We start from the raw sequence: 56272 nt of genomic DNA on the forward strand, positions 1-56272 counted from the left end.
CTAGGGCGCGTCTCCGAAGTCATGCGAGCCAGAGCATGATCGCGGCGAGGACGACCCCGCCTCGATAGATCACTGCGTGCTTGTCGTAGCGCGTCGCGAGGCCGCGCCAGTTCTTCATGTGGTTGAACGCGCGCTCTACGACATTGCGTTGCTTGTAGTCCGAGGCGTTGAAAGCGACAGGTCGCCCGCCGCGCGAGCCCTTGTTCTTACGGTGCCTGATCTGGTCAGAAGGTTCAGGGATCACCGCGACGATTCCCCGCGAGCGCAGGTAGGCCCGGTGGCCTCGTGCGGAGTAGGCCTTGTCGGCGCGGAGCGCCGCAGGTGTAGTCCGTGGCCGGCCTGGTCCGACTCGGGGAACGCGGAGTTCAGCGAGGAGCTTCGGCAAGGCCGGGGAGTCGTTGGCCTGTCCCGGAGTGAGGGCGATAACCAGCGGCAATCCGTTGCCGTCAACCAGGGCGTGGGTCTTGGTCGTCAACCCGCCCCGCGATCGTCCGATCGCGTGATCCTCAGGCTCGACTGCGCGAGGTGCCCGATCCTTGTGATTCGACCCTGCCCCCTGTGTGGGAACTGGGCCCGCCCTGGGACCTCGCAGCGGTCGCGCCGTGCTGATGAACCCGCGCCGAGGTCGAGTCGACAGAGAGTCGCCAGTCGATCTCCCCACGCGCATCAGCCTGAATCTGCAACGCAGTCAGAACCTTGTCCCACGTGCCGTCCGTCGAGAACCGATGGTGACGCTTCCAGACGGTCTGCCACGGGCCGAAGTCCGAAGGAAGATCGCGCCAGGCAACACCGGTCCGGTATCGGTAGATCGCGCCTTCGACGAGCAGGCGATGATCGCGCATCGGCCTGCCCATCGCGCCCTTCACCGGCGGCAGAACTGCCTCGATCTGGTCCCACATCGCATCGCTGAGCACCGCCATCCGCGTCATGCGCTCAGCATCAAGCCCGAAGCCCGCTCAACATTGGAGACACGCCCTAGTCGCGCTGGTCCTCTCGACCCCGGCGCGGGAGCCGTGTCCACGCGTACCCCGCCAGCCCGAGCAGGACGGGCCACAGGGCCAGGCGTTCGAGCGCGCCTGATGCTGGGCCGTCGCCCGTGAGCACGAAGCCGACGGCCGCTGCGCCGGTGACTGCTCCGGTGGTCAGGAGGGCCCGGGCCAGCCGCGGCTGGTCGTCGCGCAGCCGTGCCCCGAGGACGATCAGCGCGATGGGTTGCGCGACGAACAGGGGCGTCGCGGCGAGGGCGTGCAGGGTGACGTCCTGGTCGAGCGGAGCGAGGCCCGTGGCGACCGAGCTCAGCCCGGAGACCACCAGCAGCCCGGTGACCCACGGACCCAGGGGTCGCGAGAGCAGCGCGGCGCCACCGGCCAGCAGCATGCCGAAGCCCACGAACGACCCGTTCATGAGCTCGTGGCGAGGGGAGCAGTACGCCTCCGAGCAACCGACCTCACCGAGTCGGCTGACCGAGTCGGCGAGAAAGCTGTAGCCCCCAGTGGTGGCCGCCGCGACGACGACCTCGGTCGCGATGTACGCGGGCCGGACGAGGAGCGCCACCGCTCCCCAGCGCGCTGCCCTGCCCCGGGTGACCCGGTCGAGTCGTCGTGGTGAGGTGGCTGGCATCAGCTCACCGTAGCCGCGCGTCTCAACGACCGACCGAGGGGACGACTGGTGCGTGCCCCCGGTAAGGTGCGGCCCGGACACTTCATCACGTCCGTAGCAGGGAAAGCCGGTCCGAAGCCGGCGCTGACCCGCAACCGTAGGCCGACCGCTCGGGGTCGGTGAGCCGGAACACCTGCTGCGTGGCGTCCTGATCACTCGCTGTCGAGGACAAGCAGCGGTGGCGCCCCCCAGGCAACAGGTCTGGACGCCTCCGCTGTGTGCAGCGGAGAGGAACTCATGACCCGCCCCCAGAACCACACCGTCATCCGCCGTGCGGTCGGCCTGCTGGCCGTGCCCGCACTGGCACTCGGAACCGTCGTGGCCCTGCCCACGACTCCGGCGTACGCCGCCACCGACCCGGCCCCCGGCGCGGCCGGCGCTGCTTGGCTCGCCGGGCAGTTCACCGACGGCCTGCTGCCGAGCCCGTTCGGCGGCAACGACTACGGGCTGACCATCGACGCCGCGACCTCCCTGGTGCGGGTCGGCCAGCAGCCCGCCACCGTGGCCGCGGCCCGCGACGCCATCGCCAGCAACCTCGAGGCCTACGCCGGCGACTACACCTACACCAGCCCTGACCCGTTCCCCAGCGGCCCGGACGCGACCTTCGCCGGTCACTCGTCCAACGGCGCCGCCAAGGCCGCCGTGTTCGCCACCACCGTGGGCGCCGACCCGACCAGCTTCGGCGGGGTCGACCTGGTCGCCCGTATCGAGTCGTTCGTCGCGGACAGCGGTCCCTACCTCGGCCGACTGTCTGACGAGCCGACCAAGAACGGCGCCCCCGACCCGGCCAACGACTACGCCAACGTGCTGGGCCAGTCCTTCGCCGTGAACGCGCTGGACGTCGCCGGCAGCACCGAGACCGAGGAGGCCACCAACGTCCTGCTCGCCCAGCAGTGTGCCGCGGGCTACTTCACGCTCTACTTCGCACCCCTCGGCCAGGGTTGTGACGACGGCGTCGCCTCGCCGAGCGTCGACGCCACGGCGATCGCACTCACCGCGCTGGCCGGCCAGGCCGACGACACCGACATCCAGGGCGCGATCGCCAACGCCGTCGAGTGGCTGAAGAACCACCAGGCCGCCAACGGCTCGTTCACCGACGGCACCGCCGGCGGCACCGCCAACGCCAACAGCACCGGTCTCGCGGGCTACGCGCTCGGCATCTCCAGCGCTCCCAACGCCGCGGCCGACGCCGCCGCGTGGGTGCGTGCGCACCAGCTGGCCAACGTCGCCAACTGCGTCTACTACTCCGCCGTCGACACGGGTGCGATCGCGTTCGACGACGCGGCTCGCGCCGGTGCCCGGACCGGCCCCGTCTCCGACAGTCTCGACCAGTTCCGTCGTGCCACCGCCCAGGCGCTGCCTGCCCTGTCGTTCACGACGGCGGCCGCGAACCCGCAGCCCGTCTTCACCGCCGAGTACGTCAAGGCCGGAGGCAAGAAGCCGGTCGGTGTGGTGCAGGCCGCTCCGGGTGAGGCGCTGTGCGCCATGCTCGGGGAGCAGTCGGTGCTCGGCTACGCCGACGTGGACGGCGAGGCCAGGCTGCCGGTCCTGATCCCGACCAAGACGGCGACCAGCAAGGTCCGCGTGGCCAACGCCGGCGGCGTGATCGGCACCGTGTCGATCCGCGCGCTCGGCGCCAAGAAGCTGCCGTTCACGCTCAAGGCACCGGTTCCGGCCGGCGCCAGGCAGGTCGTCAGGATCACCGGCCTGGCTCCCGCCGAGAACGTCACCGTCACCTACAAGGGCGAGCGCGTCGCCGCCCGCCAGGCCGGCGCCAACGGCGTGGTGACCGTGCGGTTCCCGGTGGGCAACAAGGTCGGCAAGGCGACGGTCAAGGTCGTGGGCCAGTTCGCCACCCGCACCAACAGCAAGACCTTCACGGTCACCCGCTGATCGTGCGACAGCAACGCACTCTCGGGCGGTTCCTGTCCGCCGCCGCCCTCGTGGCGGCGGCGGCCGGGGCCGGCGTGCCCGCTCCAGCCGCCGCCGCCGGCTGCTCGTCGGCTGAGGGAGTCACCGTCGTCGTCGACTTCAACGAGCTCGGCGGCGGCGTGCCCTCGGTGTGCGACGCCGACGGTGGCGGCAAGAAGGCGTCGACCCTCTTCGAGGACTCCGGCTTCGACCTGTCCTACGCGTCGCGGCAGCCCGGGTTCGTCTGCCGGGTCTCGGGCGTCCCCACCAGCGACCCGTGCGTCAACACCGCCCCCGCCAACGCCTACTGGGGTCTGTGGTGGTCCGACGGCAAGACCGGCAGCTGGTCCTACTCCAGCCTCGGCGCCCAGTCGCTGACCATCCCCGCGGGCGGGTACGTCGCGTTCTCGTGGGACCAGAGCGAGTCGTCGGCCGCTCCGAGCTTCACGCCGGCGGCACACCAGAGCGAGCCGACACCCAGCCAGACGCCGACGCGGACGCCCAACCCGACGACCGGCCCGACGACCGGCCCGACGACCAGCCCGACAGCCAAGCCCACGCCGACGCCGACGCACAGCACGTCCACCCCGGCGCCGCCAAGCGGGTCGTCCTCGGCGAGCCTGCCGGTCGACCCGACCACCGCCGCGACGTCGCCGAGCCCGAGTGACTCCTCCGCGAGCCCGTCGGCCTCCGCGTCGGAGGGCTCCCCGACACCGGGCGCCGCGCCGACCGACGTACCGACGGACCCGGCGGCGGAGGAACAGTACGTCCGGCCCGACGCGGCGGAGCCGGAGAGCGACGGTCTGCCGTCGTTCGTCGCGCCGGCGCTGATCGGCACCGTCTTCGGGGTGGCCGGCATCGTCTTCCTGGTACGCCGGAGGTCTGGCTCGACGTGAGCGCCCGGCTCCCGCGTGACGTGCATCCCGTGGCCTGGTGGCTGTGGGCGATCGGCCTTGCCACGGCGGCCTCGCTCACGACCAACCCCCTGGTCCTGATGCTGCTCATCGGGGTCGCCACGGTGGTGGTCATGGCGCGTCGCTCGGACCAGCCGTGGGCGCGCTCGTTCCGGCTGTACGTCTGGCTAGGGGTCGCGATCGTGGTGCTCCGGGTGGTATTCCGGCTCGTGTTCGGCGGGAGCTACCCCGGCACGGTTCTCTTCGATCTGCCGCGGATCCCCTTGCCCGACTGGGTTCTGGGCGTCTCCCTGCTCGGGCCGGTCACGCTCGAGGCGCTGCTCGCGGGTCTGTACGACGGGCTGCGGCTGGCCACGATCGTGATTTGCATCGGCGCCGCCAACGCGCTCGCCAACCCCAAGCGGCTGCTCCGCTCGGTGCCGCCGGCGCTCTACGAGATCGGCACCGCGCTGGTGGTGGCCGTGACCGTGCTGCCGCAGTTCGCCGACAGCGTGCGCCGGGTGCGCGCGGCACAGTCGCTGCGGGCGGGGGAGACCGGCCGGGTGCGGCGGCTGCGCCGGTTCGTCGTACCCGTCATGGAGGACGCCCTCGAGCGCTCCCTCGCCCTGGCCGCCGGGATGGACGCCCGCGGCTACGGCCGCGCCGCCGGGCTCACCGCCGCCCAGCGCCGGACGACGGGCGCGCTGATGCTGGCCGGCCTGTGCGGGGTCTGTGTCGGCGTCTACGCGCTGCTCGACCTCACTGCCCCGCGCTTCCTGGCGCTGCCGATGCTCGGGCTCGGGGTGGTGGTGGCGGTCGCCGGCCTGGTGAGCGCCGGACGACGGGTCGAGCGCACGCGCTACCGGCCCGACCGCTGGCGCTGGCCCGAGCTCGCCGTGGTCGCCTCGGGCGTCGCGGTCGGCGTCGTCGGCTGGTGGGTCAACGGCCACCAGCTGCTCATCGCCTACCCCGACCTCTCGACGGCGCCGGAGATCAGCATGGTCGCGCTGGTCGGCGGCCTACTCGGCGCGGCCGCCGCGGCCGCCGCACCGCCTCCCCGGGAGGTGGCGGCGTGATCGAGCTGCGCGACATCACGTTCGGCTACGACGAGCGCCCGGTGCTCGCCGGCGTCGACCTGACGATCGACGACGGCGAGCTGGTGCTCGTCTCCGGCCCCACCGGTGTCGGCAAGTCCACCTTGCTGGGCGTCGTGACCGGCCTGGTGCCGCGCTTCAGCGGCGGCACCCTCAGCGGCGACCTGCTGCTCGACGGCGTCTCGATCCTGCGTACGGCGCCGCGTGACCGCGCCCACGTCGTCGGGTACGTCGGTCAGGACCCCGCCGCGGGGTTCGTCACCGACACCGTCGAGGAGGAGCTCGCCTACGGCATGGAGCAGCTCGGGCTGGCGCCCGAGAGCATGCGCCGCCGGGTCGAGGAGACCCTCGACCTGCTCGGCATCGCCGAGCTGCGCCACCGCGACCTGCGTACCCTCTCGGGCGGCCAGCAGCAGCGGGTCGCGATCGGCTCGGTGCTCACCACGCACCCCCGTCTGCTCGTGCTCGACGAGCCGACCTCCGCCCTCGACCCGACCGCCGCCGAGGACGTCCTGGCCACCCTCACCCGGCTGGTGCACGACCTCGGCGTCTCCGTGCTGGTCGCCGAGCACCGACTCGAGCGGGTGGTCCCGTTCGCCGACCGGATGTGCCTGCTCACCGGCGACGGCCGGGTCCAGGTCGGCACCCCGGCCGAGCTGCTCGCGCACTCGCCCGTGGTGCCCCCGATCGTCGACCTCGGCCGCGCCGCCGGCTGGGACCCGCTGCCGCTCACCGTGCGCGAGGCGCGCCGCGAGGCGCGCGCGCTCGACCTCACCCCGCCGCCGCAGCCCACGCTGGTCGCGGCGCCGGCCGCCCTGACCGCTCGGAGGGTCACCGTCAGCCACGGCCACACGGTCGCCGTCCGCGAGCTCGACCTCACCCTGGGCGCCGGCCTCGTCACCGCGCTGATGGGCCGCAACGGCTCGGGGAAGTCGTCGCTGCTGTGGGCGCTCCAGGGCACCGGCCGGCGCCAGCACGGCTCGATCACCACGAGTGACGCCGACCCGGCGCGGCTCGAGGCGGCGCAGCGTCGCAACGTGGTCGGGCTGCTCCCGCAGAACGCCTCTGACCTGCTCTACCTCGAGACCGTCGACGAGGAGTGCGCGGCCGGTGGAGCGGGCACCCGCGCGATCCTCGACCGGCTGGTGCCGGGCATCCCCGGCGACAGCCACCCCCGCGACCTCTCCGAGGGACAGCGGCTGGCGCTCGCCCTCGCGCTGGTGCTGGTCGCGCGCCCGCACGTCGTACTCCTCGACGAGCCCACCCGCGGTCTCGACTACGCCGCCAAGCGCTCGCTGTCCGGCATCCTGCGCGCGCTCGCCGACGACGGCCACGCGGTGCTGGTGGCCACCCACGACGTGGAGTTCACGGCCCTGGCCGCCGACGAGGTCGTGGTCATGGCCGAGGGCGAGGTGGTCTCCTCGGGTCCGGTACGACGGGTGGTCGCCGAGTCGCCCGCCTTCGCGCCGCAGGTGACCAAGGTGCTCGGCGCCCCCTGGCTGCTGGTCGACGAGGTCGTCGCCGCCCTGGAGACCGCATGACCAGGGCCGCCGTACCGCTGTCCCCGCGCTCCGCGGCCGTACTGGGCGTGGCCTCGCTCGGTGGCCTGATGATGCTGTGCTGGCCATTGCTCCTCAAGGTCCCCGAGGACACCCGGGTCGACCCGCCGTTCCTGTTCCTCGCCCTGCTCCCGATCGTGATCGCCGTGGTGCTCGCCGAGCTCAGCGAGGGCGGCATGGACGCGCGGGTGCTGGCCATCCTCGGCGTGCTCAGCGCCCTCAACGCGATCCTCCGCACGGTCTCCGCCGGCACCGCGGGCGTGGAGTTCGTGTTCTTCCTGCTGATCCTCGGCGGCCGGGTGTTCGGCGCCGGGTTCGGGTTCGTGCTGGGCTGCACGTCGCTGTTCGCCTCGGCCCTGATGACCGCCGGCGTCGGCCCCTGGCTGCCGTTCCAGATGCTCGTGTCGGCCTGGATCGGGATGGGCGCCGGGCTGCTGCCGAAACGGTTCACGGGCCGCGCCGAGATCGCCCTGCTGGTGGTCTACGGCGTATTCGCCGCCTACGCGTTCGGGCTGCTCATGAACCTGTCGGGCTGGCCGTTCCTGCTCGGCGTCCAGGTGCCCGGTCACGAGGGCGCGCTGTCCTACGTCGCGGGCGCGCCGCTGCTCGACAACCTGCGGACGTTCGCGACGTACACGCTGATCACCTCCACCGGCAGCTTCGACACCGGCCGCGCGATCACCAACACCGTCGCGCTCGTCGTGCTCGGCCCCGCGATCCTGACCACGCTGCGCCGGGCCGCCAAGCGGGCGACGGTGACGGCCGTGGCCGGCACGCCAGCGGCCTAGGGCTGCACCAGCAGGATCTTGTCGTCACCGGGGCCGGGGTCGCCACGGGTGTCGCGGTTGCTGGTCATCACCCAGAGCTCACCGTCGGGCGTGACGGCGACGGTGCGCATCCGGCCGTAGTCGCCGATGAAGAAGCCCTGCGGGTCGACCGCGCGGTTGCCGTCGACCTCGACCCGCCAGAGCCGCTCGCCCTTGAGCGCGGCCATCCAGAGGTAGCCGTCGAGGAAGGCGAGGCCGGAGGGGGAGGAGTCGTCGGGGTGCCACACCTGCTGGGGGTCGACGAAGCCCTGGCGCTCGCCGCCGGTGCCCTCGACCGCGGGCCAGCCGTAGTTCTCGCCCTTGGTGATCCGGTTGAGCTCGTCGAACTCGTCCTGCCCGAACTCCGAGGCCCACAGCACGCCGGCGTCGTCGAAGGCCAGGCCCTGCACGTTGCGGTGGCCCCACGACCAGACGGGCGTGCCGAAGGGGTTGCCCTTGGCCGGCTTGCCCTCGGTCGTGATCCGCAGGATCTTGCCGGCCAGGCCACCACGCTCCTGGGCGAGCAAGCCGGTGCCGGTCTCGCCGGTGGAGACGTAGAGGAAGCCGTCGGGGCCGAACTCCAGGCGTCCGCCGTCGTGGATGTAGCCGTTGGGGATGCCGGTCAGGACCGGCCGCACCTTGCCGAGCCGGTTGCCCTCGAGCCGCGCCCGCACGACCCGGTTGTCGTCGGCGGTGCTGACGTAGAAGTAGAGGAGGCGGTCGGTGTCGAACTTCGGCGAGACGGCGACGCCGAGCAGGCCGGCCTCGCCCTCCGGAGCCGCGATGTCGATCGTGCCGACCTCGACGACCTCGTGGTCGGGTCCCTTGACCAGCAGCACCCGGCGGGTGTCGCGCTCGGTGACCACGGCGTCACCGTCGGGCAGGAAGTCCAGGCCCCACGGGGCAGCCAGGCCGATCGCGATTTCCTCGAGCACCTGCGGCTCGCCGGTGCCCGGGTCGTCGGTCGGCGAGGTGGACGGGGCCCCGGACGGCGAACCCGACGACGACGGAGCCACGGGTACGCCGGAGCCCTGCGGCTCGGCGGGCGGGGTGCCGGTGATCGTCACCTCGCTCTCGTTGCCGCCCTGGGAGCACGCGCCCAGGAGGAGCAGCGGCACGACTGCGGCGATGGCGAGCCGGCGCACGTCAGCCCACCCGCGCCAGGAACTCCACCAGCAGCTGGTGCACGACGGCCGGCTGCTCCATCTGGATGAAGTGGGTGCCCCGCAGCTCGGAGTAGGAGGCGTCGCGCACCCGGTGGGCCGCGGTGGCCATGTCGCGGGCGCCGGCGAGGATGTCGTAGGTGCCGGCGACGAACGCGCACGGCACGGTGACCCGGCTCAGCGGGACCCGAGCGTGGCGCGACGTGCTGAGCGCGAGCTGCATGTACCAGCCGATCGGGGTCGTGAGGAACTCGCTGACCGCGAGCGCCGCGAGGTCGGGGTCGGGCACGCGGAACATGAACCCGGTGCGGCTCAGCAGGTCGATCGCGCGCGGCCCGATCGGCAGCCGTGACGCGATCGGGGTCAGTGCCCACCCGCCGTACCTGAGCCCGCGGGTGATGTTGACCGCGATCGCCCGGGCGACCGGGTGGGGCAGCCGCAGCGGCCCGAGCATGGTGGCGAAGGTGTCTCCCGGGACGCCGGCCACGGCGAAGAGCCCGCGCACCCGCTCGGGGTTGCGCACCGCCATCTCGAACATCGTGTTGACGCCCATCGACCAGCCCATCAGCACCGCGTTGTCGATGCCGAAGTGGTCCATCACCGAGAGGCCGTCCTCGACGAAGTGCTCGATCTCGATGTGGCTGGGGTCGGCCGGCCGGTCGGAGCCGCCGGTGCCCCGGTGGTTCCACGAGACGACCCGTACGCCGCAGTCGGGCCGGAGCAGTGCCGGCCACGCGAAGGGGCCGGTGCCGAGCCCGTTGCAGAGCACGACGGTGGGGCCGTCGATGAGCCCGTCGGGGTCGTTGGTCCAGGCGCGCAGCACGGTTCCGTCGTCGGACAGGACGTCGTGGTAGACGAGCGAGGCGGCGGTGGCGGCCCGCGCGGGGGAGGTCGGCATGGACAGATTGTGCCCCAGACCTCCGCAGAGACAGAGGACCGTCGCCCGCTCAGCCGTGCGCGGCCCTCGCGTCGGCCCTCGTGTCGGTGGCCGCGGCCGAGGCGGCGTACAGGGCGGTGAAGAACTCGTCGACGTCCTCACGCTCGGCCCGGCGCTGGGCGCACTCGGTGGCGGCGAGCATCGCGTTGTGGCGGGCCCGCTGCTGCGAGTCCACGGCCCAGCGGTGCACGGCGTCGGCGAGGACGGGCGGGGCGAACGAGGCGATCATGGCGACTCCCGAGGGTGGCTGCGTCTGCCTGACGCTAGCCAGCCGGCGAGACGGGGGCGTCTCCGTCGCGTGACATCTGGGTGAACTAGTCCGGGACCGGCTCCGCGATCGTGCTGCCAGAGCGGGTGGCCCCGATGCTGGCGACGACCACGCAGGCCATCGCGACCAGCTGGAGCGGGGTGAGCAGCTCGTGCAGGACCAGCAGGCCGGCGAGGGCGGCCGCGGCCGGCTCCAGGCTCATCAGGACCCCGAACACGGCGGGCCGCAGCGACCGCAGCGCGACCAGCTCGCAGGTGTAGGGGATCACCGAGCTGAGCAGCCCCACGGCCGCGCCGAGGAGCAGGATGCGGGGGTCGCCCAGCGCCGAGCTGCCGGCGTGGAGCGCGAACGGCGTCAGCATCAACGTGGCCACGATGCTGGCCAGCGTCAGCCCGTCGAAGCCTGGCCACCGGCGCCCGGTCTGCGCACTCAGCAGGATGTACGACGCCCACGCGGCGCCGGCGACCACGGCGAAGGCCACGCCGGCCACCGACAGGTCGGTGCGCTCGAAGCCGAGCAGCAGCACCCCGGCGGCGGCCAGCCCGACCCACACCAGGTCCCGGGCGCGCCGCGAGCCCAGCACCGCGAGGGTCAGCGGGCCCACGAACTCGATGGTGACGGCAATGCCGAGGGGGATCCGGGCGAAGGCCTGGTAGATCGCCCAGTTCATGACCCCGAGGCTCAGCCCGAAGCCGAGCACCACGAGCCAGTCGTCGCGGCTGCGGCCGCGCAGCGCCGGGCGGGCCAGCAGCGACAGGATGACCGCGCTGGTCACGAGCCTCAGCCACACGATCATGGTGGGTGAGATCTCGTCGAAGAGGCTCTTGGCGACCCCGGCCCCGAACTGCACGGACAGGATGCCGACCAGCACCAGCCAGATCGGTGAGACGACCAGCCGCGGCCGCACCGATGAGTTGGGACTGGTCACCGGGTCAATGTAGGAGAACAGTTGGCTCGAACCAGACACGGGCATGGACAAGGGAGTCACGCATGGGCACGGTGCTATTGGTCGGGACCCGCAAGGGTCTGTGGGTCGGCAGGTCGGACGACGAGCGTGTGGACTGGGACTTCACCGGTCCTCACCACGACATGGAGGAGGTCTACTCCTGCATGGTCGACGGCCGCGGTGAGTCGCCACGGCTCTACGCGGGCTCCTCGTCGATGTGGCTCGGACCGCAGGTGCGCTGGTCCGACGACCTCGGCGGGACCTGGCAGGAGGGCACCGGTGTGCGGTTCCCGGAGCAGTACGACGCCTCCGTCGAGCGGGTCTGGCAGCTCGCCCCGGGCACCGAGCCCGGCGTGGTCTGGGCCGGCACCGAGCCCGGAGCCGTGTGGCGCTCGACCGACAGCGGCCAGAGCTTCGCGCTGGAGGAGGCACTCTGGAACCACCCGCAGCGCCCCGAGTGGGGCGCCGGCTTCGGCGGCCAGGCCTTCCACACGATCCTCCCGCACCCGACCGACCCCGAGTCGGTGACGGTCGCGATCTCCACGGGCGGCGTCTACCAGACCACCGACGGCGGTGGCTCCTGGACGGCGCGCAACCAGGGCATCCGCGCGGAGTTCCTGCCCGAGGGCCAGCAGTACCCCAAGTTCGGGCAGTGCGTCCACAAGGTGACCCGGCACCCGTCGCGGCCCGAGCGGCTCTACCTCCAGAACCACGGCGGGGTCTACCGCTCCGACGACGAGGGCGGCTCCTGGACCTACATCGGCGACGGTCTGTCCTCCGACTTCGGCTTCCCGGTCGTCGTGCACCCGCACGAGCCGGACACGATCTTCGTGTTCCCGATCGGCGCCGGCGACGGCCGCTACCCGCCAGGCGCCAAGGCGCGGGTCTACCGCTCCCGCGACGCCGGCGACAGCTGGGAGGAGCTGGGCAGCGGGCTGCCCGACGACTTCTACGTCGGCGTCATGCGTGACGCGATGACCGCCGACGGCCACGACTCGGCCGGTCTGTACGTCGGGGCGCGCAACGGCGCCGTCTGGGGCTCGGCCGACGCCGGCGACAGCTGGCGCCAGCTGGTCTGCAACCTGCCCGACGTGCTGGTGGTGCGCGCCGCGAAGATCTGAGATCAGTTCTGGAGGACGTGCGTCCCCATCGGCGGCGGGTCGGGGGGCAGCATCTCCTCGTCGGCGTCCTCGTCGAACACGATCGGCTCCGGGACGCCGGCGGTGATCTGGGTGCCGTCGGCGCGGTGGCCCCCGACCAGCGGCCGGTAGCCGAGGTCGCCGTCGATCCGGGCGCCGTGGCCGTCCAGCTCGAGCTCGAGCGGATGCCCCGGCCGGACGACGTACTGCTTGCCGTGCACGCGGAGCGCCACGCGGTCCGACTGCGCGACCGCGAGGCCGTCGGGCTCCGCGGTCACCTCCTCGCCGGGCTCGTGGTTGAGGCCGTCGACCGTGACCCGAAGCCGGTGGGGGCTGACCTCGACGTGCATCCGGCAGCCGCGCCAGGTCAGCGGGAACCGGATCGCACTCCAGCCGTCCGGCAGCCGGGGGTCGAAGGTGAGCTCCGCGCCGTAGGCACGCATGCCGGCGAAGCCGAACACGAGCGCGCTCCAGACGCCGCCCGCCGACGCGACGTGCAGCCCGTCGACGGTGTTGCCGTGGAGGTTGGCGAGGTCGACGTAGAGCGCCGCCCGGAAGTAGTCGAGCGCCTCGTCGTGGTAGCCGACCTCGGCCGCCATGATCGCCTGCGCGACGGCCGACAGTGTCGAGTCACCGGTGGTGATCGGGTCGTAGTACTCGAAGTCGGCCCGCTTCTCCTCCTGGGTGAAGCGGTCGCCGTGCAGGACCAGGGCCATCACCACGTCGGCCTGCTTCAGCACCTGGAAGCGGTAGATCACCAGCGGGTGGTAGTGCAGCATTAGCGGCCGGTTCTCCTCGGGGGTGCGGGAGAGGTCCCACACCTCGCGGTCGAGGAAGAAGTCGTCCTGCGGGTGGATGCCGAGGCCCTCGTCGAAGGGGATGTGCATGCCGACGGCGCAGGCCCGCCACTCCTCGATCTCCTCCGGGCCGACGCCGAGGCGGTGCACGAGCTGGGAGTACTCGACGGGGTGGTGGTCGCGGATCAGCTCGACCGTGGCGACGGCCTGCTCGAGGTTGAAGCGCGCCATCACGTTGGTGAACAGGTTGTTGTTGACGACGGTCGTGTACTCGTCGGGTCCGGTGACGCCGTGGATGTGGAATGACCGCTCGCCGTTGCTGCGCCAGAAGCCGAGGTCGGCCCACATCCGCGCGGTCTCGACGAGGACGTCGACCCCGTCACGCAGGAGGAAACCCAGGTCGCCGGAGCCGGCGACGTACTGCATCAGGGCGTAGACGATGTCGGCGTCGATGTGCACCTGGGCGCTGCCGGCGGCGTAGTAGGCCGAGGCCTCCTCGCCGTTGATGGTGCGCCAGGGGTAGAGCGCGCCGCTCTGGGCCATCTCGCGGGCGCGGGTGCGCGCGGCCGGGAGCATCCGGGTGCGGAAGTGCAGCAGGTTGCGGGCCAGGTGGGGTTGTGTGTACGTCAGGAACGGCGCGACGTAGATCTCGGAGTCCCAGAAGTAGTGGCCCTCGTAGCCGGAGCCGGAGACGCCCTTCGCGGGCACCCCCTGCTGGTCGGCGCGCGCGGTCGACTGCGCGAGCGTGAACAGGTTGAAGCGGATCGCCTGCTGCTGGGCGTCGTCGCCCGGCACGTCGACGCCGGCGTGGCGCCAGAACCGCTCGTACCACTCGCGCTGCTCTTCGAGGTAGTGGTCGACGCCGCGCCTTCCGGCGCGGTCGAGCGTGCGGTCGCAGCGGTCGGACAGCTCGCGCACGGGGACGCCGCGTGAGGAGTGGTAGGCGACGAGCTTCTCGAGGCGGACCGTCCCGCCCTCGGTCGCCTCGACCCGGACGACGAGCTTGGTGAGGTCCTCGTGCTGGCGGACGACCATCTCGTGCTCGTCGTCGGTCGTGAGGTGGTGGTCGGCCGCGACCGCGATCGTCATCTGGGAGTTGGCGCAGCGGTAGCCGAGCATCATCCGGTCCTCGCGGGCGTAGTGCGTCTCGGGCACCAGCACCCGCCCCTCGAACGCCGCCGCCTTGCGGGGGTCGCCGGCCTCGCCCATGGCGGCCTCGGGGACGTGGTACTCGTCCTCGCCGTCCTGCCGGTTGAGCACCTGCGAGGAGATGACCAGGGGAGCGTCGCCCTCGAGCATGGTCACCTCGAGGGTCATCACCGCGAGGTGGCGCTGGGTCATGGACACCATGCGCGTCGAGTCGATCCGCACCCGTTTGCCCGACGGCGTCCGCCAGATCAGGTTGCGCCGCAGCACCCCGTCACGGAAATCGAGGGTGCGCTCGTAGTGCTCGAGGTCGGCGGTGCCGAGGATGAGCGGCTCGTCGTCGACGTACAGCTTGAGCAGCTTGGCGTCGGGTGCGTTGACGATCGTCTGGCCGGTGCGGGCGAAGCCGTACGCCGTCTCGGCGTGCCGGATGGGCCAGGTCTCGTGGAAGCCGTTGACGAAGGTGCCGTGCGCGAAGGCGTCGCGGCCCTCCTCGGGGTTGCCGCGCATGCCGAGGTAGCCGTTGGCCACCGTGAACAGGGTCTCGGTGACACCGAGGTCCTCGGCCCGGTGGGCGCACTCGACGAGCCGCCACGGGTCGACCGGGAACCGGCCGCGGTCCATCGGGTCCGCGTCGACCGGCCTGCGCTTCATGGGAGGGTCTCCGCGAGGTCGGAGACCACCAGGTCGGCACCCGCCTCGGTCAGGACCTCGTGCCCCGCGCCGCGGTCGACGCCGATGACCAGGCCGAAGCTGCCCGCCCGGCCGGCGCGTACGCCGGACACGGCGTCCTCGAGCACCACCGACGTGGCGGCCGTGGCGCCCAGGACCTCCGCAGCGTGCAGGAACGTGTCGGGTGCCGGCTTGCCGGGCAGGCCGAGCTCCTTGGCCACCTTGCCGTCGACCACGGTCTTGAACCGGTCGGCCAGTCCGGCGGCCGCGAGGACCGAGGGTGCGTTGGCCGAGGACGAGACCACCGCGAGGGGCAGGCCCAGCTGGTGCAGGTGGTCGAGGAGGGCGACGGAGCCGGGGTAGGCCACGACGCCGTCGCGCGCGAGGACCTCGTTGAACGCGTCGTTCTTGCGGTTGCCCAGGCCCTTGACGCTCTGCTCGGTGCCGGGGTCGGTGTCGGCGCCCTCGGGGAGCTCGATCCCGCGAGAGGTCAGGAAGTCGCGGACGCCGTCGTAGCGCGGCTTGCCGTCGACGTGCGCGAAGTAGTCCGCGTCGGTGTACGGGCTGGTGTCGCCGCTGCCGTCGTAGGAGCCGAGGAAGCCGTTGAACATCTCGGCCCACGCCCGCATGTGCACCTCGGCGGTCGGGGTCACGACCCCGTCGAGATCGAAGAGGATCGCGTCGTAGTCGGTCCAGGGGACGACGTGCGATGCGCTCATGGGTTCAGGCTAGGGGGAGGCGGTCTGAGATGCCGAGTTACCGGCTCCCCGGGCACCACTAGGCTCGCCCCATGAGCGAGTCCGACAAGCCCGATCTGAAGCCCCGTTCGCGCGACGTCACCGACGGTCTCGAGAAGGCCGCCTCGCGAGGCATGCTGCGGGCCGTCGGCATGGGCGACGACGACTGGGAGAAGCCCCAGATCGGCGTCGCCTCGAGCTGGAACGAGATCACCCCCTGCAACCTCTCGCTGGACCGGCTGGCCAAGGCGGTCAAGAACGGCGTGCACGCGGCCGGCGGCTACCCGCTGGAGTTCGGCACCATCTCGGTCTCCGACGGCATCTCCATGGGCCACGAGGGCATGCACTTCTCGCTGGTGTCGCGCGAGGTCATCGCCGACTCGGTCGAGACCGTGATGATGGCCGAGCGGCTCGACGGCTCGGTGCTGCTCGCCGGCTGTGACAAGTCGCTGCCCGGCATGCTGATGGCCGCGGCCCGGCTCGACCTGGCCAGTGTCTTCCTCTACGCCGGCTCGATCATGCCCGGCCAGGTCGACGGCCAGGACGTGACGATCATCGACGCCTTCGAGGCGATCGGGGCCTGCCTGGCGGGCAAGATGTCGCGCGAGCAGGTCGACAAGATCGAGCGCGCGATCTGTCCCGGTGAGGGCGCCTGCGGCGGCATGTACACCGCCAACACGATGGCCGCCGTCGGCGAGGCACTCGGCATGTCGCTGCCCGGCTCCGCCGCCCCGCCGGCCGTCGACCGCCGCCGCGACGGGTTCGCTCACCGCTCCGGCGAGGCCGTGGTCGGGATGCTCCGCAAGGGGATCACCGCTCGCCAGATCATGACCCTCGAGGCGTTCGAGAACGCGATCACCGTCGTGATGGCCCTCGGCGGCTCCACCAACGCCGTGCTGCACCTGCTCGCGATCGCCCGCGAGGCCGAGGTCGACCTGACCCTCGACGACTTCAACCGGATCGGCGACAAGGTCCCGCACCTCGGCGACCTCAAGCCCTTCGGCAAGTACGTCATGAACGACGTCGACAAGGTCGGCGGCATCCCGATGGTGATGAAGGCGCTGCTCGACGCCGGGCTCATGCACGGCGACTGCCTCACCGTGACCGGCAAGACGATGGCCGAGAACCTCGCCGAGATCGCCCCGCCCGCCGTCGACGACGACGTGATCCGCGACCTCGGCCGCCCCATCCACAAGACCGGCGGCATCACCATCCTCAAGGGCTCGCTGGCCCCCGAGGGTGCGGTTGTCAAGAGCGCCGGCTTCGACGACTCCGTCTTCACCGGCACCGCGCGCGTCTTCGACGGCGAACGCGCCGCGATGGACGCGCTCGCGGCCGGCCAGATCCAGCACCAGGACGTCGTCGTCATCCGCTACGAGGGCCCCAAGGGCGGTCCCGGCATGCGCGAGATGCTCGCGATCACCGGCGCGATCAAGGGCGCCGGTCTCGGCAAGGACGTGCTGCTGCTCACCGACGGCCGTTTCTCCGGTGGTACGACGGGCCTGTGCGTCGGCCACGTCGCCCCCGAGGCCGTCGACGGTGGCCCGATCGCGTTCGTGCGCGACGGCGACCAGATCACCCTCGACGTGCTCAACCGCACATTGGACGTGATGCCGGGCTCTGCCGAGGACTGGGAGGAGCGCAAGGTGGGCTGGGAGCCGCGCGCCCCCAAGTACACCAAGGGTGTGCTCGGCAAGTACGCCAAGATGGTGCAGTCCGCCGCCCACGGCGCCGTCACCGGCTGATGGGCTCCTGACGTGGGCAAGGTCCACGACGGGATCACGGGGCGCGTCCGGGCGTTCGTCGAGGCGCAGCCGGTGTTCTTCGTCGCCACCGCGCCCTCGGGCGACGGCGGGCACGTCAACGTCTCGCCGAAGGGGCTCGCCGACACGTTCGTGGTCGTCGACGAGCACACGGTCGCCTACCTCGACCTGACGGCCAGCGGGGCGGAGACGATCGCGCACCTGCGCCAGAACGGCCGGGTCACCGTGATGTTCTGCTCCTTCGAGGCCAAGCCCAACGTCGTGCGGCTCTACGGGCGCGGCCGGGTGGTGGGGCTCTACGACGAGGACTTCGCGGACTGGGCGGCGCGGTTCCCCGCGAACCCGGCGGCGCGCGCCGTGATCGTGGTCGACGTCGAGCGGGTCAGCGACTCCTGCGGCTACGCGCTGCCGCTCATGACGCTGGACGAGGAGCGCGACCTGCTCACGCCCAACATGGAGCGCCGCGGTGCCGAGGGCGTCGTCGAGTACCGACGGCTCAAGAACCGCACCAGCATCGACGGGATCCCCGCCTTCGACGACGACCCCGGCCCGGTGTCCGGCGCGTGAGCGCGCCACAGCCCGATCGCAGCGGCCCGGCCGTCTTCCTGGTGCTGCTGGTGATGGCGGCGCTGATCGTCGTGGCCTGGGGGGCCAGGAACCCGGCCCACACCCCGACCGCCCAGCCCGCCGACGAGCCCGTCGACGAGCCGTCGGCCACCGTGGCCCCGCCGTCGAGCCCCACGCCCAACCCGACGCCGACCCCGACACCGACCCCCACGCCGACCGACGTACCCCCGCTGCCGGAGACCCAGGACGCCACGCTGCCCGGCGGGCGCTACCGCGTCTTCGCGGGCAACCACTTCCTGGTCGCCTACTACGGCACCGCCGGCACCGGCGCCCTCGGCGTGCTCGGCGAGACCTCACCGAACCAGATGACGCGCCGGCTCGCCCGCGCCGCCGAGCCGTTCGCGCGGCCGGGGCAGCCGGTGCAGCCCGTCTACGAGCTGATCGTCACGGTCGCCGACCGGGCTCCGGGACCCGACGGTGACTACAGCCACGACATCGACCACGACGCCGTACGCCGCTACGTCGCGGCCGCCCACCGGCACGGCGCCCTGCTCCTGCTGGACATCCAGCCCGGCCGGTCGGACTTCCTCGACGTGGCGAAGCGCTGGGAGTGGGCGCTGCGCCACCCCAACGTCGGTCTCGCACTCGACCCCGAGTGGCGGGTCGGCCGACGCCAGGTGCCCGCCGGGGTCATCGGCTCGGTGGGCGCGGCCGAGGTCAACAGCGTGTCCTCCTGGCTCTCGGACCTGACGGTCGCCCACGACCTCCCCGAGAAGCTGTTCGTGCTCCACCAGTTCCGCACCGCAATGATCGACAACGTCGACCGGATCCGGCAGCGACCGCGGCTCGCCCTGGTCCAGCACGTCGACGGGTTCGGCACCCGCGCGCAGAAGCTCGCGACGTACGGCGTGGTCGCCCGCCCCCACCAGTTCACGATGGGCTTCAAGCTGTTCTACGACGAGGACGTCAACCGGATGGGCCCGCCCGAGGTGCACCGGATCCGTCCTCCGGTGAGGTTCGTCAGCTTCCAGTGATCCGGAAGCTCCCGCGGTGGGTGTCGCCGGGCTCGAGCACGACCAGGTCGGTGCCGGAGCCGAAGGCGTCGGGCGGGCAGGTCATCGGCTCGACCGCGAGCGACTCGCGCGCCCGCGCGCCGTGGTCGTCGGCGGTGAAGGCGTGGAGCCAGGGGAACGTCGCGGGGTCGGACACCAGCCGGACCTCACGCCCCGACGCGGGGTCGCGCAGCACGACCGTCACCTCGTCGTCGGTCGGGTCGAGCGCGGTGAACGGGTGGTCGATCTGGGTGGCGCCGATCGCGCGTGGGCTGCGGAAGTCGAGCTCGGTGCCGGCGACCGGCTCCGCCGCGCCCGGGTGGCCGCGCTCGTCCATGGGGGCGTAGGACGACGCGGGCAGCGTGAGCTCGCACTCGTCGAGCCGGCGCCCGACGGTGAGGTAGGGGTGGTGTCCGGTGCCGTACGGCGCCCGTGCGGCGCCGACGTTGGTCGCCTCGACCGTGACCCGCAGGCCGCCGTCGCCGAGGTCGTAGGTGACCGTCAGGTCGAGGCTGGTGGGGTAGCCCGGCCGGGCCGGCAGGGTGCACGTCAGCACGGCCCGGCTGTCGCTGTGCGCCGTGACGGCCCAGACCACCCAGCCGGCCAGTCCGTGCAGGGCGTTGCCCCGGGCGACCTCGTCGATCGGCAGCTGGTGCTCGACCCCGTCGAACGCGTAGCGGCCGTCGGCGACGCGGTTGGGCCAGGGCGCGAGAACCCAGCCCCGGTAGGCGGGACAGGCCTCACCGGCCGGCCAGCCGGCCACCAGGTCGACCCCGTCACGGGTGAGCGTGCGAAGCGCGGCGCCGACGGTCACGACCTCGGCCCGGAACGGAGGGTGGTGGAGTGCCAGAACCTGGCCGGCCGGGTCGCGCATGACCTCACTCTGGCACAGCGGGGTCGGGCGGATACGGTCACGACATCACCTCCCGACAGGAGCCCCGTGTCCCCCTCTGACGACCCCGACGCCCGCGACCCGCTGGCGCCCTTCCGCGACCTCTTCGTGGGCTCCGAGCAGCCCCTCGTCTACTTCGACGGCAACTCCCTGGGCCGTCCGTTGCGGGCGACCGGCCCCCGGCTCGCGGAGTTCGTCGAGGGCGAGTGGGGCGGCCGGCTGATCCGCGGCTGGGACGAGCGCTGGTTCGACCTCCCCGAGGTGATCGGCGACGACCTGGGCCGGGTCGTGCTCGGGGCGGGGCCCGGCCAGACCGTGGTCGGCGACTCCACCACCGTGCTGCTCTACAAGGCGATGCGGGGCGCGGTCGCGGCCCGCCCCGGGCGGACCGAGATCGTGCTCGACCGTGACAACTTCCCGACCGACCGCTACGTCGCCGACGGTGTCGCGCGCGAGTGCGGGCTGACGCTGCGCTGGATCGAGGTCGACACCGCCGGCGGCGTCGAGGCCGACCTGCTGGCCGAGGCGGTCGGGCCGCAGACGGCGCTGGTGCTGCTCAGCCACGTCGCCTACCGGTCGGCTCACCTGGCCGACGCCCGGGAGCTGACCCGGATCGCCCACGACGCGGGCGCGCTGGTCCTGTGGGACCTCAGCCACTCCGTGGGCTCGGTCCCGGTCGAGCTCGACGCCTGGGACGTCGACCTCGCCGTCGGCTGCACCTACAAGTACCTCAACGGCGGCCCCGGGGCGCCGGCGTTCGTCTACGTCGCCGAGCGGCTCCTCGACGAGGTGACCCAGCCGGTCCAGGGCTGGATGGGCGCCACCGACCCCTTCCTCATGGGCCCGGACTACCGGCCCGCTGCCGGCGTACGGCGGATGCTCAGCGGCACCCCGCCGGTGATCGGGATGCTGGCGATGCAGGACATGCTCTGCCTGCTCGAGAAGGCCGGCATGGACGCCGTACGCGCCAAGTCGGTCGCGCTCACCGAGCACGCCATCGCGTTGGCCGACTCGCGGCTGCCCGGCGTCTCCGTGGCCTCGCCGCGCGAGCCGTCGCGCCGGGGCGGCCACGTCACGCTCAACCACCCCGCGATGCGCGAGGTGACCGCTGCGCTGTGGGCGCAGGACGTCATCCCCGACTACCGCGACCCGCACGGCCTGCGGCTGGGGCTCTCGCCACTCTCCACCTCGTTCGCCGAGGTGGAGTCCGGGCTGGAGAGCGTCCGGGTCACGCTGGAGCGTCTGACCGCCTAGTGCACGTGGTCCTGCCAGTCGGCCGGGACGCGCCCCTCGGGACCGGGGACGGGCTGGTCGTCGGGGTGGGACTGCGGCGGGGCGAGCGGCTGGCCGGCCACCCCGGTCTCGCGGGTGTAGTCCCAGAACCAGTCCTCGCCGGGCTCGAAGCTGGTGATCACCGGGTGGCCGCTCTCGCGGAAGTGGGCGGTGGCGTGCTGGGCGGGAGAGCTGTCACAGCAGCCGATGTGGCCGCACTGCGCACAGCGCCGCAGGTGAACCCACCAGCCGCCGCCGGGGTCGCACTCGACGCAACCGGTGCCGCTGGGAGGGACGGTGGGGTCGATGCCGGCGGTCATGTGACGACGCTAGTCGTCGGGTGGAGACACGGGCGAGCGTCGGTCCACCCACCACTGGACGGCGAGCACGACGACGAACAGCGCGGTGATCCCCACGGCCGCCAGCGCGACGCTGTCGGCGCCCTTCTCGGCCGGGTCCAGGAACGGGTAGGGATACCAGCCGCTGGCCGCCCCGACGGTCAGCGTCAGCGCCAGCCACGCGAGTGGCCAGCCCAGGGTCGCCACCACGACCCCGCCGGTCATCCGCGGGCGTGGGCCGAACATCAGCCAGCCAGCCGGCCACGGCCAGGGCCGGCACGACCAGGTGGAGCATCTTGTCCGCGACGTTGCTCCAGCCGTCCAGGTCGAGCAACGGCCGCAGCAGCACGAAGTGCACCAGCCCGGTCACCGTGATCCCCGCGACCGAGGCCGCCCGCACGACCCGCCACGTCTCGCCGTCGCGGTCGGGACGACGCGTCAGCTGCACGGTCGTCACGAGGACCAACAGGTTGCTCTGGACGGTGAAGTAGGCGACGAAGCGCGCCAGCCGGATGCCGAGCGTCGGCGAGTCGGTCTCCGCCAGCACCGAGGCGCCGTCGACGACGAGGACCAGCTGGAGCAGGAGCGCCAGGAACGCGATGGCCGCGGTGACGGCATGCCAGCCGCGAGCCGTCTTCATCCGCGCACCCTAGAACGCCTACGGTCGGTACGTGCCCGATCTCACCGCGTTCGACCAACCCGTCGGCGACCTGGTGCCCGGCTGGGGTCCGCGGCAGCCGACCGACCCGCCGGCCGACGTCGCGGCCATGGAGGCGATGGTCGAGGCGACGCTCTCCGCCCCCGGCATGGAGACGATGGTGCTGCGTCCTCTGGGCGGGACGGCCGCTGGGCTGGCGTCGTTCATGCGGATCGACCCGGGCTTCGGCCAGGTCGAGGTCGCCGGCGTGCTTTACGCGCGGTCGCTACAGCGCACCCGGGCCGCCACCGAGGCCATCCACCTGCTGGCGCGGCACGTCTTCGAGACGCTGGGCTACCGCCGCTTCGAGTGGAAGTGCGACAGCCTCAACGAGGCCTCACGGCGCGCGGCCCGGCGGCTCGGCTTCACCTACGAGGGCCGCTTCCGGCAGCACATGGTCATCAAGGGCCGCAACCGCGACACCGACTGGTTCTCGATCACCGACGGCGAGTGGCCCGCCGTACGCGCTGCCCACGAGCAGTGGCTCGACCCCGCCAACTTCGACGAGGACGGGCGGCAGCGATCATCCCTGAGTGAGGCTGTCGGTGGGCTGTGACAGGGTCGCCGGCATGGACCAGCGGATCAGCTTCGTGACCCTCGCGGTCGCCGACCTCGACGCCTCGCGGACGTTCTACCTCGACGGGCTCGGGTGGACGGCCGCCCTGGACGTGCCGGGGGAGGTGCTGATGATCCAGGCCGGCGAGCACCTCGTGCTGTCGCTGTGGGACGTCACCGAGTTCGAGGCCGAGGTCGGCACCATCGTCCGCGGCACCGGCGTCGCGCCGTTCGCGCTGGCCCACAACGTGCCCACCAGGGCCGACGTCGACGCGGTCCTCGCGACCGCCCGCGCCGCCGGTGCCGACCCAGTCAACGACGCCTTCGAGCGGGAGTGGGGCGGCTACAGCGGTTACTTCGGCGACCCCGACGGGTATCGGTGGGAGATCGCCTTCAACCCCGGACCGATAGGACAGGTGGTGCTCCCATGAGCGATGACCAGAGCGATGACCAGAGCGACGACCCGAAGCGGACGCTGAGCGGGCACGACCTGGAGGCGCTGCTGCTGGCCGACTGGCGGATCCTCTTCTCCTCCCTGCACGCGCGCTTCGAGACCGGCGACTTCGCGACCGGGCTCCGGCTGGTCGACGGGATCGGCGCTGCCGCCGACGAGCTCGACCACCACCCCGACATCGACCTGACCTACCCGAGCGTGACGGTGCGGCTCACCAGCCACGACGTGGGCGGCGTGACCAGCCGCGACGTCGAGCTCGCCCGCCGGATCAGCGACCTGGCCGGCAGTCTCGGCGCCAAGGCCGACCCGGGCTCGGTCTCCGTGGTCGAGCTGGGGCTCGACACCTGGGGCCACGAGGAGATCAAGCCTTTCTGGGCGGCGCTGCTGGGCTACGAGCCCTCCGACACCTACGAGCAGGAGCTCAACGACGCGTCGGGCACCCGCCCGACGATCTGGTTCCAGGAGACCGACCGCCACGAGACGCCGCGCCAGCGCTGGCACCTCGACATCCGGGTCCCGCCCGAGGTCGCCGAGCAGCGGGTCCGCGACGCGATCGGGGCCGGCGGCACGCTGGTCAGCGACGAGCGGGCGCCGACGTTCTGGGTGCTGGCCGACCCGCAGGGCAACCAGGCCTGCGTCACCACCTGGCTGGGCCGGAGCCACACCGCCTGACTCGCTGCGCTCGTAGTCCCGGCCGCATGGTGGGACCGCCGTCCCGCATCCTGGGACGCCTGTCACACTTGCATGACGGCACGAGACCCGCGGCGCTACGGTTGGCCCATGCTTCACGACCTTCTTGTACGCACTGGACGCGCCAGCTGATCTCCGACCAGCCAGCGCGTCCACCCCTCGTTGCCCAGGCAACCGAGGGGTTTTTTGTTGGGCCACTCCCGGTAGCTAGTGCCGGACCAGACGAAGGATGACCACCAGATGAGCGAGCAGCTCACAGGCGCACAGAGCCTGATCAAGTCACTGGAAGCAGCGGGCGCCGAGAACATCTTCGGCATCCCGGGCGGCGCGATCCTCCCCGCCTACGACCCGCTCATGGACTCCTCGATCCGGCACATCCTCGTACGCCACGAGCAGGGCGCGGGTCACGCGGCCCAGGGGTACGCCGCGGCCACCGGCAAGGTGGGCGTCTGCATGGCGACCTCCGGCCCGGGTGCGACCAACCTGGTGACGCCGATCGCCGACGCCCACATGGACTCCGTGCCGATGGTGGCCGTCACCGGGCAGGTCGGCGCCGCCTCGATCGGCACCGACGCCTTCCAGGAGGCCGACATCCGCGGCATCACGATGCCGATCACCAAGCACAACTTCCTGGTCACCGACCCCGCCGACATCCCGCGCACGGTCGCCGAGGCGTTCTACATCGCCTCCACCGGCCGACCGGGTCCGGTGCTGGTCGACGTCGCCAAGTCGGCGCTCCAGGCGATGACGACGTACGAGTGGCCCTCCGAGCTGCACCTGCCCGGCTACCGCCCCGTCACCCGTCCGCACGCCAAGCAGATCCGCGAGGCCGCCCGGCTGATCCTCGAGTCGCGCCGTCCGGTGCTCTACGTCGGCGGCGGCACCATCCGCTCCGGCGCACACCGCGAGCTCAAGGTCCTGGCCGAGCTGACCGGCATGCCGGTCGTCACCACACTGATGGCTCGCGGTGCGTTCCCCGACAGCCACCCGCAGCACCTCGGCATGCCCGGCATGCACGGCACCGTCGCCGCGGTCGCCGGCCTCCAGCGCAGCGACCTGATCATCAGCCTCGGCGCCCGCTTCGACGACCGCGTCACCGGCAACCTCGACTCGTTCGCGCCGGGCGCCAAGGTCATCCACGCCGACATCGACCCGGCCGAGATCGGCAAGAACCGGCACGCCGACGTCCCGATCGTGGGCGACGTGCGCGAGGTGCTCGGCGACCTGATCGTCGCGCTGCAGACCGAGGCCGACGCCGGCCACTCCGGCGACTACGAGGCCTGGGTGGAGTTCCTGGCCGGGGTCAAGACCAAGTACGCCCTCGGCTACGACACCCCGGCCACCGGGCTGGCGCCGCAGTACGTCATCGAGCGGCTCGGCGCCATCTCCGGCGAGGACACGATCTACACCGCGGGCGTCGGCCAGCACCAGATGTGGGCGGCCCAGTTCGTGAAGTACGAGAAGCCCATGACCTGGATCAACTCCGGCGGCCTCGGGACCATGGGCTTCGCCGTGCCCGCCGCGATGGGCGCCAAGGTCGGCTGCCCCGACCAGACGGTCTGGGCGATCGACGGCGACGGCTGCTTCCAGATGACCAACCAGGAGCTCGCCACCTGCGCGATCAACGACATCCCGATCAAGGTCGCGATCATCAACAACGAGTCGCTCGGCATGGTCCGCCAGTGGCAGACGCTCTTCTACAACGAGCGCTACTCCAACACCGACCTGCACTCGAAGCGGATCCCCGACTTCGTCAAGCTCGCCGAGGCCTACGGCTGCGTCGGGCTCGCCTGCGAGGACCCTGCCGACGTCGACGCCACCATCCGCAAGGCGATGGAGATCAACGACGTGCCCGTGGTCGTGGACTTCCGCGTCCACCGCGACGCGATGGTGTGGCCGATGGTCGCCGCCGGCACCAGCAACGACGACATCAAGTACGCCCGTGACCTGGCGCCCGACTTCGAGGAGGACGACCTCTGATGACCTCTCATACCCTGAGCGTGCTGGTCGAGAACAAGCCCGGCGTCCTCGCCCGCATCGCCGGCCTCTTCAGCCGACGCGGCTACAACATCGACTCGCTCGCGGTCGGTCCGACCGAGCACCCCGAGGTCTCGCGGATGACGATCGTGGTCAACGTCGACGAGTCCCCGCTGGAGCAGGTCACCAAGCAGCTCAACAAGCTGGTCGAGGTGATCAAGATCGTCGAGCTCGACCCGCAGGCCTCGGTCAACCGTGAGCTGGTCCTGGTCAAGGTCGCGGCCACCGCCGAGACCCGCGGCCAGGTGCTCGACACCGTCCAGCTGTTCCGCGCCAAGGTGATTGACGTCGCCAGCGACGCGGTCACCATCCAGCTGGTCGGCAACTCCGCCAAGATCGGCGACTTCCTGCGCGTGCTCGAGCCCTTCGGGGTGCGCGAGCTCGTGCAGTCCGGCCAGGTCGCCATCGGCCGCGGCTCCCGGTCCATCTCCGAGCGCAGCCTGCGCCCGGTCGTCGTGCCGGCCCCGCCCGCCGTGGGCTGACCGACGTACCTCTTGTACTTACCCTTTAGTTGAACCCACCAGAAGGAGAAGCCCGACGTGGCTGAGATGTTCTACGACGATGACGCCGACCTGTCCCTGATCCAGGGCAAGAACGTGGCGGTGATCGGCTACGGCAGCCAGGGCCACGCCCACGCGCTCTCGCTGCGCGACTCGGGCGTCGACGTCCGCGTCGGCCTCCAGCCGGGCTCGAAGAGCCGGGCCAAGGCCGAGGCCGAGGGCCTGCGCGTCGTGACCCCCGCCGAGGCGGCGGAGGAGTCCGACGTCATCGTGATCCTCGCGCCCGACCAGCACCAGCGGAAGCTCTACGCCGAGGAGATCGCACCCCACCTCGCCGAGGGCGACACCCTGGTCTTCGGTCACGGCTTCAACATCCGCTTCGGCTACATCACCCCGCCCGAGGGCGTCGACGTCTTCATGGTCGCGCCCAAGGGTCCCGGCCACCTCGTGCGTCGTGAGTACGTCGACGGCCGCGGCGTCCCCGTCCTGGTCGCCGTCGAGAAGGACGCCTCCGGCACCGCGTGGCCGCTGGCCCTGTCCTACGCCAAGGGCATCGGTGGCCTGCGCGCCGGCGGCATCAAGACCACGTTCACCGAGGAGACCGAGACCGATCTGTTCGGCGAGCAGGCCGTGCTCTGCGGCGGCGCCTCGCAGCTGGTCATGTACGGCTTCGAGGTCCTGACCGAGGCCGGCTACCAGCCCGAGGTCGCCTACTTCGAGTGCCTCCACGAGCTGAAGCTGATCGTCGACCTCATGTATGAGGGCGGCATCGCCAAGCAGCGCTGGTCGGTCTCCGACACCGCCGAGTTCGGTGACTACGTCTCCGGCCCGCGCGTGATCACGCCCGACGTGAAGAAGAACATGCAGGACGTCCTCGCCGACATCAAGAGCGGCGCGTTCGCCGAGCGCTTCATCACCGACATGGACAACGGCTCCCCGGAGTTCACGAAGTTCCGTGAGCAGGGCGAGTCCCACCCGATCGAGAAGACCGGCCGCGAGCTCCGCAAGCTCATGGCCTGGGTGAAGTCGCACGACTCCGACTACGTCGAGGGCACCTCCGCCCGCTGAGACGCCGAATACACGTTGACCCGCCCGAAACTTTCGGGCGGGTCAACGTGTTTTTCGGTGAGTTTCGGGCGGGTCACTTCACCTCGGAGCGCATCACCAGGCCGAGGCCGACGGCGAGGGGGATGACCAGCCAGAGGGTGCCGGCGGTGGCGAGCTGGGCCCAGGCCTCGCCGGACATCTCGCCCTCGAAGAGCGCGCCCTGGGCGAAGTTGAAGTCGATCCACAGCTGGATGTCCTCGAACCACTGCTGGCTGGAGGCGAGCAGCAGCGAGAGCGTGGGCAGCAGGAACGAGTAGACGAAGTAGCCCACGATCGCGCCGGGGGAGTTGCGGATCAGCACCCCGAGCATGAAACCGATCAGCATGCCGAGCACGTTGGCCAGGATGATGTAGGAGAACTCGACCGCCGAGACGTTCCAGATCGTGTCGGTCCCGGTGATGGCGGTGCCGAGGATGTTGCCGAGGGCGCCGATCACGCCGGCGACGAACATGGAGACCACACCCACCCCGACCGCGACGAGGAGCTTGGCGGTGATGACGCGCTCGCGGTGCGGCACCAGCGTGAACGTGGTGAGGCCGGTGCGTTGGCTCCACTCACCGGTGACGGCCAGGATCGCGACCATCGGCAGGATGACGGCGATCGGGAAGCCGATCGCGGTCGCGAACGTCTCGTAGGTGAGCTCGTCGTTCGGCGCGAAGAGAATCACCGCACCGGTGGCGAGCAGGGCGGTGATGCCGATGCTGGCCATCAGCCAGAAGCCGGAGCGGGTGTCGAACATCTTGCGCAGCTCGACCCCGGCCACCCGGGCGAGCGGGATGGGCGCGTGGACGGGCCGGGCGGTGTCGGCCGGTCGGTCGACGGCGGTGGTGGTCTCGATCGTGACGGCACTCATGCCGCTACTCCTTCTCGTTGGGTGTCTGCGGTGAGCTCGAGGAACATCTCCTCGAGCCCGGCGCCGTCGGCGGCGCGGAGCTCGGTGAGGGCGACGCCGGCCGCGAGGGCGACCTTGCCGATGGTGGAGGCGTCGGCGTCGGTACGCAGCGCACCGTCGGCGTACGGCGTGCCGCTGTGGCCGGCGGCGTCGAGGGCCCGGACCAGGCCCGGGAGGTCGTCGCTTCGTACGACGGTCCCGGCGGCCTCGAGCAGCTCGGACTTGGTGCCCTGGGCGACGATCCGGCCGTTGCCGATGACCACGAGGTCGTCGGCGATGACCTCGATCTCGTGCAGCAGGTGCGAGGACAGCAGAACGGTGCCGCCGCGGTTGGCGTAGCCGCGCAGCAGGTCGCGCATCCAGCGGATGCCGGCGGGGTCGAGCCCGTTGGCGGGCTCGTCGAGGATCAGGACGTGGGGGTCGCCGATCAGGGCGGTGGCGATACCGAGCCGCTGCCGCATGCCGAGCGAGTAGTTGCGGACCCGGCGGTTTGCCTCGTTGTCGGTCAGGCTGACCCGCTCGAGCATCGCGTCGACGCTGCCCTTAGGGAGCCCCATGGTGCGCTGGGCGATGGTGAGGATCTCGCGGCCGGTGCGGCCGGCGTGCTGGGCCGACGCGTCGAGCAGCACCCCGACCTCGCGGCCCGGGTTGGGCAGGTCGGCGAAGCGGCGCCCGTCAATGAGGGCGGAGCCGGACGTGGGCGGCGTGAGGCCGACCATCACCCGCATGGTGGTGGACTTGCCGGCGCCGTTGGGGCCGAGGAAGCCGGTGACGCGCCCGGTGCGCGCCTCGAAGGTGACGTTGTCGACGGCGGTGAAGTCGCCGTACTTCCTGGTGAGTGAGTCGATGGTGATCATGCGAGAAGCCTCGCGGCCAGGGGCACCTCCCCACATCGGGGAACGCTCTGACCTGCCCCCGGACCGGACCCCCACCCCGACCCCGAGACGGCCTCAGGGTTGCGCCGGAACAGACCACCGGCCGAGCGTGTTCAACCGGCATGCGCATCGAGATCTGGTCCGACGTCGTCTGCCCGTGGTGCTACATCGGCAAGCGCCGTCTGGAGACCGCCCTGGGCACCTTCGAGCACGCCGACGAGGTCGAGGTGGTCTACCGCTCCTTCGAGCTCGACCCCTCGGCTCCGCACCACGGGCACGAGCGCACGCTGACCACGCTGGCCCGCAAGTACGGCAGCAGCGAGGCCGAGATGCGCCAGCGGATGGAGGGCGTGGTCGCGACCGCGGCGGAGGAGGGGCTGGCGTTCCGGCTCTTCGACAACGTCCACACCAACACCATCGACGCGCACCGCCTGCTCCACCTCGCCCTCGAGACCGGCGGCCCCGCGCAGCAGCGCGAGCTCAAGGAGAGCCTGCTGGCGGCGTACTTCGTGCGCGCCGAGGACGTCGGCGACCACGCCGTGCTCCGCCGGGCCGGCGTCGCGGCCGGCCTCGACCCGCAGCGCGTCGACGCCGTGCTGGCCTCCGACGAGTACGCCGACGCCGTCGCCGCCGACATCGCGCAGGCCCGCGCCTACGGCGCTACGGGAGTGCCGTTCTTCGTCATCGACGCGCGCTACGGCATCTCCGGCGCCCAGCCGGCCGCGGCCTTCACCCAGGTGCTCGAGCAGGCCTGGTCGGAGTCGCACCCCGTGCTCCAGACGGTGCGCGGGGACGCCGGTGGTGAGGTCTGCGGGCCCGACGGGTGCCCGATTTGAGCGGCCGTCCCGACCGGCGACTTTGGTTAGGCATACCTAATCTGACGCGGTAGCATGCCCGCTTGTGCTGGCGAACTACCTGATCGGGCTCCGTGAGGGGCTGGAGGCTGCCCTCGTGGTCAGCATCCTGGTGGCCTACCTGGTCAAGTCCGAGCGTCGGCACCTGCTGCCGCGGATCTGGATGGGCGTCGCCCTGGCGGTCCTGCTCAGCGTCGCGATCACGCTCGGCCTGGGTCTTCAGTCCCGTCAGTTCACGTTCGAGACCCAGGAGCTGATCGGCGGCACCCTGTCCCTGGTCGCCGTGGTGTTCGTGACCTGGATGATCTTCTGGATGGCCGGCGCCGCCCGGACCATCGGCTCTGAGCTGCGCGGCCGGATCGACCTCGCCGCCGAAGGGCGCTCCTGGTCGTTGGTCGTCGTGGCGTTCCTCGCGGTCGGGCGCGAAGGTCTCGAGACCGCGCTGATCCTCTGGACCAACACGCAGGCGGCGATCGGCCGCGACCTGGCGCCCACGGCCCAGCAGACCGGGGAGCCGCTGCTGGCGGCGCTCGCGGGCATCGTCACCGCGGTGGTGCTCGGCTACCTCCTCTACCGCGGCGCGATCTCGATCAACCTCACGAAGTTCTTCACCTGGACCGGTGCCTTCCTGATCGTGGTGGCCGCGGGCGTGCTCGCCTACGGCGTCCACGACCTCCAGGAGGCGGCGTTCCTGCCCGGGCTCAACACCCTCGCCTTCGATGTCTCGGGCACGATCCCGCCGGGCTCCTGGTACGGCACCTTGCTGAAGGGGATCTTCAACTTCTCGCCCGCCAGCACGGTGCTCGAGACCGTCGCCTGGGTGGCATACGTCGTCCCGGTGTCCTACCTGTTCTTCCGCATGACCAGGCGCCGCTCGGCTGCCTCACCCCGTTCCGCTGCCGTCCCTGAAGGAAGTAACACGTGAAGCGACTCTCCTGGCTCGCCGCCGCCCTGCTCGTGGCGGCGCCCGCCCTCGCCGCCTGTGGCACCGAGAGCACCAAGCCGTCGGGTGACAGCGGTGGCGACGACGCCCGGGCCCTGACGGTCGCATCGTCCGACGACGCATGCGAGGTGTCGGCCACCGAGGCGCCGGCCGGGACGATCAGCTTCGACGTGACCAACACCGGCTCGCAGGTCACGGAGTTCTACCTGCTCGCCGAGGACGGCCTGCGGATCGTGGCCGAGGTCGAGAACATCGGGCCCAACATCACCCGCGCGCTCACCGCCAGCGTGCCCGCCGGCACCTACGTCACCGCGTGCAAGCCGGGCATGACCGGCGACGGCATCCGCGCGGAGTTCACCGTGACCGAGTCCGACGAGGAGGTCGAGGTCAGCGCCGACGAGCAGGAGCTCGTCACCCAGGCGCAGGACAACTACGCCGCCTACGTCCAGGACCAGTCCGACCAGCTGCTGGTCAAGACCCGCGAGTTCGTCGAGCTCTACAAGGCCGGCGACCAGGACGACGAGGCCCGGGCGCTCTACGCCGACGCCCGCACCCACTGGGAGCGCATCGAGACCGTCGCCGAGTCGTTCGGCGACCTCGACCCGAAGATGGACGCCCGCGAGGCCGACCTCGAGCCGGGCCAGAAGTGGACCGGCTGGCACCTCATCGAGAAGGACCTGTGGCCCGCCCGCGCCGGCAAGTACAAGTCGCTGACCGCCCAGGAGCGGGCGACGTACGCCGACGACCTGCTCGCCAACACCGAGACCCTCGACGGCCGGATCCAGGAGCTCACGTTCACCGTCGACCAGATCGCCAACGGCTCGCGCGGCCTGCTCGAAGAGGTCGCGACCGGCAAGGTCACCGGCGAGGAGGAGTACTGGTCGCGCACCGACCTGTGGGACTTCCAGGCCAACGTCGACGGTGCCAAGGTCGGCTTCGACGGCGTCAAGCCGCTGCTGGAGCAGAAGGACCCCGAGCTGGCCACCGAGCTCGAGAGCCGCTTCGACGAGCTGCAGGAGCTCCTCGACGCCCAGCGCACCGACGAGGGCTTCCGCTACTACGACGAGCTGAGCGGTGACGAGATCAAGGCCCTGTCCGACGCGGTCAACGCCCTGTCCGAGCCGTTGTCGCGCCTGACGGCCGCGGTGCTGTCCTGACCATGACTCCTCGAGTCTCCCGACGCGGGCTCCTCGGCGGCGGCGTGGCCGCCGCCGGGGCGGCCGGCGCGTTCGCGGCCGGCCGGGCGACCGCCGACCCCGGGGCGGGCCCCGTGGCGTCGCGCGCCGCGGCGTACGACTTCCGCGGGCCGCACCAGGCCGGCATCGTCACCCCCGCCCAGGACCGGCTGCACTTCGCGGCGTTCGACGTCACCACCGACTCGCGCGAGGAGCTGGTCACGCTCCTCCAGGCGTGGACGGTGGCGGCCGAGCGGATGACGAAGGGGCACGGCGCGGGTGAGATCGGCCCGGTCGAGGGGTCGCTCGACCTCCCGCCCGACGACACGGGCGAGGCGATCGGGCTGCCGGCCAGCGGCCTGACGATCACGTTCGGCTTCGGGCCTGGCCTGTTCCGCGACGAGCAGGGTCGCGACCGGTTCGGCCTGGCCGAGCGGCAGCCCGAGGCGCTCCAGACGCTCCCGCACTTCCCGGCCGACAACCTCGACCCGGCGCGGTCCTACGGCGACCTCTGCATCCAGGCCTGCGCCGACGACCCGCAGGTCGCGGTCCACGCCATCCGCAACCTGGTCCGGATCGGCTTTGGCACGGTCGCGGTGCGGTGGTCGCAGCTCGGCTTCGGGCGTACGTCGTCCACCTCGACCTCGCAGGACACCCCGCGCAACCTGTTCGGCTTCAAGGACGGCACGGCCAACGTGAAGGCCGAGGAGGGCGACGTCCTCGAGCAGCACGTGTGGGTCGGCGAGGGTGACGACGCGCGTGGTGGCTGGCTGGCCGGTGGCTCCTACCTCGTCACCCGCCGGATCAACATGACCATCGAGGTCTGGGACCGCCAGCCGCTCGGTGACCAGGAGGCGTTCGTCGGCCGGACCAAGGGCAGTGGCGCGCCGCTGTCGGGCGGCGAGGAGTTCTCCTCGCCCGACTTCGAGATGCCCGGCCGCAGCGGCCCGATCATCGCCGCCGACGCGCACGTCCGCGTCGTCCACCCCGAGCAGCACGGCGGCGCCAAGATGCTGCGCCGCGGCTACAACTTCGTCGACGGCAGCGACGCCCTCGGCGGGCTCAACGCCGGGCTGTTCTTCATCGCCTACGTGCGCGACCCGCGCACCGGCTTCATCCCGATCCAGAACGCCATGGCCAAGAGCGACGCGCTCATGGAGTACCTCAAGGTCACCGGCTCCGCGCTGTTCGCCGTACCCCCGGGTGTGCAGCCGGGGGAGTGGGTCGGTCAGTCGCTCTTCGCCTGAGCCTCCCTGCTCTTGGCCTCGAGGACGGCGAGGTCGCGCTCGGCGTAGAGCCGGTGCTCCCACTCCTCGTTGAGGATGATCCGCAGGCACTGCTTGACCGGGAAGCTCTGCGGCGGCGGCCACCCGCCGCCCTCGACGGGCACGGTGTCGGCCGCGAGAGCCTCGTCGGTGAGGTCGTCGAGATAGCGGAGGACGGCGTCGCGGCGGCCCTCGCGCAGCTCGAGTGCCTCGTCGAGCGACGGGCGGGCCTCGCGGTCGCGGGGGATGCCCGGGGTGTCGGGCATCTGGTCCCACGGCAGCTCGAGCGGGTGCCACGGCGACGGGTTGCCGAGGATCGCGCGGGTGAGCCAGGCGTCGGTGGCGAAGGCGAGGTGGCGCAGGGTCTCGATGAACGACCACTCGCCGTCGACCGACTCGTGCAGCTGGGCCGGGTCGAGGCGCCGGGCGCGCTCGACGGTCTCGCCCCAGAGCCGGTCGAGGAGCACCCAGGCCTCCCGGAAGCCGTCGGCGTCGTCAGGGCGCATCTGCGCGCGCCCTGGATGGCGCCGGTCGAGCTCGGCCTCGACGTAGGGCGCGACCTCGACGCCGTTGACGGTGAGCTTGATGACCTCGCCCACGATGTCGAGGTCGACGATCTCGACGCCGTGCATCCGGACCCCGATCAGGTCGGTGCCCCGGATCGTCATGTCGTACATCTCCGAGTCGATCAGCTCGACGTGCTCGAGATGGACGCGCTCGAAGCGCGTGTTGGTCAGGTCGACCCGCTCGAAGCGGGAGCCGCCCAGGTCTTGGTCCGCGAAGTCAGCCATGCCGCGACGCTAGCGGCGTACGCCGACAGCCGAAAGACTCACCGGACGGAGGGCTCCAGGAGCGTCGGCGTGTGCCGCAGCCGTTGGGCGAGCAGCGCGGTCATCACCAGGAGCGCGGTCGACAGGGCCACGACACCCGGCCACCCGGCGACGGTCCAGGCGCGGCCGCCCAGGCTGCCGAAGACCGACGAGCCCAGGTAGTAGGTGAACAGGTAGAGCGACGCGGCCTGGCCGCTGCTGACGCCGCCGGCGTGCGCGCGGGCGGGCACCCAGCCGCTGGCGACGCCGTGGACGGCGAAGAAGCCCACGGTCAGCAGCGCGAGGCCGGCGAGGACCAGGGGCAGGTATGACGGCAGTGTGAGCACCACGCCGACCACGGCCGCCGCACACCCGACCGGTAGCACCGCGCGCCGCCCGTAGCGGTCCGCCCCGCGCCCCGACAGCGTTGAGCTGACGGTGCCCAGGGGGTAGACCAGGAAGACCAGGCTGGCCGCACCAAGGCCGAGGTGGAACGGCGCGCCGGTCAGCCGGAACCCCAGGGTGTTGAAGACCGCGACGAGGGAGCCGACCGAGCACCCGCCGACGGCGTACAGCGCGAGGAGGCCGGGGTCCGAGACGGCCCGACGCCCCATCCGGAGCAGCGCGCCGGCGCCGGTGGGTGCCGGCCGGAAGCGCTGCGACGGGGGCAGGGCCAGGCGGACGACGAGCGCGCAGCCGAGGCCGAGGAGGGCGGTCGCGGCGAGGCCCCAGCGCCAGCCCGCCAGGTCGCCGACCGGGCCGGCGACGAGCCGGCCCGCCATGCCGCCGAGCGCCGTACCGCCGATGTAGAGGCCGGCGACGCGCGCGTGGCTCGAGGGGTGCATCTCCTCACGCAGGTACGCCGTGGCGACCGCGGGCAGCCCGGCCAGCGCGACACCTTGGAGCAGTCGCAGTCCTAGGAGGGCCGACCACGAGGGAGCGAGCGCGCAGGCGAGGCCCACCACCGCGGACGCGGTCAGGGAGAGGTGGATGAGCCGGGTCCGGCCGACAACGTCGGACCACGGGCCGGCGACCAGGAGAGCCGCGCCGAGCCCGAGCGTGGTGAGCGAGAGCGACAGGGTGCTCTGCGCGGATGAGACCCCGAACTCCGTCGCGAGCTCGGGCAGCAGCGCCTGGGTGCTGTAGAGGAGCGCGAACGTCGCCACCCCGGCCGCGACGAGGGCGGCGACCACGCGGCGGTACTCGGGGGTGCCGGGCAGGTGTCCCTCGCCGAGCGCCCGTTCCGCGGTAGTGGTCACCAGGAGAAGATGCGCCACCGGCAGCGATACGTCCAATGTTGATACTGGGCGATCTGTATGCAGAATACGTATGATAGGAGCGTGCTGATCCGTGACCTGTCCTGGCTGCTCGCGCTGGCCGACCACGAGCACGTCACGGGCGCGGCGGCGGCGCTGCGCACGAGCCAGCCGACGCTGTCGCGGTCGCTGGCGAGGGTGGAGGCCGAGCTCGGCGCCCGGCTCTTCGAGCGGGCGTCCGACGGGATCCACCCGAACCCCGCCGGCGAGCTGGTGCTGGCCGGCGCGCGCGAGCTGGTGGCGCGCTACGACCAGCTGCTGGCCGACCTCGCGGGAGTCCTCGACCCGGAGACGGGCGTGGTCCGCCTCGCGTTCCTGGACAGCATGGCGACCTCGCTCGTCCCGGGGCTGCTGCGGTCGTTCCACGAGCACGCGCCGCGGATGAGGGTCGTGCTGCGCCAGGAGCCTGCCCACGAGATCCGCGCCGACCTCGAGACCGGCGCCGCCGAGCTCGCGATCACCTCGGAGCGGCCTCCCGGCGGCTACGGCTGGCACCCGCTCCAGGAGGACCGGCTGGTGCTCGTCGTACCGCCGACCCACCCACTCAGCAGGCGCAAGCGGATCAGCCTCACCGAGCTCGCGGACGAGGAGCTCGTCACGACGCCGGTCGGCTTCGGCTACCGGTCCCTCATCGACGGTCTGCTGCGCGACGCGGGCATCGCGCCCCGGGTCTCGTTCGAGAGCCAGGACCTCGCCACGATCGAGGGCCTGGTCGCCGCGGGGCTCGGGGTGGCGCTCGTGCCCGAACAGTTCGCGGGTGTGTCGGGCACGGTGGGGGTGCGGCTCCAGGAGGACGCCGCCCGCCGGACCATCGGCCTCACCTGGCCCACCAGCCGCGAGCTGCCGCCGCCCGCCCTCCGCTTTTGCGACTTCGTGGTCGACGGAAAGTGGTCGGGCGCGACGTCGATCCCAGCCGTGCGCCGTTCGACCCGGACGCCGAGCTAGAGCTCGCCGTACGTCACCCCCCGGACCAGAACCTCGAATGGACCGCGCCGCCCGGTGCGGCGCATCCAGTCCGCCAGCACGACGGTGGCCAGCCAGGTCGCGGTCGCCAGCAGCGCGGTGGTGGTCACGCCGATCGGCTCGGAGAGGTCCAGCAGGAACGGCGTGAAGGCGACCATCCACACGACCGACTGGGCGAGGTAGCAGGTCATCGAGCGCTGACCGACCGCGGCGACCGCGTCGACCACCGGTTGCGTCCCGTTGAGCCGTACGGCGACCAGGGTGACGAGGGCGGCGTACCCGAAGCCGCCGAGGACGCCGCTCGCATCGTGGAGCGGACCCCACAGCTCCAGGGTCGACTGACCGGGTCGGTCGACCGCGCCGGCGAGCATCAGCGCGACCGGCTCGGCGCCGAGCACCGCCGCACGATCTGCGCGACGCCGTACCCGAACAGCAGCCCGAACATCGGGAACGCCCGGCCGTCGACGAACGTCGAGATCGCCCAGGTCGCGGCGTCGTCGAGCCGCGACCCGTCCATCGGGAAGCCGCCCATCGGCGTCTCGCCGCGCAGGAAGTAGTGCGAGTTGGCCAGCGCGATGAAGAGCAGCATGAAACCGCGCGCGAGGTCGGGGCCCAGCGCGCGCTCCGAGAGGGCGGTGGGGCGGGCGTCGCTGGTCACGCGACCAGTCAAGGGCGGCGCGGGCCCCGGCACATCGGGCCTTGGTCGTGGCCGTGCAGACCAAGGTCTGGGTCTCCATGGGCAGAAGACCCGCGGCGTGGGACCACCGACACGCCAGTTTGCTTCCACAGCTCCGCCCTGCGGCGGCTTCCTCCACCGCCCTGATGCCTCACCTCGACGTCGTCGGCCATCCGGCCTAGTGTCGAACGCATGTTCGAGACGCTCCTCACCCGGATCCGCGAGGCGAAGACCGCCCTCGCGGAAGACCCGAGCGACCTCTCGGACGCCCAGCTTATCGACCTTCTCCGGGAGGCCGAGGAGCTCAAGTGCAGCGCCGCCGCAGCCCAGGCCGCCGCCGCCGTCCGGCTCGACGAGTCCCAGCGTGCGGCCCAGGTCGCGGCCGGGCTCCGCCCGGAGCGGGTGGGCGAGGGCATTGCCGAGCAGATCGGCCTGGCCCGCCGTGAGTCGGCCAGCAAGGGCGCCCGGCTGCTCGGGCTCGCCAAGGTCCTCGAGCGGGAGATGCCGCACACGCTGGCCCTGATGCGCGTGGGCCGGCTCAACGAGTGGCGGGCCACCATCCTCGCCCGCGAGACCGCCTGCCTGCCGCTCGCCGACCGCCTCGCCGTCGACGAGCGCCTGTGCGCGGAGGGAGAGGCGGCAACCATGAGCGACCTCGGCCTCGAGCGTGCGGCCAAGGCGCTCGCCTGCGAGCTCGACCCCGCCTCGGTCACCGAGCGAGCCCGCCGAGCCGAGTCCGAGCGCCACGTCTCCATCCGGCCGGCGCCCGACACCATGTGCTGGGTCACCGCTCTGCTGCCGGTCAAGCAGGCCGTCAGCGTCTACGCCGTCCTCCTCGCCGCGGCCGCCGCGGCTTGCGCCCAGGGCGACGAGCGGAGCAAGGGTCAGGTCATGGCCGACACACTGGTCGAGCGCGTCACCGGCCTTCCGGCCGATGCCGCACCCCGGGTCGAGGTCAAGCTCGTGATGACCGACCGGGCGTTCTTCGGCACCGGCGACGACGCCGTCCACGTCACGGGCTACGGACCCGTTCCCGCCCCGTGGGCCCGGGCGTTCGTCAAGGACGCCACGCTCGCCACCCGGTTGTGGGTCCGCCGCCTCTACGTGAACCCGACCACCGGCCAGCTGGTCTCCATGGACTCGCGCTCCCGGCTCGCCCCCGCCGCCCTGGCCGACTTCGTCGCCACCCGCGACCAGGACCTGTGCCGCACCCCCTGGTGCGGCGCCCCCATCCGCGAGACCGACCACGTCACCGCATGGGACGACGGCGGCCCGACCACCGCGGCCAACACCCAGGGCCTCTGCCAGCGCTGCAACCTCGCCAAGCAGGCCCCCGGCTGGACCGCCACCACCGTCCCCGACCCACACGGCCGGCACACCGTCGTGACCATCACCCCCACCGGCCACCGACATCGCTCCCGCGCGCCCGCTCCACCCGGCGCCGCCCATATGACCCCGTCACCCGGGTTGGCCAGGTTCGAACTCACCGTTTGAGGGTGAACTCCTCATCGGTCGGAATGCCGACCCGTGAACGGTGGCGGTTCACTGGCGGTGGAACGAGCTTGGTGGATCAGCATCCCGGGAGAATCAATCCTCGTCACCGGGGGTGTCGTTCGCCTCTGCGAACAGCGAATCGACCCGGCCGCGTCCGCGCAACGCTCCCCGTCGTCTGTATCCGCGGAAGTCGGCTATCGGTCGGTCAGTCGGGCGTGTCTTACAGTCCTCGCATGGCGCTTTACCAGGAGTTGACGGGTCAGGGGCGCGTCATCGGTGGACACCTCGCCGGGGGCATCGTGCACTCCGGGGGGACAACTGCGTTCTCTAAGAACGGGGACCTGTCGATCCAGCACCCCTCCAACCCGTTCAAGCGGCACAGGATCAACGCCGAGACTGTCAGCGAGTGGGAGGAGGTCGATGCCAGGGATGGTGCCGTCGGCATCATCGGTCAGGCAGCGGCAATGGCTGCGCTTCCGGGGAGGGTTGGCAAGGCCGTTGGAGCTGGGGTGGGTGCAGCCTTCAACTCGGGCCACACTGTGCGTGTCACGTGGGTCGGCGGCAAGCAGTCGATCATCGGGTTCCCTGAGAAACAGTTCATGGTCTTATCCATCTTGCTGAAGGACCTTCAAGTCACTACCGAACTGTCTGCGAAGCCGGAAGTGGACGTGCCTCCCGGTCTAGCCGAGAAGATTGCTGGCTTCGCGTCTTCTGCCTTACCGAGGGGCAAGCAGAAGTCGGGAACCGTGGAGGATGCGCCTGTCCCGGATGCAGCCGAACGGATCGCGAAACTGGCCTCGCTCCACGCCCAAGGCATCCTCACCGACGCGGAGTTCACGGACAAGAAGGCCGAGCTCCTGAAGCGCCTTTAGCTGGTCGCGACCGTGTGTCGCCCAGAGCGCGTCGGCATGCCCGGGCGATAGGCCGCCGATAGATGCATGTTGATATCCGCCATTGAGGTCGGCTTGGCGGGTCTCAGGTGTGCATCGCGCGCAGGAGCAGCACCACGCCGCGCGCTGTGTCGAGGTTGGCCGCGACGGCGATGACCGCCAGCCCCACCAGCGGTAGGCCGCTGACCGCCGCCAGGGCGAAGAGCAGCAACCGGACTTCGCGCCGGAAGAGCAACCGCACGTCGGTGTCTCGGCCGACCGCGTGGATGTAGGGGATCAGCAGGCAGCCGCACCCGGCGGCGAACCCCCAGGCCCAGGCGGTCTCCGTGTGGCCGGCGCCGATGACCAGGCCGACCACCACGGCGAGGTCGGCATAGCGGTCCAGCAGTGTGTCCAGTGCGGCGCCGCGGCGCGAGGCCCGGCCGCTCACTCGCGCGAGCTCGCCGTCGACGCCGTCGAGGGCGGAGCCGAGCAGGACGCCGAGCCCGCCCGCGACCATCGCCCACCGGTCCCCGACCGCGATCAAGCCGGACGCGAGGAGCGTGGTGGCGAAGGCCAGCACCGTGGCCGCGTGCGGGCTGAGCCCGGTCCGCAGCAGCTGGCGGGTCAAGGGCCCCGAGATCCGCCGGTTGACGGTCCGGGCGATGATCTGGTCGGTCGGCTTGGGCCCGTACCGGTGCCACATCACCCGCTCCAGGGCCCGCACTCCCTCAGGCGTGTCGACGGCCGCCCAGAGACCGTGGAAGTCGCAGGTGGTCACCTCGAAGCCGTGGTCGAGCATCCGCCGCCGTACGGCAGACCACGGCATCGCCGGTGCGTCGGCGGTCGCGGCCAGGACGTCGGCGACGTGCACGCAGCTGAGGCCGGCGTCGACCGCGGCGTACTCCTTCAGGTCGGCCGCCAGCTCGAGCAGTCGGCCGTCGGCCGCGGTCCGCACCCGGACGGGGGGCACCCCTCCCAGGCCGCCCACCTGGCGCTGTGGGTCACGGTCGACGGCCAGTACGTTGCGGCCAGGCGCGGCCATCAGCTGGCGTACGTCGTCGGCCTCGAACACGTGGTCGCCCATGACGACCAGGCAACGGTCCTCGTCGACCTGCTGGAGCCCGGCCAGCACGGAGGTCGACGTGCCCTGCTGCCAGTCTGGGTTGACCACCAGCTCGACCGGGAGGCCGTGGGAGTGGATGGTCGCCGCCACGTCCTCGCTCCGGTAGCCGGCCACCACCACGATCCGGGTCACTCCCGCCTCGCGCAACACCTTGACCGTCCGGTCGAGCAGGGTCACGCCACCCACGCGTCGCAGCACCGTCGGCTGGAGCGAGCGGGACCGATGCTTCGCCTCCGCAGTCACCACGACCGCGCTCGTCGCCCGTGGCTGGGGATCGGTCTCCTGGGGATCGGTCTCCGGGCGGGGGTTCATGCCTCGCAGTATGTGTCAGGGTGCTCGTACGGACGTCGGGGGTCGGGTGCGGGGAGACCTCCTCGCCTCTGAAGCTCTGTCCGACGCCGTCCGGGATCGCTGCTGCGCGAATGGGCAGCGTGTCTTGTGACGTGCGAGGCGGTGGGGTGACCGCCCCTGTCAGGGCAGTGACAGAGGCGCCTCGTGCACGAACCATGCGAGTGCCACGCAGTTGGCGATGACCGTGAGCCAGAAGACAGTGCGGAACGGTTGCTTGGTCGTCTTGTGTCGGAAGACCCTTCGCGCAACCAGCGCACCCGGCCAGCCCCCGATGAGGGCGATCGTGTGGAGGGTGGACTCCGACGTGCGCCACCTGCCCTGCTCCGCAGCGGACTTGTCAGCGCCGTACATCAGGAACGCAACTCCGCTGAACAGGCCGAAAGCAGCCAACAGCGTGACGGGCAGCCCGTCCAGCACGACAAGGCCCACGAGGAGGATGAAGAACAGCAGCGCGGTAGCGATCGCCAGGGGTATCCCGCTGGACCCTGCACGTCTGGCCGATACGACGCCCAGGTATCGCACCTCCGATGCACGCGCCCGGTTGCGCTCGTCTCGCAGCTCGGCGTAGATGACTTCGCAACCGGTGACGGGCCGCGGGAAACGAGGGAACGCACTCACGTGCACGAACACCCGCGAGCCTCCAGCAACCGGCCTGATGAAGCCGAAGCCCCGGTCGTCGTTCCATTCGGCCAGAACCCCTTGCCGGCGCCCGACGGTGTCGTCTGAAGTCACGTCGTCGGCTCCTTGGCTGCGATATCGATAGGCTGGACAGTCTGGATCGCGGTACAGCTGGCTACCGACATCGGCGCAGCGAGTACCGGCTGATCGGTATTATGCGACGTTCGATATCGCCGCGGGTCGAACTCAGAGGAGGCGGTCGCACGCGGCGCAATGTAGCTGGACTAGGGCGCGAGGAACACCCGCGACGGTCCGTCGTACCAGAGGTCGGTGAGGCCGACGTCGCGCATACCGAGCCGCCGGGCGACGCGGATGGACGGCTCGTTGTCGGGGATCATGAGGGCGCGAATCTCCGGCAGCCCAGACGCAAGCCCGTGTGCGAGCACGGTGCGGGCGGCCTCGGAGGCGTAGCCGTGGCCGTGGGCGTCGGGGTGGAGCGTCCAGCCGATCTGGACGAGCCCGTCCGAGCTGGGGATCGGCACCAGGCACACCCAGCCGACGACCTCGCCGGTGTCGCGGACGTCGATCGCCCACTGCTTCAGCGGCGGCACCAGGTCCTGCCAGGAGCCGATCTTGGCGCGCGCCTCGTCGAGGTTCGTGAGCAGCACGGGCTGGGCGTCGTCGAGCCAGCGCACCACGTCGGCGCGGCTCAGGATGTCGAGCACCACGGGGGCGTCGTCGGGCGCCCAGTCACGCAGGACCAGCCGGTCGGTCTCGAGGGTCACGGGCGTCACTCTTCCAGCATCGCGAGGGTCCGGTCGACGCCGATGTCGTCGAGGAAGGCGATGTCGTGGCTGGCGACCAGGAGGGCGCCGCGGTAGGAGGAGAGCGCGGAGACCAGAGCGTCGTACGACGCGAAGTCGAGGTTGTTGGTCGGCTCGTCGAGGAGCAGGAGCTGGGGCGCCGGGTCGGCCAGGAGTACGGCGGCCAGGGTGGCGCGGAAGCGCGCGAGCCTGGCTCGCACCGCATTGGGGTCGGCGCCGGGCGCGGCCGCCGCGACGTTGGCGAAGACGCTGAGGTCGTCGTCGAGCAGGTCGAGCCGCTGGGCGAGCAGCCCGACGGGCACGTGCGTCACCGCAGCCCCGGAGCTCGGCGGGAGCACCCCGACCACCGTGTGCAGCAGCGTCGTCTTGCCGCTCCCGTTGGGGCCGGTGACCGCGATCCGGTCCGTACCGCGGACGTCGAGATCGACCCTGGCCCCGTGCGGAGGGCCAGCGCGTCGGTGGTCAGGACGGTGCGGCCGCGCGACACCTCGGTCCCGGGCAAGGGCGCCGGCGACGAGGCGTAGCAGCGTCGACTTGCCCGAGCCGTTGACGCCGACCAGGCCCGAGCGGCCGGGGCCGACGAGCAGGTCGAGCCCGTCGAAGACCGGGGTGCCGTCGGGCCAGGCGAAGCCGACGGAGGACAGGGAGGTGACAGCAGACATGCGAGCTCCTGAGGTGGGGGAGGGTCGCCGGGAGCACGCGTGGGCGCGGCTCGACCAGCGGGGGTGGGACGGACACCTCAGAGCTTCAAGTCGACCTGCTGTCGTCGGGGATCGGACGTCACCAGCGTAGGAGTCTCGCAAGAGCCGCGCGATTGATTTCCTCGTGTGACGGTCAGGTAACGTGGACCCGGCACAGCGTCGTGCGACCTCCCCTCCGCATCAACCCTGAGGACATCGCTGTGAGCAAGCCCGTCGTACTCATCGCCGAAGAGCTGAGCCCCGCCACCGTCGAGGCGCTCGGACCGGACTTCGAGATCCGCAGCTGCAACGGCGCCGACCGTGCCGAGCTGCTGCCCGCGATCGCTGACGTCGACGCGATCCTGGTCCGCTCCGCGACCAAGGTCGACGCCGAGGCCCTCGCCGCGGCCACGAAGCTGAAGGTCGTCGCTCGTGCCGGCGTCGGCCTCGACAACGTCGACGTGAAGGCCGCGACCCAGTCGGGCGTCATGGTCGTCAACGCGCCGACCTCCAACATCGTCAGCGCCGCCGAGCTCGCCGTCGCGCTGATGCTGGCCGCCGCGCGCCACGTCTCGCCGGCCCACGCCGCGCTGCGAAACGGCGAGTGGAAGCGCTCCAAGTACACCGGCATCGAGCTCTACGAGAAGACCGTCGGCATCGTCGGCCTCGGCCGGATCGGCGTGCTCGTCGCCCAGCGCCTGAGCGCCTTCGGCATGAACGTCATCGCCTACGACCCCTACGTGCAGGCCGGCCGCGCCGCCCAGATGGGCGTGCGCCTCGTCGACCTCGACACCCTCTTCGCCGAGGCCGACTTCATGTCGGTCCACCTGCCCAAGACCCCCGAGACGGTGGGCCTGATCGGCGCCGAGCAGTTCGCCAAGGCCAAGTCCTCGCTGGTGATCGTCAACGCCGCCCGAGGCGGCATCGTCGACGAGAGCGCGCTCTACGACGCCCTCAAGACCGGCCGCATCGCCGCCGCCGGCCTCGACGTCTTCGCCAAGGAGCCCTGCACCGATAGCCCGCTCTTCGAGCTCGAGAACGTCGTGGCCACGCCCCACCTCGGTGCGTCGACCGACGAGGCGCAGGAGAAGGCCGGCATCGCGGTCGCCAAGTCGGTGCGGCTCGCGCTGTCCGGCGAGCTCGTGCCCGACGCGGTCAACGTCCAGGGCGGGGTCATCGCCGAGGACGTCCGCCCCGGCATCCCGCTCACCGAGAAGCTCGGTCGCGTCTTCACCGCGCTGGCCGGCGAGGTCGCCCAGCAGATCGACGTCGAGGTGCGTGGCGAGATCACCGAGTTCGACGTGAAGGTGCTCGAGCTGGCGGCCCTCAAGGGCGTCTTCACCGACGTCGTCGAGGACCAGGTCTCCTACGTCAACGCTCCGCTGCTCGCTGCCGAGCGCGGCACCGCCGTGCGCCTGGTCGCCGACAGCGAGAGCCCCGACCACCGCAACCTGATCACCATCCGCGGCACCCTCGCCGACGGGTCGCAGATCTCGGTCAGCGGCACGCTGGTCGGGATCAACCAGAAGGAGCGCCTGGTCGAGGTCAACGGGTTCGAGATCGACATCGAGCCGACCAACCACCTCGCGTTCTTCACCTACAGCGACAAGCCCGGCATGGTCGGCACCGTCGGCCAGATCCTCGGTGACGCCCAGGTCAACATCGCCGGTATGCAGGTCGCCCGCGACACCAAGGGCGGCCAGGCCCTGGTGGCTCTGTCGGTCGACTCCGCGATCCCCTCCGACTCCCTGGTGGAGATCGAGACCGCCATCAGCGCCTCCTCGGTGCGCGCCGTCGACCTGACCTGAACGTCGCGGGTCAGGCGACCATGACCCGCGCGGAGGTACGGCGGGTGGATGCCTGACGGTCGCGTACGACGGACCAGGCACCCGCGAGCCGGGTCACGGCCTCCTCGAGCACCTCGGGGGGTCGGGTCCAGGGGATCCGCACGAACTGGTCGAGACCGCCCTCGGCCGCGAAGACCGGGCCGGGGGCGATGATCACGCCGTGGCGCTCGGCCTCGTCGGTGAGCGCGGTGCCCAGCGGGCGGGGCAGCTGGAGCCACAGGAACTGACCGCCGCCGGGCAGCCGGTAGCGCCACTCGGGCAGCCGCGCGGTCACCGCCGCGGCGAGCCGGTCGCGCTGCTCGCGCAGCCGGTCGCGCTGCTCCGTGACGACCGCGTCGCCCCGCGCAAGCAACCGGATCAGCACCAGCTGTTCCATCACCGGTGCCCCGAGGTCGAGCCCGACCCTGGCCTCGGTCAGCTGGTCCATCCGGCCCTCGGGAGCACGGACCCAGCCGAGGCGCAGGCCGCCCCAGAAGACCTTGCTCGCGCTGCCGATGGTGATCGTCTCGGGCGCGAACGACGCGAACGGCCGTGGCATCTCCTGCCCGTCGAGCGCCAGCGCCTGGTGCGCCTCGTCGACGACGGCGACCGTGCCCGCCCGCCGCAGCAGGGCGGCGTACTCCTCCCGCTGGGTCTCGGTCATCAGGTGACCGGTGGGGTTCTGGAAGTCCGGGATCAGGTAGGACAGCCGGGGTGAGCCCTGACGCAGGGCGGCGGCCACGGCCCCGAGATCCCAGCCGTCCGGGTCCACCGGGACGCCGGTCAGGCGCGCGCCGCTCTGGAGGATCGCCCTCGTGGCGTTGGGGTAGACCGGCGACTCGACCAGCACCCGGTCGCCCGGCCTGGTGAACGCCTGCGCCACGATCGCGGCCGCCGACAGCGCGCCGGGGGTCACCATGACCTGCTCGGGCGCGGTCGGCAGCCCGCGCTCCTCGTAGGTGCGGGCGATCGCGGCCTGGAGCTCCGGCAGGCCGGCGGGGAAGTAGCCGTGCCCGCCGAAGTACGCCGGCAGCTCGGCCGCCGCCTCGGCGTAGGCCGCGGCGACGCCCGGGGGAGCGGACGCGGCCGCGCAGTTGAGGTCGATCGCCTCGTGGTCGCCGTCGCGGGGCATCAGGGCGCGGTCGTGCGCGCGGGCCCGGCCGCCCGGCACCCGGGTGAAGGTGCCCGAGCCCTGCCGCGCCTCGGCGTAGCCGCTGTCGCGCAGGGCGGCGTAGGCCCGGGTCACGGTGGTGCGGGAGACGCCGAGCGCCTCGGTGAGCTCGCGCTCGCTGGGCAGCCGGGCGCCCAGGCCGATCCGCCCGTCCCCGATCAGCAGGGTCAGCGCGTCGGCCAGGCCGGCGTAGGCGGGGCTGCGGTCGAAGTCGCCGACCAGAGCGGCGGTGCGGCCGGCCGAGACGGCGGAGGTGGACGTGCTCATGCAGGCCACTGTTCCACAATTGGCTATTTGTTCAAGGGCCAATCTGGCAGAAGGTGGACCCCATGTCCTCCGGTCGGCCTGTCGCGCCCCACGCCCCCCTCGTCGAGCTGGGCCCGCTGGCCCAGCTGCGCGCCGGCCGGCTGGGCGTGCGGCTGGTGCTGCTCTACGTCGGCCTGGTCGTCTACGGCGCCTCGCTCGCGATGATGGTCCGCGCCGACCTCGGCCTCGCCCCGTGGGACGTGCTGCACTCCGGCCTGATCCGCCACGTCCCGATCACGCTCGGCCAGGCGGTCGTGCTGATGAGCTTCGTGGTGCTGGTCCTGTGGATCCCGCTCAGGGAGATGCCCGGGGTCGGCACCATCTCCAACGCGATCGTGGTCGGCCTCGCCTGCGACGCGACGCTCCTGGTCCTCGACCGGCCCGACGCGCCGGCGCTCCAGGTCGGCCTGATGCTGCTCGGCGTGGCCACCTGCGGGCTGGCCACCGCCCTCTACATCGGGGCCCAGCTCGGCCGCGGACCCCGCGACGGGCTGATGACCGGGCTGGCCCGACGTACCGGCCTCTCCCTGCGACTGGTCCGCACCGGCCTCGAGGTCAGCGTGGTCCTGATCGGGCTGTTGCTGGGCGGCGAGCTCGGCCTCGGCACCGTCGTCTTCGCGCTCACGATCGGCCCGATCGCCCAGGCGCTGCTGCCGATCTTCGTGGTCGACGTGTCGCGCCAGAGATCGAGCTAGAGACGCGCGCTTCCGGGGCGTGACAGACTTCCGCCGACGGCGCAGTCACACAGCTTCCGGAGGCACAATATGACCACATCCGCTGGATCCGAGAACGACGCAGCGGCCGCGACCGCGCCCGCGCCCCTGGCTCCGCCGGAGGAGGCGCTGACCCTCACCGCACCTGCCGCTCCCGCGCTCGTGATCGAGACCCAGGCACCCAAGATGGCGCCCCAGGTGTCGGCCGAGGCCAAGCCCGAGCTCGACAGCAAGGTCGACTCGTTCATGGAGGCGCTGACCAGCACGGCCGCGCGCAGCCCGGAGTTCGCCGCGCAGGCCGAGAGCGTGCGCACGATGGGCGACGCCGACATCCGCAAGGCCGCCGAGACGTCCAACCGGATGCTCAACCAGCCGGTCCGAGCCCTCAAGGAGGGCGGCCTCTCGCAGGGCTCCCAGGTGGGCAAGACCCTGCTCGAGCTGCGCCGCACCATCGAGGACCTCGACCCGAGCGAGGCCAAGGGCACCCGCAAGCTCATGGACTGGCTGCCGTTCGGCGACAAGGTCGAGGACTACTTCCGCAAGTACCAGTCCAGCCAGACCCAGCTCAACGGCATCCTGCACAGCCTGCGCAACGGCCAGGACGAGCTGACCAAGGACAACGTCGCGCTCAACCTCGAGAAGACCAACCTCTGGTCGGTCATGGGCCGGCTCAACCAGTACGTCTACGTCGCCGAGCGGCTCGACTCCAAGCTCGCGGCCAAGATCGCCGAGCTCGAGCTCTCCGACCCCGAGGCCGCCAAGGCGCTCTCGCAGGACGTGCTGTTCTACGTGCGCCAGAAGCACCAGGACCTGCTCACCCAGCTCGCCGTCTCGATCCAGAGCTACCTCGCGATCGACATCATCATCAAGAACAACGTCGAGCTGATCAAGGGCGTCGACCGGGCCTCCACGACCACCATCTCGGCGCTGCGTACGGCGGTCATCGTCGCGCAGGCGCTGGGCAACCAGAAGCTGGTGCTCGACCAGATCACGGCGCTCAACACGACCACCTCGGGGATGATCCAGCGGACCTCGGAGATGCTGCGCGAGAACAGCGCAGCCATCCAGGAGCAGGCCGCGTCCTCGACCATCGGCATGGAGCAGCTCCAGGCGGCGTTCGCCAACATCTACGCCACGATGGACTCCATCGACGAGTTCAAGCTCAAGGCCCTCGACTCGATGTCTGCCACCATCGGCGTGCTCGAGGGCGAGGTCCTGAAGTCGCGCGACTACCTCGCTCGCGTGCAGGCGCACGACGCCCGCAACTCCGCCGGCACCCTCGACCTGTCCAACGTCCCGACGCGCTGATCTTGAGTCTCAGGTCGTGGCTGAAGCGCCGACGGGGGTCGGACGACGACGCCCCGTCGGCGGTCCCGGCCGCGCCCACCGAGCAGGACATCCTGGCCTCGCTCAACCGGGTCAACGCGATGCTCGCCGAGGGCAACGCCCCGCCGGTGGTGACGTCGCGGGTGATCCGGATCGCCCGCACGATCAACGACACCCTGCCCCGGCTGCGCAACCTCGGCCTCGGCAGCATGGAGAGCTACTCCGTGGTGGCCACCGCGACCGACTACCTCCCCGAGGCGGTCGGCGGCTACCTCCGGCTGCCGCGCGACTGGGCCGACACCCGGCCGATCGATGGCTACAAGACCTCGCTGATGGTGCTGATCGACCAGCTCGAGCTGCTCGGCTCGACGATGGACCAGATCTTCGACGCCGCCAACCGCGCCGACGCCCAGGCACTCCTGGCGCACGGCATGTTCCTCGAGAGCAAGTTCGGCCACTCCGGTGGCACCGACCTGACCCTGGGATCCCCGCATGACTGACGCCCTCACGCTCGCCGCCGCCCTCGACGCGCTGGCCGCCGCGGCCACCACCGCCGGGGTCGACGCCACCGAGGCGCGCCGCGAGGGCGAGTGCCTGGCGGCCACCATCGCCGAGCCCTCCCGCGGGGCCTTCGTCGACTGGTCGGAGCAGACCGGCCGCGCGACCTCCTCGGAGGACTTCATGGACGCCGCCTCGCGCGGCCGGCGCTTCCGCTCGGCCCCGACGCCGACCATGAGCGGCCTCTCGCTGGCCGGCTCGGCCCACGCCCCGGCGTACGCCCAGGCGCTCTCCGACGTCGCGCTGGCCGCGGCCACGCTCGGCGAGGAGAACCCCCGCGCGGTCGGCAACGCCGCCACCGCGGCCGCGGCCCAGCTCGGCGAGAGCCGGACGCCCGCGCCCACAGCTGCGCCGGGCGCCCTCGACTTCAACGCGCCGCACGACCAGGCCGCGCGCTCGGGTGACCACTTCCTCGCGCAGATGATGGACCAGCTCGGCCAGGTCCAGCGCAAGCTCTCCAACCTCGACCTGGTGCAGCAGGACTCCCGCTCATCGCTGGCTGAGGAAGGCGCGCTGGCGCCTGTCTCGAAACCCGGTGACCCGGTCGCGACCCAAGCCCCGCCGACCGAGCCCGAGAAGCCCGAGCAGCCGGCCGAGCCGGAGCCCGCTCCGAAGACCGTCGAGGAGCTGCTCGCCGAGCTCGACACCCTGGTCGGGCTGACCGACGTGAAGGCCGAGATCCACCGCCAGGCGGCGATCCTGCGGGTCGAGGGCCTGCGCAAGGAGGCCGGGCTTAGCTCGCCCACGATCACACGGCACCTGATCTTCAACGGCAACCCCGGCACCGGCAAGACCACCGTGGCCCGGTTGGTGGCCGGCATCTACCGCGCGCTCGGGCTGCTCTCCAAGGGCCAGCTCGTCGAGGTCGACCGTTCCGAGATGGTGGCCGGCTACCTCGGCCAGACCGCGATGAAGACCGCCGACCTGGTCAAGAGCGCCGAGGGCGGCGTGCTGTTCATCGACGAGGCCTACTCGCTGGCCGGCGACCAGTACGGCCAGGAGGCCATCGACACCCTGGTCAAGGAGATGGAGGACAAGCGCGACGACCTGGTCGTGATCGTCGCCGGCTATCCCGTGCCGATGGCCATCTTCATCTCCCAGAACCCCGGGCTCGAGAGCCGCTTCCGCACCCAGATCGACTTCGCCGACTACACCGACGACGAGCTCGCCAAGATCTTCGGCGTGATGGCGAAGGCCGCCGAGTACGACGTCGACGAGACCGTGCTCGACCGGCTCCGGGCGCTGCTGGGCGCGGCCGAGCGCGGACCGACGTTCGGCAACGCGCGCTACGTCCGCAACGTGCTCGAGGCCGCCATCGGCCGGCATGCTTGGCGGCTGCGCGACATCGAGGCGCCGACGCTGGAGCAGCTGCGCACGCTGGAGGCCGACGACCTCGACCAGGTGGTACCTGACGGGCCCAGCGAGCCCGTCGAGTGGCAACCTGTGCCCGACCCCACCGAGCAGGAGCCACTATGAGCCAGGCATCCGCGTCCGCACGTGCGAGCCAGGCCGTGGCTACGGTCGGCACCCCGGTCCCCGCACCGCAGCACGCCCGGCGCCCGGCAGCGACGCCGATCACCGAGGACGTGCCCCGGCTGCTCACCCAGTGGCAGACGATCGCCGTCACCGCGTGCGTGCTGTTCGGCATCCTCGGCGCGATGTTCCAGCTGCTCGCGTGGCAGGCGTCCGGCCGTGCGGCCGACAACACCGAGCAGCTGGTGCGCCTCCAGCAGGTCCAGTCCTCGCTGTTCCGCGCGGACGCCCTGGCCACCAACGCGTTCCTGACCGGGGGCCTCGAGCAGGCCGAGCAGCGCCAGGAGTACGACGCCGCCATCGACGAGGTCCTGCGCGGCATCGCCAACGCCGCCGAGGCGCAGCCCGCCGACAGGGACGTCCTGGCCGACCTCAACACCACCGTGGCGGCGTACGTCGCCGGCATCACCCAGGCCCGCGACAACAACCGGCAGGGCTTCCCGATCGGGGCTCAGTACCTCCGCGCGGCGGGTGCCGTCCTCCGCGCCGACGCCGGGCCGATGCTCGAGGCGCTGGTCGCCGCCAACACCCAGCGGGCCGAGGACGAGATGGACGGCCAGAACACCCTGCCGCTGTTCCTCACCGGCCTCGCTGCGGTCGCCGTCCTCTGGTGGGTCAACCGCCAGGTCGCGCGACGATTCCGGCGCCGGTTCAACGTCGGCATCGCGGTCGCCGCGATCGCCATCGCCGTGGTGACCCTGGTCGGCCTGGTGGCGAGCGTCAACAAGTCCGGCGACAACGACGACCTGCGGGCCGGCAGCCTCCGGCTGGCGATCGCGGAGTCGTCGGCGCGCGCCTCGGCCAACGACGCGAAGGCCTCGGAGAGCGGGCGCCTGATCGCCCGGGGCTCGGGGGCCACGACGGAGCCGCTGTGGGAGGCACACGCCCGCGACGTCGAGGACAACGCGTCCCGCGAGACCCTGCCGCTGTGGCAGACCTACGCCGCCCTGCACGACGAGATCGTCGCCCAGGACGACGAGGGTGACTGGAACGCCGCGGTCCAGCTGGCCACCTCGACCGACCCTGGCAGCAGCAGCGAGGCCCTGGCCGCCTTCGACCAGGCCTCCCAGGCAGTCGTGACCGACGCCGCGACCACGACGACCGACAGCCTGCGCTCGGGTGGCATCCTCGCCGTCCTGCTCACGATCGTGACCCTGCTGGTGGGCCTCGGGGCGGCGGGCGCCGCCACCTGGGGAGTCACCCAGCGGCGGAAGGAGTACTCATGAGCATCCGCCCCCGGTCCCGTGTGGCCGGACTCACGGTGCTGGCGGGGCTCGTTCTCGGTGGCTGTGGAGGCTACGACGACACCGTCGTACCCCCGCCGGAGGCCGTGGAGACGACGCCCGCGGCGCCGGCGACCACGCCGGCCGTGTGCGTCGACGACACCAACCCCACGCGCTCCTACACGCCGATCGCGGTGGCGGCCCCGGGCGACTTCCCGTCGATCAGCACCATGGCCGAGATCTACGACCGGGGCCGCCTGATCGCCGGTGTCTCCGCCGACACCTACCTGCTCGCGTCCAACAACCCGTTCACCGGCCAGATCGAGGGCTTCGACATCGACATGGTCGAGCAGGTGGCCGAGGCGATCTTCGGTGACCCGAAGGCCTACGAGCTGCGTGTCATCACCGCCGGGGAGCGGCTGACGGCGCTCCAGGAGGAGCGGGTCGACGTCGTCGTACGCAACATGACCATCAACTGCGTGCGGTGGCAGTCGATCGCGTTCTCCGCGGAGTACTACCGCTCCGGCCAGAAGATCCTGGTCCGCAGCGACCTCGCCGACGGGCAGGGGCCGGTAGTCGACACCCCGGCCGAGCTCGCCGACCTGCGCGTGTGCGCGCCCACGGGCACCTCGAGCCTCGACAACATCAAGCGTGCGTCGCCCGAGGCCGAGATCGTGACCGCCAGCAACCACACCGGCTGCCTGACGCTCTTCCAGCAGGGCGCCGTCGACGCGATCACCGGCGACGACACGGTGCTCGCCGGTCTCGCCACCCAGGACCCGTACGCCGTCGTGCCCGAGCAGGAGGCCTTCTCCGCGGAGCCCTACGGGATCGGCGTCAACGCCGGCAACGTGGACCTGGTGCGGTTCATCAACGGCGTGCTGGAGCGGATGCGCGCCGACGGCAGCTGGAAGGCCAGCTACGAGAAGTGGCTGGCACCCACCCTGGGTGGGGGAGCGACGCAGCCCCAGCCGGTCTACGGCCGGACACCGTGACCCTGACCGCGCCGGCGGCGCCGGGCCGGATGGGGCAGGCGGTGGAGCCGGCGCTCCTCCAGTCCTACCTCGGCGAGCTCGAGGCGTGGGTGCGCGGACGCAAGACCGAGCTCGACGAGCTCGACACGGCCGCGCTCGCGGCCAACCGGGGCGCCGACGTCGCCTCCGACATGGCGCTGTCGCTGGCGCTGTGGAAGGCCGTGTCCGACCGCTACCAGCTGGTCTTCGCGACCTGGGACGGCGGCCGCGTGCTCCAGGCGGAGCGCGAGAAGCTCTCCACCCTGATCTGGGGCCGGCTCGACGGCGCGAGCTCGTTGCCCGGTGGCCTGGTCGTCTCGCTGCCCGAGGCGTGCCGGCTCTCCGACGCGCTCGCCGGGCAGCTCCGCACCCGTCTCTCGCTGGTGCCCGGCGCCGACGCGGCCGCCGCCCGGATCAAGGGGCTGCGCGCGCAGTGCGAGCGGCTGCGCGACCAGGTGGGCCTCGAGCCGGCCAACGGTCGTGACGGCGCGGTCCGCGAGCTGGCCGGCCTGATGAGCCGGCTGGAGGCCGTCGCCGAGAAAGCCGAGCGCGGCGCCGACGTCGGCGGGCTCCTCGCCCCCCTCGAGCACGACGCCACCCGCTTCGAGCGCGACCTGATCGTGGGCAACGCCCGCCGTCGCGACGCGCGCGGCCAGGTCCAGCGGGCGCGGGAGCTGCGGGCCGACCTCGAGGCCCGAGAGTCGGCGCTCACCCACCTCGCCGAGACCTGCGTGCGCACGGTCGACCCCGCCCCGCACTACGCGATCCCCGACGTCGACGCGCTCGGCCCGATCCCCAACACCCCCGACACGATCGGCCCCTACCTCGACCGGCTCGACCGGGTCGGCCAGGCCCTGTCGCTCGCACAGGAGAAGTACGCCGCCGCGCTGGCCGAGCACGCCGAGCTGGGCGAGCTGCTCGAGGCCTACGTCGCCAAGGCCCGCGCTCTCGGTGTCGCCGACCGCGACGACCTGCGCGACAGCGAGCACCAGGCGCGCGCAGTGCTCGCCCGCCAACCCGCACCCATGGCGGTCTGCCGCCAGCTCGTCTCGACCTACCAGACCTGGCTGAACCAGCTCGGCTCCACCGCGCGATCGAGGGACACCGCATGAGCAACGCGACCTGCACCCAGCCCGGCTGCTCGGGCACCGTCACCGACGGCTACTGCGACGTGTGCGGCATGGCCGCCGCGCCGGGGGCCTCCGCCGCTGCGGCGGTGTCCCCCTCGGCGGCATCAGCGGCGCCGGCGGCAGCAGTGTCCAGCGGCCCCGCGGCGGCCGACGGCTCCGCCTGCACCCAGCCCGGCTGCTCGGGCACCATCGCCGACGGCTACTGCGACACCTGCGGCATGGCCGGGACGGCCGGGTCCGGAGGCGCGACCCCCGCCGCTGGCGACGGGATCTCCAGCGTCTCGACCCGCACCTCGTCGAGCCGCGTCGAGTCGGCGGCGATCGGCTCAAAGCGCGCGCACGGCACGGCCTCCACGCGCCGCACCCGCGCTGGCTCGCAGCGGATGCGCGCGGCCCGGCTGGGCGCCGGGCTGACCGTCGTACCTCCTGCGCCGCCGGTCGACGCGAGCAAGGCGATCAACCCCGATCCACAGGTGCCCGAGGACAAGCGGGTCTGCTCCAAGTGCGGCACCGAGATCGGCCGTTCGCGAGACGGGCAGCCCGGTCGCACCGAGGGCTTCTGCCCCCAGTGCGGGCAGGAGTTCTCGTTCTCGCCCAAGCTCGGCCCCGGCGACGTGGTCGGCGGGCAGTACGAGGTCGTCGGCGCGATCGCCCACGGCGGCCTGGGCTGGATCTACCTCGCCAAGGACCGCAACGTCTCCAACCGCTGGGTGGTGCTCAAGGGCCTGCTCAACTCCGGTGACCCCGACGCGCTGGCCGCCGCCATCGCCGAGCAGCAGTTCCTCGCGCAGGTCGAGCACCCGCTGATCGTCGAGATCTACAACTTCGTCACCCACGAGGGTGCCGGCTACATCGTCATGGAGTACGTCGGCGGCAAGTCGCTCAAGCAGATCCTCAAGCAGCGGATGCGCGACAACAACGGCGCCTATGACCCGCTGCCGGTCGACCAGGCGCTGGCCTACCTGCTCGAGGTGCTGCCTGCGTTCCAGTACCTCCACGACCTCGGGCTGGTCTACTGCGACTTCAAGCCCGACAACCTGATCCAGGTCGGCGACGCGATCAAGCTGATCGACCTCGGCGGCGTCCGCAAGATCGACGACCCGGACTCCGCTATCTACGGCACCGTCGGCTACCAGGCGCCGGAGGTCCCGGAGGTCGGGCCCAGCGTGGCCTCCGACATCTACACGATCGGTCGCACGCTGGTCGTGCTCTGCATGGAGTTCCGGGGCTATCAGGGCACCTACCTCCACTCGTTGCCGCCGCCGGAGTCGACGCCGCTGTTCGCCCAGTACGACTCGCTCTACTGGCTGATCGCCAAGTGCTGCGCGCCCGACCCCGCCGACCGGTTCGCGTCCGCCGACGAGCTGCGGGTCCAGCTGCTCGGCGTCCTGCGGGAGGTGGTCGCGTCCCGCACCCAGGGCACCGCACTGACGTCGGCCGCCTCGGTGCTCTTCGAGTCTCCGGCCACCTCTTCGGCGGCGCTGGAGTGGTCCCAGCTGCCCTCACTGCGCCCCGACACCGCCGACTCCCAGTACGCCTGGCTCTCGGGCCTCGGAGCCGACGACCCGAAGCAGCGTTTGGCCGACCTCGAGCAGGCGCCCGAGCACACCGCCGAGGTCTGGCTGGCCCGTGCCCATGCGGCGCTGGAGATGCAGGAGCCCGCGCGGGCCCGGGGCTACGCCGCCGACCTCCTCGCCGAGGACCCGTGGGAGTGGCGAGCGCTGTGGGTCGACGGCCTGGCCGCGCTCCAGCTCCAGGACTGGGAGACCGCCAAGGCCTCCTTCAACGCCGTCTACCAGCAGGTGCCCGGCGAGCTCGCGCCCAAGCTCGCGCTCGCCGTCGCCTGTGAGCGCGGCCAGCTGCCGGAGGTCGCCGAGGCGCTCTACGCGACCTGCGCCGCGACCGACGCGACGTACGTCGCGCCCGCGTCGTTCGGCATGGCGCGGGTGCGCGCCCAGCGCAGCGACATGCAGGGCGCGGTCACGGCGCTCGACCAGGTGCCGTCGACCAGCCGGGGCTACCCGGAGAGCCGGCAGCTGCGCGCCGACGTGCTCCTGTCCGGCGGCGCCCAGGACATCGCGCTGCTCGACCA

General features: G+C 71.8%; 53 protein-coding genes, 2 pseudogenes and 1 riboswitch (1 of these 56 cut by a window edge). Of the genes and pseudogenes, 32 read left to right on the forward strand and 23 right to left on the reverse strand.

The window, feature by feature from the left end:
- Positions 1-19: 19 nt before the first annotated feature.
- Together BLR90_RS00005 and BLR90_RS00010 are read right to left on the reverse strand one after the other, a co-directional pair.
- Positions 20-929, reverse strand: a pseudogene (locus BLR90_RS00005) (IS5 family transposase).
- 46 nt (positions 930-975) lie between these two features.
- The gene (locus tag BLR90_RS00010) at positions 976-1620 is read right to left on the reverse strand and encodes a DUF998 domain-containing protein (RefSeq protein WP_091021428.1); all 645 of its coding nucleotides are present in this window, start codon (positions 1618-1620) and stop codon (positions 976-978) included.
- 52 nt (positions 1621-1672) lie between these two features.
- Positions 1673-1814, forward strand: a riboswitch (cobalamin riboswitch).
- An 82-nt stretch (positions 1815-1896) separates the two neighbouring features.
- Between BLR90_RS00010 and BLR90_RS00015 the strand changes: the two genes are divergently transcribed.
- From BLR90_RS00015 to BLR90_RS00035, 5 genes are read left to right on the forward strand one after another with little or no spacing between them, the layout of a single operon-like run.
- Positions 1897-3552: a prenyltransferase/squalene oxidase repeat-containing protein gene (locus BLR90_RS00015; RefSeq protein WP_091021431.1), complete on the forward strand. Its 1656-nt coding sequence runs from the start codon at positions 1897-1899 to the stop codon at positions 3550-3552.
- A 2-nt stretch (positions 3553-3554) separates the two neighbouring features.
- Positions 3555-4466: a hypothetical protein gene (locus tag BLR90_RS00020; RefSeq protein WP_091021433.1), complete on the forward strand. Its 912-nt coding sequence runs from the start codon at positions 3555-3557 to the stop codon at positions 4464-4466.
- Positions 4463-5539 carry a CbiQ family ECF transporter T component gene (locus BLR90_RS00025; protein ID WP_091021435.1) on the forward strand — a complete coding sequence of 359 codons (1077 nt, stop codon included), beginning with the start codon at positions 4463-4465 and terminating at the stop codon, positions 5537-5539. The genes BLR90_RS00020 and BLR90_RS00025 overlap by 4 nt, the downstream gene beginning before the upstream one ends.
- Positions 5536-7098, forward strand: coding sequence for an ABC transporter ATP-binding protein (locus BLR90_RS00030; RefSeq protein WP_091021437.1), 1563 nt, complete (start codon positions 5536-5538; stop codon positions 7096-7098). The genes BLR90_RS00025 and BLR90_RS00030 overlap by 4 nt, the downstream gene beginning before the upstream one ends.
- Positions 7095-7904 (forward strand): ECF transporter S component, encoded by an 810-nt coding sequence (locus BLR90_RS00035; RefSeq protein ID WP_091021439.1) that lies wholly within the window; start codon positions 7095-7097, stop codon positions 7902-7904. The genes BLR90_RS00030 and BLR90_RS00035 overlap by 4 nt, the downstream gene beginning before the upstream one ends.
- Here the strand turns inward: BLR90_RS00035 and BLR90_RS00040 are convergent.
- From BLR90_RS00040 to BLR90_RS00055, 4 genes are all read right to left on the reverse strand, one after another.
- A complete protein-coding gene (locus BLR90_RS00040) occupies positions 7901-9067 on the reverse strand; it encodes a PQQ-dependent sugar dehydrogenase (RefSeq protein ID WP_091021441.1) in 1167 nt (388 codons plus the stop codon). The genes BLR90_RS00035 and BLR90_RS00040 overlap by 4 nt on opposite strands.
- A gap of 1 nt (position 9068) precedes the next feature.
- A complete protein-coding gene (locus BLR90_RS00045) occupies positions 9069-9983 on the reverse strand; it encodes an alpha/beta fold hydrolase (RefSeq protein WP_091021443.1) in 915 nt (304 codons plus the stop codon).
- 49 nt (positions 9984-10032) lie between these two features.
- Positions 10033-10251 (reverse strand): hypothetical protein, encoded by a 219-nt coding sequence (locus BLR90_RS00050; protein ID WP_091021445.1) that lies wholly within the window; start codon positions 10249-10251, stop codon positions 10033-10035.
- An 85-nt stretch (positions 10252-10336) separates the two neighbouring features.
- A complete protein-coding gene (locus BLR90_RS00055; protein ID WP_245715066.1) occupies positions 10337-11218 on the reverse strand; it encodes an EamA family transporter in 882 nt (293 codons plus the stop codon).
- Positions 11219-11280: 62 nt separating this feature from the next.
- Between BLR90_RS00055 and BLR90_RS00060 the strand changes: the two genes are divergently transcribed.
- Positions 11281-12357 carry a WD40/YVTN/BNR-like repeat-containing protein gene (locus BLR90_RS00060; RefSeq protein ID WP_091021449.1) on the forward strand — a complete coding sequence of 359 codons (1077 nt, stop codon included), beginning with the start codon at positions 11281-11283 and terminating at the stop codon, positions 12355-12357.
- A 2-nt stretch (positions 12358-12359) separates the two neighbouring features.
- Here BLR90_RS00060 and BLR90_RS00065 read toward each other — a convergent pair whose 3' ends face one another.
- Both BLR90_RS00065 and BLR90_RS00070 read right to left on the reverse strand, forming a co-directional pair.
- Positions 12360-14972 (reverse strand): glycoside hydrolase family 65 protein, encoded by a 2613-nt coding sequence (locus BLR90_RS00065; protein WP_091021450.1) that lies wholly within the window; start codon positions 14970-14972, stop codon positions 12360-12362.
- On the reverse strand, positions 14969-15709 hold the full coding sequence (locus BLR90_RS00070; protein ID WP_091021452.1) for an HAD family hydrolase: 741 nt from the start codon (positions 15707-15709) through the stop codon (positions 14969-14971). Before BLR90_RS00070 ends, BLR90_RS00065 begins: the two co-directional genes overlap by 4 nt.
- A gap of 71 nt (positions 15710-15780) precedes the next feature.
- On the opposite strand from BLR90_RS00070, the gene ilvD reads away from it, so the two are divergent.
- Genes ilvD through BLR90_RS20600 form a run of 3 tightly spaced genes read left to right on the forward strand, consistent with a single transcriptional unit; the run spans position 15781 to position 19091 of the window.
- Positions 15781-17472, forward strand: a complete 1692-nt coding sequence (gene ilvD / locus BLR90_RS00075) for a dihydroxy-acid dehydratase (protein ID WP_091021454.1) — start codon at positions 15781-15783, stop codon at positions 17470-17472.
- Between the two features lie 12 nt (positions 17473-17484).
- A complete protein-coding gene (locus BLR90_RS00080; protein WP_091021456.1) occupies positions 17485-18057 on the forward strand; it encodes a pyridoxamine 5'-phosphate oxidase family protein in 573 nt (190 codons plus the stop codon).
- A complete protein-coding gene (locus tag BLR90_RS20600) occupies positions 18054-19091 on the forward strand; it encodes a hypothetical protein (RefSeq protein ID WP_143016062.1) in 1038 nt (345 codons plus the stop codon). The genes BLR90_RS00080 and BLR90_RS20600 overlap by 4 nt, the downstream gene beginning before the upstream one ends.
- Here BLR90_RS20600 and BLR90_RS00095 read toward each other — a convergent pair.
- Positions 19078-19983 (reverse strand): aldose 1-epimerase family protein, encoded by a 906-nt coding sequence (locus tag BLR90_RS00095; protein ID WP_091021462.1) that lies wholly within the window; start codon positions 19981-19983, stop codon positions 19078-19080. The genes BLR90_RS20600 and BLR90_RS00095 overlap by 14 nt on opposite strands.
- 66 nt (positions 19984-20049) lie before the next feature.
- Between BLR90_RS00095 and BLR90_RS00100 the strand changes: the two genes are divergently transcribed.
- On the forward strand, positions 20050-21255 hold the full coding sequence (locus BLR90_RS00100; protein WP_091021464.1) for a kynureninase: 1206 nt from the start codon (positions 20050-20052) through the stop codon (positions 21253-21255).
- Here the strand turns inward: BLR90_RS00100 and BLR90_RS00105 are convergent.
- The 3 genes and pseudogenes from BLR90_RS00105 to BLR90_RS21735 form a co-directional block, all read right to left on the reverse strand.
- Positions 21252-21593: a UBP-type zinc finger domain-containing protein gene (locus BLR90_RS00105; protein ID WP_091021466.1), complete on the reverse strand. Its 342-nt coding sequence runs from the start codon at positions 21591-21593 to the stop codon at positions 21252-21254. The two genes, BLR90_RS00100 and BLR90_RS00105, sit on opposite strands and share 4 nt — an antisense overlap.
- A gap of 9 nt (positions 21594-21602) precedes the next feature.
- The gene (locus tag BLR90_RS00110) at positions 21603-21857 is read right to left on the reverse strand and encodes a Pr6Pr family membrane protein (protein ID WP_143016063.1); all 255 of its coding nucleotides are present in this window, start codon (positions 21855-21857) and stop codon (positions 21603-21605) included.
- 16 nt (positions 21858-21873) lie between these two features.
- Positions 21874-22251 (reverse strand): annotated as a pseudogene (locus tag BLR90_RS21735) (Pr6Pr family membrane protein); the annotation flags it as partial.
- Positions 22252-22282: 31 nt separating this feature from the next.
- On the opposite strand from BLR90_RS21735, the gene BLR90_RS00120 reads away from it, so the two are divergent.
- From BLR90_RS00120 to ilvC, 6 genes are all read left to right on the forward strand, one after another.
- Positions 22283-22864 carry a GNAT family N-acetyltransferase gene (locus BLR90_RS00120; RefSeq protein WP_091021471.1) on the forward strand — a complete coding sequence of 194 codons (582 nt, stop codon included), beginning with the start codon at positions 22283-22285 and terminating at the stop codon, positions 22862-22864.
- Positions 22865-22877: 13 nt separating this feature from the next.
- A complete protein-coding gene (locus tag BLR90_RS00125; RefSeq protein ID WP_091023090.1) occupies positions 22878-23294 on the forward strand; it encodes a VOC family protein in 417 nt (138 codons plus the stop codon).
- On the forward strand, positions 23291-23989 hold the full coding sequence (locus BLR90_RS00130; RefSeq protein ID WP_091021473.1) for a 4a-hydroxytetrahydrobiopterin dehydratase: 699 nt from the start codon (positions 23291-23293) through the stop codon (positions 23987-23989). The genes BLR90_RS00125 and BLR90_RS00130 overlap by 4 nt, the downstream gene beginning before the upstream one ends.
- 258 nt (positions 23990-24247) lie before the next feature.
- A complete protein-coding gene (locus BLR90_RS00135; RefSeq protein WP_091021475.1) occupies positions 24248-25987 on the forward strand; it encodes an acetolactate synthase large subunit in 1740 nt (579 codons plus the stop codon).
- Complete coding sequence (gene ilvN, locus BLR90_RS00140; RefSeq protein WP_091021477.1) at positions 25987-26526, forward strand: acetolactate synthase small subunit; 540 nt, start codon at positions 25987-25989, stop codon at positions 26524-26526. Before BLR90_RS00135 ends, ilvN begins: the two co-directional genes overlap by 1 nt.
- Before the next feature lie 57 nt (positions 26527-26583).
- Positions 26584-27612, forward strand: coding sequence for a ketol-acid reductoisomerase (gene ilvC / locus BLR90_RS00145; protein ID WP_091021480.1), 1029 nt, complete (start codon positions 26584-26586; stop codon positions 27610-27612).
- 73 nt (positions 27613-27685) lie between these two features.
- Here ilvC and BLR90_RS00150 read toward each other — a convergent pair whose 3' ends face one another.
- Together BLR90_RS00150 and BLR90_RS00155 are read right to left on the reverse strand one after the other, a co-directional pair.
- Positions 27686-28504, reverse strand: coding sequence for an ABC transporter permease (locus BLR90_RS00150; protein ID WP_091021482.1), 819 nt, complete (start codon positions 28502-28504; stop codon positions 27686-27688).
- Entirely contained in the window at positions 28501-29400 is a 900-nt protein-coding gene (locus tag BLR90_RS00155) for an ABC transporter ATP-binding protein (RefSeq protein WP_091021484.1), read from the reverse strand. The genes BLR90_RS00150 and BLR90_RS00155 overlap by 4 nt, the downstream gene beginning before the upstream one ends.
- Positions 29401-29540: 140 nt before the next feature.
- Between BLR90_RS00155 and BLR90_RS00160 the strand changes: the two genes are divergently transcribed.
- From BLR90_RS00160 to efeB, 4 genes are all read left to right on the forward strand, one after another.
- A complete protein-coding gene (locus BLR90_RS00160) occupies positions 29541-30254 on the forward strand; it encodes a DsbA family oxidoreductase (RefSeq protein WP_091021486.1) in 714 nt (237 codons plus the stop codon).
- Between the two features lie 64 nt (positions 30255-30318).
- On the forward strand, positions 30319-31197 hold the full coding sequence (gene efeU, locus BLR90_RS00165; RefSeq protein ID WP_091021488.1) for an iron uptake transporter permease EfeU: 879 nt from the start codon (positions 30319-30321) through the stop codon (positions 31195-31197).
- Positions 31194-32372 (forward strand): iron uptake system protein EfeO, encoded by a 1179-nt coding sequence (efeO, locus tag BLR90_RS00170; RefSeq protein ID WP_218029331.1) that lies wholly within the window; start codon positions 31194-31196, stop codon positions 32370-32372. Before efeU ends, efeO begins: the two co-directional genes overlap by 4 nt.
- Positions 32373-32374: 2 nt before the next feature.
- Complete coding sequence (gene efeB / locus BLR90_RS00175) at positions 32375-33637, forward strand: iron uptake transporter deferrochelatase/peroxidase subunit (protein ID WP_091021490.1); 1263 nt, start codon at positions 32375-32377, stop codon at positions 33635-33637.
- On the opposite strand, the gene BLR90_RS00180 is transcribed toward efeB, so the two are convergent.
- Together BLR90_RS00180 and BLR90_RS00185 are read right to left on the reverse strand one after the other, a co-directional pair.
- Positions 33619-34446, reverse strand: coding sequence for a DinB family protein (locus tag BLR90_RS00180; protein ID WP_091021492.1), 828 nt, complete (start codon positions 34444-34446; stop codon positions 33619-33621). The genes efeB and BLR90_RS00180 overlap by 19 nt on opposite strands.
- 38 nt (positions 34447-34484) lie before the next feature.
- Positions 34485-35723 (reverse strand): MFS transporter, encoded by a 1239-nt coding sequence (locus BLR90_RS00185; RefSeq protein WP_091021494.1) that lies wholly within the window; start codon positions 35721-35723, stop codon positions 34485-34487.
- Positions 35724-35804: 81 nt separating this feature from the next.
- On the opposite strand from BLR90_RS00185, the gene BLR90_RS00190 reads away from it, so the two are divergent.
- Positions 35805-36725, forward strand: coding sequence for a LysR family transcriptional regulator (locus tag BLR90_RS00190; RefSeq protein ID WP_091021496.1), 921 nt, complete (start codon positions 35805-35807; stop codon positions 36723-36725).
- Here BLR90_RS00190 and BLR90_RS00195 read toward each other — a convergent pair.
- Together BLR90_RS00195 and BLR90_RS21350 are read right to left on the reverse strand one after the other, a co-directional pair.
- On the reverse strand, positions 36722-37141 hold the full coding sequence (locus tag BLR90_RS00195) for a DUF418 domain-containing protein (RefSeq protein ID WP_245715067.1): 420 nt from the start codon (positions 37139-37141) through the stop codon (positions 36722-36724). The two genes, BLR90_RS00190 and BLR90_RS00195, sit on opposite strands and share 4 nt — an antisense overlap.
- Positions 37114-37401: a DUF418 domain-containing protein gene (locus BLR90_RS21350; protein WP_245715068.1), complete on the reverse strand. Its 288-nt coding sequence runs from the start codon at positions 37399-37401 to the stop codon at positions 37114-37116. The genes BLR90_RS00195 and BLR90_RS21350 overlap by 28 nt, the downstream gene beginning before the upstream one ends.
- A gap of 210 nt (positions 37402-37611) precedes the next feature.
- Between BLR90_RS21350 and BLR90_RS00200 the strand changes: the two genes are divergently transcribed.
- Together BLR90_RS00200 and BLR90_RS00205 are read left to right on the forward strand one after the other, a co-directional pair.
- On the forward strand, positions 37612-38913 hold the full coding sequence (locus tag BLR90_RS00200; RefSeq protein WP_091021498.1) for an HNH endonuclease: 1302 nt from the start codon (positions 37612-37614) through the stop codon (positions 38911-38913).
- A gap of 233 nt (positions 38914-39146) precedes the next feature.
- Complete coding sequence (locus BLR90_RS00205) at positions 39147-39785, forward strand: SHOCT domain-containing protein (RefSeq protein WP_170254233.1); 639 nt, start codon at positions 39147-39149, stop codon at positions 39783-39785.
- Between the two features lie 103 nt (positions 39786-39888).
- On the opposite strand, the gene BLR90_RS00210 is transcribed toward BLR90_RS00205, so the two are convergent.
- The 4 genes from BLR90_RS00210 to BLR90_RS00225 form a co-directional block, all read right to left on the reverse strand.
- On the reverse strand, positions 39889-41220 hold the full coding sequence (locus tag BLR90_RS00210; protein ID WP_091021502.1) for an NTP transferase domain-containing protein: 1332 nt from the start codon (positions 41218-41220) through the stop codon (positions 39889-39891).
- 159 nt (positions 41221-41379) lie between these two features.
- Complete coding sequence (locus BLR90_RS00215; protein ID WP_091021504.1) at positions 41380-41991, reverse strand: DUF1294 domain-containing protein; 612 nt, start codon at positions 41989-41991, stop codon at positions 41380-41382.
- Between the two features lie 170 nt (positions 41992-42161).
- The gene (locus BLR90_RS00220; RefSeq protein ID WP_091023094.1) at positions 42162-42662 is read right to left on the reverse strand and encodes a GNAT family N-acetyltransferase; all 501 of its coding nucleotides are present in this window, start codon (positions 42660-42662) and stop codon (positions 42162-42164) included.
- A 5-nt stretch (positions 42663-42667) separates the two neighbouring features.
- A complete protein-coding gene (locus tag BLR90_RS00225; RefSeq protein ID WP_091021506.1) occupies positions 42668-43363 on the reverse strand; it encodes an ATP-binding cassette domain-containing protein in 696 nt (231 codons plus the stop codon).
- Positions 43364-43602: 239 nt separating this feature from the next.
- Between BLR90_RS00225 and serA the strand changes: the two genes are divergently transcribed.
- The gene (gene serA / locus BLR90_RS00230; protein WP_091021508.1) at positions 43603-45189 is read left to right on the forward strand and encodes a phosphoglycerate dehydrogenase; all 1587 of its coding nucleotides are present in this window, start codon (positions 43603-43605) and stop codon (positions 45187-45189) included.
- A gap of 10 nt (positions 45190-45199) precedes the next feature.
- Here serA and yczR read toward each other — a convergent pair whose 3' ends face one another.
- On the reverse strand, positions 45200-46645 hold the full coding sequence (yczR, locus tag BLR90_RS00235; protein ID WP_091021510.1) for a MocR-like transcription factor YczR: 1446 nt from the start codon (positions 46643-46645) through the stop codon (positions 45200-45202).
- A gap of 62 nt (positions 46646-46707) precedes the next feature.
- Between yczR and yczE the strand changes: the two genes are divergently transcribed.
- From yczE to BLR90_RS00275, 8 genes are all read left to right on the forward strand, one after another.
- Positions 46708-47379, forward strand: a complete 672-nt coding sequence (gene yczE / locus BLR90_RS00240) for a membrane protein YczE (RefSeq protein ID WP_091021512.1) — start codon at positions 46708-46710, stop codon at positions 47377-47379.
- A 69-nt stretch (positions 47380-47448) separates the two neighbouring features.
- On the forward strand, positions 47449-48705 hold the full coding sequence (locus BLR90_RS00245) for a toxic anion resistance protein (RefSeq protein ID WP_091021514.1): 1257 nt from the start codon (positions 47449-47451) through the stop codon (positions 48703-48705).
- A 2-nt stretch (positions 48706-48707) separates the two neighbouring features.
- On the forward strand, positions 48708-49223 hold the full coding sequence (locus BLR90_RS00250) for a hypothetical protein (RefSeq protein WP_091021516.1): 516 nt from the start codon (positions 48708-48710) through the stop codon (positions 49221-49223).
- Positions 49216-50757, forward strand: a complete 1542-nt coding sequence (locus tag BLR90_RS00255) for an AAA family ATPase (protein ID WP_091021517.1) — start codon at positions 49216-49218, stop codon at positions 50755-50757. The genes BLR90_RS00250 and BLR90_RS00255 overlap by 8 nt, the downstream gene beginning before the upstream one ends.
- The gene (locus tag BLR90_RS00260; RefSeq protein ID WP_091021519.1) at positions 50754-52040 is read left to right on the forward strand and encodes a hypothetical protein; all 1287 of its coding nucleotides are present in this window, start codon (positions 50754-50756) and stop codon (positions 52038-52040) included. Before BLR90_RS00255 ends, BLR90_RS00260 begins: the two co-directional genes overlap by 4 nt.
- Positions 52037-53032, forward strand: a complete 996-nt coding sequence (locus BLR90_RS00265; protein WP_091021520.1) for a glutamate ABC transporter substrate-binding protein — start codon at positions 52037-52039, stop codon at positions 53030-53032. The genes BLR90_RS00260 and BLR90_RS00265 overlap by 4 nt, the downstream gene beginning before the upstream one ends.
- Positions 53029-54162 carry a hypothetical protein gene (locus BLR90_RS00270; protein WP_091021522.1) on the forward strand — a complete coding sequence of 378 codons (1134 nt, stop codon included), beginning with the start codon at positions 53029-53031 and terminating at the stop codon, positions 54160-54162. The genes BLR90_RS00265 and BLR90_RS00270 overlap by 4 nt, the downstream gene beginning before the upstream one ends.
- On the forward strand, positions 54159-56272 hold the 5' portion of the coding sequence (locus BLR90_RS00275; RefSeq protein WP_091021524.1) for a serine/threonine-protein kinase. 268 nt of this gene lie beyond the right edge of the window; 2114 of the gene's 2382 nt are visible here — the first part of the coding sequence; its start codon is at positions 54159-54161; the stop codon falls past the right edge of the window. Before BLR90_RS00270 ends, BLR90_RS00275 begins: the two co-directional genes overlap by 4 nt.

It is taken from the genome of Nocardioides szechwanensis (assembly GCF_900103935.1).
GTDB lineage: Bacteria > Actinomycetota > Actinomycetes > Propionibacteriales > Nocardioidaceae > Nocardioides > Nocardioides szechwanensis.

Coding starts and splice junctions, on each gene's coding strand:
- ilvN (WP_091021477.1), top strand. CDS start 25,987: ATGACCTCTCATACCCTGAGCGTGCTGGTCGAGAACAAGCCCGGCGTC.
- BLR90_RS00160 (WP_091021486.1), top strand. CDS start 29,541: ATGCGCATCGAGATCTGGTCCGACGTCGTCTGCCCGTGGTGCTACATC.
- BLR90_RS00180 (WP_091021492.1), bottom strand. CDS start 34,446: ATGGCTGACTTCGCGGACCAAGACCTGGGCGGCTCCCGCTTCGAGCGG.
- BLR90_RS00050 (WP_091021445.1), bottom strand. CDS start 10,251: ATGATCGCCTCGTTCGCCCCGCCCGTCCTCGCCGACGCCGTGCACCGC.
- BLR90_RS00035 (WP_091021439.1), top strand. CDS start 7,095: ATGACCAGGGCCGCCGTACCGCTGTCCCCGCGCTCCGCGGCCGTACTG.
- BLR90_RS00205 (WP_170254233.1), top strand. CDS start 39,147: ATGGCGCTTTACCAGGAGTTGACGGGTCAGGGGCGCGTCATCGGTGGA.
- BLR90_RS00045 (WP_091021443.1), bottom strand. CDS start 9,983: ATGCCGACCTCCCCCGCGCGGGCCGCCACCGCCGCCTCGCTCGTCTAC.
- BLR90_RS00260 (WP_091021519.1), top strand. CDS start 50,754: ATGAGCCAGGCATCCGCGTCCGCACGTGCGAGCCAGGCCGTGGCTACG.
- BLR90_RS00125 (WP_091023090.1), top strand. CDS start 22,878: ATGGACCAGCGGATCAGCTTCGTGACCCTCGCGGTCGCCGACCTCGAC.
- BLR90_RS00010 (WP_091021428.1), bottom strand. CDS start 1,620: ATGCCAGCCACCTCACCACGACGACTCGACCGGGTCACCCGGGGCAGG.
- BLR90_RS00210 (WP_091021502.1), bottom strand. CDS start 41,220: ATGAACCCCCGCCCGGAGACCGATCCCCAGGAGACCGATCCCCAGCCA.
- BLR90_RS00225 (WP_091021506.1), bottom strand. CDS start 43,363: ATGTCTGCTGTCACCTCCCTGTCCTCCGTCGGCTTCGCCTGGCCCGAC.
- BLR90_RS00200 (WP_091021498.1), top strand. CDS start 37,612: ATGTTCGAGACGCTCCTCACCCGGATCCGCGAGGCGAAGACCGCCCTC.
- BLR90_RS00065 (WP_091021450.1), bottom strand. CDS start 14,972: ATGAAGCGCAGGCCGGTCGACGCGGACCCGATGGACCGCGGCCGGTTC.
- ilvD (WP_091021454.1), top strand. CDS start 15,781: ATGAGCGAGTCCGACAAGCCCGATCTGAAGCCCCGTTCGCGCGACGTC.
- yczE (WP_091021512.1), top strand. CDS start 46,708: ATGTCCTCCGGTCGGCCTGTCGCGCCCCACGCCCCCCTCGTCGAGCTG.
- BLR90_RS00130 (WP_091021473.1), top strand. CDS start 23,291: ATGAGCGATGACCAGAGCGATGACCAGAGCGACGACCCGAAGCGGACG.
- BLR90_RS00110 (WP_143016063.1), bottom strand. CDS start 21,857: ATGTTCGGCCCACGCCCGCGGATGACCGGCGGGGTCGTGGTGGCGACC.
- BLR90_RS00015 (WP_091021431.1), top strand. CDS start 1,897: ATGACCCGCCCCCAGAACCACACCGTCATCCGCCGTGCGGTCGGCCTG.
- efeB (WP_091021490.1), top strand. CDS start 32,375: ATGACTCCTCGAGTCTCCCGACGCGGGCTCCTCGGCGGCGGCGTGGCC.
- BLR90_RS00265 (WP_091021520.1), top strand. CDS start 52,037: ATGAGCATCCGCCCCCGGTCCCGTGTGGCCGGACTCACGGTGCTGGCG.
- BLR90_RS00105 (WP_091021466.1), bottom strand. CDS start 21,593: ATGACCGCCGGCATCGACCCCACCGTCCCTCCCAGCGGCACCGGTTGC.
- BLR90_RS00255 (WP_091021517.1), top strand. CDS start 49,216: ATGACTGACGCCCTCACGCTCGCCGCCGCCCTCGACGCGCTGGCCGCC.
- BLR90_RS00070 (WP_091021452.1), bottom strand. CDS start 15,709: ATGAGCGCATCGCACGTCGTCCCCTGGACCGACTACGACGCGATCCTC.
- BLR90_RS00135 (WP_091021475.1), top strand. CDS start 24,248: ATGAGCGAGCAGCTCACAGGCGCACAGAGCCTGATCAAGTCACTGGAA.
- BLR90_RS00060 (WP_091021449.1), top strand. CDS start 11,281: ATGGGCACGGTGCTATTGGTCGGGACCCGCAAGGGTCTGTGGGTCGGC.
- yczR (WP_091021510.1), bottom strand. CDS start 46,645: ATGAGCACGTCCACCTCCGCCGTCTCGGCCGGCCGCACCGCCGCTCTG.
- BLR90_RS00245 (WP_091021514.1), top strand. CDS start 47,449: ATGACCACATCCGCTGGATCCGAGAACGACGCAGCGGCCGCGACCGCG.
- BLR90_RS00150 (WP_091021482.1), bottom strand. CDS start 28,504: ATGAGTGCCGTCACGATCGAGACCACCACCGCCGTCGACCGACCGGCC.
- BLR90_RS00155 (WP_091021484.1), bottom strand. CDS start 29,400: ATGATCACCATCGACTCACTCACCAGGAAGTACGGCGACTTCACCGCC.
- BLR90_RS00095 (WP_091021462.1), bottom strand. CDS start 19,983: ATGCGCGACCCGGCCGGCCAGGTTCTGGCACTCCACCACCCTCCGTTC.